Here is a 57,214-nt window from a genome sequence, read left to right as displayed (position 1 = left end):
TCCGGCATTTTTTTATTTAACCCGGACAATCGCAAATCAGACATGCGGAAAAGAACTTGGTGGCTCCCCAGGGACTCGAACCCTGAACCAATTGATTAAGAGTCAACTGCTCTACCATTGAGCTAGGAAGCCAAAAAATGAGAATTGGGAAATACCTCGTGATTGAGGTTCAGTGTCAAACTCTTTTCGAGAATTGTCCCCTGTTTTCCCATAATTTCATCGTGATTGGTCTCAAAAACCCGCTTCAAAGCACATCGCGAAGGCGCGCGCCCGCTAGGAGGGCGGTCCGAAAACCGCCGTTCCTGTGCGCAAGCGCTTAGCTTTCGTTTTTGGGTTCGCCGGGATTTTCCTCCTTCGAATCCGCAACCGCTTCGGATGCTGAAGCGGCGTCCACCTCGGAAACGGACTCCGGTTCCGAAGCGATTTCAGGCTCGGGCGCGACCGAAGGCTCAACCGGTGCCTGAACATCGGTCTCCACGGGCTGTTGTTCCGCAGGCGGCTCGGATTGCCCGGACGCGCTCTCGGAAGCCGTATGCGCTTCCGCAGTTGGAAGGTCGTCGCGATCCTCATTTTCGACCTCCTTTTTGCGGGCCTCGGACATCGGCGGATAAGTGAATAGTGAACCGTCGATGTATTCGGTGACGTAACCCTCGGACACAAGCCAGCGCAGATCGCCGGTGAGCCGGTGCAGGCGAGCCTGCTCTTCGGCGGAAAGCGGTTCGGTCGGGAATGGCGCAACGGAGCCGCTGGCTGGCGGCACAATCGGCGGAGTGGTTTGCGCAGACTCGGGTGCCGCCTCGGTTTCCGGCGCGGCCTCGATAGCGGGCGCGGACGTCTCCGTCGGCACAGTTCCCACAGGTGCTTCCTCAGCAGCTGCGGACACGGTTTCTTCCGCCGCCTCCGTTGACGCGGATGCAGTCTCGGCAGCCACGACCTCCTCGACCGCGGTTTCAGCGGGTTGCGATTCGGCGGCTGGCGCGGTTTCATCCGCAACCGCTTTTTCGAGCGGCGCGGGAATCGTGGCGACTTCGGGCGCGGCGATGGCTGTGGCGGCGTGCGTTTCGAGTTGTTTGATTCCGAGGAATTTCGCGGGAAGCTCGCTGGCCTTGACCATCGGATTGGCCTCGATGAAGGCAATGAGCGCGTCAATGCTGTCGGCAAATGTCTGCCCGGGAACGCGGAACTTGCGCTTCACGGCGCAAACGTAGGAGATGCCCTTGGATCCCTTCTTGAAGATGGTGAAGCCTTCGCGGCGGAGACGTCCACGGAGCGCGTTGGCGGTGTCGAGCGGGAAGCGGCGCTGGCGCTCGAGCGTGCTTTCGACCGCGCGGCGCATTTCGCCCTGCGGCATAATTTCCAAAAGTTTGCCGTGCATGCGCGCGGTTTCGACAGTGCGGACAACTTTGTCGCGCGCATTGGCGAGCAGGTAGGCGCGCGCGTCGTCGAAGGAATCAAAACTGATTGGAGTCGCGCCTTCGGCGGGCGGGGCAAGTTTCCACGTGTAGCGGGTGGCTTTCTTCATTTTTTCAAGCCACTGATTCACGACCTCGGGATCGCGCACGGTTTCGATGCGCGAACGAAATGCGTCCATGTTCATGCGCCCCAGGCGCGAGGCGTGGTGCTGCTGGACAATCTGGTTGTAGAGGTGGTAGTTCGGCGGCCCCAAAAGCTCGCCTGTGACACCGCATTTGTTGATAACTTGATAGTTGCCCTTGGGGGGCTCGACTTCGACCTCGGAGGTGTCGAAAAATTTGTCGAGATGCTTGCTGAGAACATGCGCGATGGCGGCATCCTCGTTATCGAAGGGAAGCCCGTCCGGAATCGAGATGGCGAACGGGGCGAGTTTCGCGCGGGCGGGAATTTCCGCCGCGACCTCGCCGCTTTCATCCGTCGCGTCGGCCTGCGGACGGGAAGCGCGGGGAGCCTTGTGCGCATCGGGTTGCTTGCGCTGGATGGCGGCGACGAAGCGATCGTTTTTACCAATGACCACGCGCGCAATTTCAAAAAGTTCGTAGGTGCGGCACGAAGCGCGGATCGCTTTCACGAGCGCGGCGAAGCCGTTGTCCTCCGGATAAAACGTGACGGTGTAATACGGGCTGAAATACGGTCCGGTAAACTCGCGCGCGCCTTCGCGCTGGTAGCCGCCGGGACGGCGGTCGTCGCGGCGCGGGCCGCGGAAGTCGCGCCTCGGGCCGCGTTGGTCGCCTTCGCGCTGGTCGCGGCGGGGTGCCCGGTCATCACGGCGCGGACGGGATTGCGCATCGGCGCCGGCGGGCGAATCCGCGCCATCCGCGGGGGTCGCGGGCTTGCGAAAACCGCGACGATCCCTCCGGGCGTCGCCGCCGTTTCTGCGCTGGGGACGCTCGCCGCCCTCGCTGGATCGGCGTGAATCGCCTTGGCGTGAAGACGAGGTTTTGTCCTGCGTCCATTGGGTGCCGAAGCTGAACCCTTGGAGTTGGCTGAGATCGAGTTTGTTAAAATCCTTGGAGGGATTCTCTTTGGATGCTTGGTCGTCCATGATTAGACTTTATCGATGAAAAAAGGCCGAGGCCCGTGGAGGTAACTGCAAAAGGGTGCGGTGGTTTGTGTGTTGATTAAAGCGCAAGAGTTTTACGGCGCGACGCGCGGTGGCAAGTGCGATTTACAGGGGAAATATACGATGATTCATGCACCGGAATTGTCCGCGTTTGTCGCAATGCTCCCGCGTCAATTCGGGATATTGCTCAAAATTTGAAGGGACCTCACGCGCCCGCCCCAACGTTTTTTCACTACGCGCTTTTCAACAGGCGTTGTCCGTGCATAATGCCCTCGTTTTTTCCACAGTGTTCCGTTTGAAAAACGCAGCATCCATCATTATCTTTTTGCCATGAAAAAAATTCTCCTCATCGCCCTGACAGCCTTGTTTGCCGCCATGCCCCTTGCGCGCGCCGACGGTCGCTCCGACTACGTGAAACAAATCGAGAATTGCGAGGCCATCATCCGCGAATTCATGGCCGACAAAAACCACGCGATTCCCGACACCGTGCTGCGGGAGGCGCGCGCCATTGTCATCACAAGCCAGTTCGAAGCCGGCCTCATCTTCGGCATGAAGGGCGGCTACGGCGTGATCATGGTCAAGCGCGGCGACGGCACCTGGAGCATTCCCGTCCTCATCCGCGCCGGCGAGGCCAGCGTCGGACTTCAAGTCGGCGGAAAGTCGATCGAAACCGTTTATATCATCACCGATGACGCCACGCCAAAGGTGCTCTTCACAAAACGCCTCAACGTCGGCGCGGATGCCAAGGCGGTCGCCGGACCGAAATACGCCGAGGCCGAAAGCGTGAGCAAGGAAATCCTCGACGTGCCCGTGCTCGTTTATGTGAAGAACAAGGGTCTGATGGCGGGCGCCACCGTCAAGGCCGGCTACATGAGCCGCAACGACGACGCCAACCGCAAATTCTACAACACCGAATACACAATGCCCGAGCTGCTATACGGAAATTTCGTTCCGCCTCCCCCCGAGGTGCAGCCGCTGATGGCATTCATCAAACAAATCGTCCCCGAGGCGGAAGCCCCCGCCCAGGCGGCGGAGTGATAAACAACCGTTTTTTCGGCACTCTTTTCATTCCCCGTCGGCGCGCGTTTCCGTTTCCAAATAATCGCGCCACCCATCCTCAATCAGCACGGGCGCGCTGTAGTTGAAACGAATCAGCCCCTGCAAGCTTCCCCGCTCATCGGTCGGCAGGCGAATGTCGCGCACGCGCGAAAAATCCACCAACTCCACCACGGCGCCCGACGACACATCGAGCGGCTCGCGGGTCAAAAACACCCACATCGCGCCTTCGGTCAACTCGTTTGGATTGTCAAACGATTGCACGCCCATCGCGGACATACCGAGCGCGCGCGCGGCGGCCTTGCACAACGGCAGCAAATCCAGATGCCAGTTGCTAATGTGCATCGCCAGTATCCCGTCCGGCGCCAGGCGTTTTGCGTATAACTGAAACGCCTCCTCCGTCGCCAGGTGCAGCGGAATCGAATCGCCCGAATACGCGTCGATTATCAACACATCATAAACGGCCTCGCCCGCGGACTGCTCGCGCTCAAGCATCAGGCGCGCGTCGCCGAGGACCGTGCGCGGAGCCGCCGCCGACCGCGTCACGCAAGTGAAAAACTGCTCGTCACGCGCGACCTTGTCCACAAGCGGATTGATTTCAAAAAAACGCCACTCGTCCCCCGCCCTCGCCCATGTCGCCATTGTGCCGACGCCGAGCCCGATCACACCCACGCGCATCGGCGATCCGTTTTCGCCGGAAACCGGCTTGGTCATGTCACCCAAATTGATTTTACCGCGCGCCCCGCCCGTCCATTTTTTGTGCAGCATCACCGACAAGCCGCCGGCCAGCGACCCGTAATAGGAAGTGGGCATTTTTTCCAGTTCCGGGTTTCGTCCATGCGCCTGCTGCCCGTGCATCGTGCCGCCGTTGGTGAGCGCATAAACGCGCGCCAGGTCGCCCGCCACCATCATGTCCGACTGGCCCACTTTCAACGCGCCGTAGAAATTGCGCCCGCGCAACACGATCCCGCGCGACTCCACGGTCATCGCCGTCCACACCAGCATGCACACGCACACACTCGCCACCGCCGTCACGCCGTTAAGAAGCCGCGCGTGCCAGACCAATTCCCATGACAATACCGAGAACACCAGCGATGCCGCCGCGCACGCGATCAGCGCGACCTGATACTCCCAATATCCCGAAAACACCACCGGCGCGACAAACGACACCAGCATCCCGCCAACCGCCCCGCCCACGGCCACTCCCAGGTAAAACCGCGTCAGCCGCGCGCCCTCGGGCCGCGTTGCATAAAGCCATCCGTGCAAAAACACGCCCCCGAAAAACACCAGCGCCGCGCCCGCCAGAATGTTTGCCGTGAACGCGTCGCCACCCGATTCCTGCGCGGCGAACCCGCACGCGATCAACGCGCCCAGCGCCAGCAACCGCCACACCGGCAGCCATCGCTCGCCCGCGCGCGAAAACCCGACCGCGTAACTCAGCAAAAACGCGCCCAGCAAAATCACCCACAACAACGGCATCGGCGCCACATCCATCGACAGATGATTCGTCGTCGCCACCAGCGTGAACGAACTCAAGCCCGGAAGCACAAACCACCACGCCGCGCCAGAAAGCCCGCGCGCCAGCACCACCGGCTCCGTCTTTTTCGGCTGTCGCGAAGCCGCCAGCGCCGCGTCAAGATCGCTCAACGCCTCCGCCCCGCCCCCGCGCTTCCCCCGCGCCACGCCCGCAACCAGCGCCAGATACACCACCAATCCCGCGCACCATCCAAGCCATTGCCCGCGCAACGACACGAACGGATCCAGCAAAAACGGATAGGCGAACAATCCGAAAAACGATCCCAAGTTGGAAATCGCATACAGCCGATACACACCGCGCCCGCCATGCTCGCGCGCCGTCTCGCTTGCCCACGCCTGCAACAGCGAACTGCCCGCCGACAAAACCAGATACGGCACGCCCACACCCGCGAGCACGACAACCAAAACCCCCATCGCGGGATGCGCCCCCGCGTGCAACCCTCCGCGCACCCACGCCAGCCCCGCCATGGCCGCGGCAAACGTCCACGCCGCCGCCACGCCAAGCATCGCCACATGCGCGCGCCGCTGTTTTTGCGCGCCCAACTTGTTCAGCCCGTGCGCATACGCATAACCTCCCACGAGCAACACTTGAAACGCGGCCAGGCACACCGACCACACCGCCGCCGATCCGCCAAACGCGGGCAGCAATGTGCGCCCGACCATCGGTTGCAGGCAAAACAACAGGGCCGAACCAAGAAAAATCGCAATGGGCGTGAGCGGGGACATGGATGTGTTTTGTTTCAAAAAAGCCCCGGAATCAGAAATCAAAAAACCGGAAACTCAAAGGAAACTTTTTGCAGATTATCCGCGCGACCAACGCCGCGCGGGCGCACTAAACGACGTCCCTTATTGCGCCAGTGTTACTAAAAATGTGACTGGAATAGCGGGCAGGATGGTTTCGCGTTCCGAGCGCCGGCGACATTCCTCCAACCATCGTGTTTGTCCCTCGTAATTCCAGGCACGCCCGGCGAGCGCGCCCATCCGCAGAGACCATCTTTTCTGGCAACGATTTTAACCACACACATTGCGCCTTGTTCGCAAAACAAGGCGCCCGACACTTCGCGCGCGATCTTATTTCCCGCGGCTTCCTTTTTCGTTCCACAGCCGGACAAACTCGCCGAGATGCCGGGCGATGTCGCGCTGGTCGCTCTTGATGCTGTTTTGATCGTAGATCGAACCCTTCTCGCGCATGCCGCGCAGCACGCGGCGAATCACGATTTTTGACTCGTCGTATTCGGCGTAAAACTTGTGGTAGATTTTTTCGTAGCGCGACCCTTCGTAATCCGCGATTGCGTGCGCGCGCTGCTCGGCGGCGAGTTCGTCGAGCTCGGCGCACAACGCCTCCGCTTTTGCCGCCCATTCCTCGGCGGCCGCGATGCGCGCGCGGCGCTGCTCCGGAGTGACGCCGGTGCCGTGCGTGGGATCGGCGAATTCGGCGCGCAACAGGCACGCGGTCATGGCGCGGTATTTTTTCATGAAGCCGCGCATGTTGAGCACCCACTGGCCGACGGGAATCTTGGCCACGTTTCGCGCGTCGATTTCATCCGTGATCTCGTCAACACGCTCGCGCAGCGGGTCGCTGGCGTCACGGATCGTGGCGATCAACGCCTCCATGCGCGGCGCGGTCATGTAAACTTTCTTGAACCAGTCGTCCTTGTAGTCCTCGGCGGCGTAATACGTTTCGAGCTCGTCGATGAGCGCGATGATTTCGCGGACGGAATCGCGCACCGTCGTGATGCCGGCGTTGAAAAACTCCCTGTCCTCCGAGCTGAACGCCTCGGGCGGCTTGAGGTCGAAGCCGGGGATTTTCGGAAATCCCTTGCCGAGTCCGGAGCCGCGCAGCGAGCGCCAGCGCGTGCGATCCGAGAGGTGATCGCGATGCGCGTCGCTCACCGCCTCGGTCATTTCCTTGGAGACTTTTTCGAGCGGTTTGTTGGCGGCGGCGAGCACGCCGTAGAGGATGTTGTGAAACTCGATGGCGTCGCTCTCGGCCTTGTCCTTCGTCTTGGCGGCGGTCGGCTTCGCGGACTTTTTTGAACCCGTGGTCACCGTGTGCTTCCCGGATTTGCGCTCGGCGGTTTCGGAGCCCCTCGACCTTGCCTTGAACAACTGGTCGCAGCCGCACAAACAGGCGAGCGCCGCAACGAGGATGATGCCGGAAAAATAGCGGAGTGATTTCATAAAAATGATGCGTTGATGGTTAATCCCGCGCGCGTTTCATCGCCCGCGTGCCGCCGGCCCAGATGTTGAACATGCCGACAAATTCGTCGTGGTAATAATTGAGATTCCTCACGCGGCTTTCCACGCGCGAGTAGTCGCCAATGGCGCCTTTCTCGCGAAGCTCGGCGGAGATTTTTTCAATGTTTTCAACCAGCGCCGGAATGTCGTCGTCGTAAAACCGGCCCAGCGCGCGGAGGCTCGTTTCGACGGCGGATTTGTTTTCGTATGCGATCGCGTCCGTGCCGGTTTGTTTGTGCGCGGCCGCGAGCTCCTTCAGGCGGGCGGTGATCGTGTCGAGTTTTTCCGCGGTCCTGGTGACAAGCGCCATGCGCACGCTTTTTTCGGCGTCCGTTTCCGGCGGGCGATCTCCTCGGGAATCGCGCGGCTTGAGCGCGGGATCGCTGACGAACGGGAGCGCCGACTCGGCGACGACGAGCACTTCGCGCATGTTGGTGATGAACACGCCGCAAGGATTTTTCGCGAGCGTGCGCGCCTCGCCGGCGGTCGCGATTTTCAACGCGAGGGAATCAAGCCAGTTGGCCATGTCCCGGGTTTTGGAAACGAACTCCCCGAGCCCCGGTTTTGCGTCCGTGTATTTTTTGAAGCCCTCCGCCTTCGCGCCCTCGCCCTTGAAATACTCGACCAGCGAGTCGTTGAGCGCCGCCAGTTCGGTGAGGGAGGACATGAGATTCCCGTGCACGGAGCGAAACTCCTCGATGGTTTTTTTCTCGTAAAAGTTGGGCACGCGCAACGCGCCGCCGGCGCGCGACTCGATGCGCATGGAACGCCAGTTCGAGTAGCCTGATTTATAGCGGTCGGCGTTCGGAATGTAACGATCCGCGTCGCTTATGTTTTTCTCAACGCGTTCGAGCGACTCCAGGACACCGCGGGTGATCTCGCGCACGGAATCATAAAAGCGGACCGCGATCATTCCCTCGACATCGAGCTCGTAGTCGGATTTGCCGCCGCCGGTTTCCGCCCGCGCCGCGTTCGCCGTGAATCCGGGGGCGAGCAACAACAACAAAACAGCGACAATCGCAGGGGACAAATCGAAGGGCCGGCACATGTTTTTTCGCATGGCCGCAAAAACGCACGCCATGCAAAAAAAATGCAAGCACGCGTTGGCAAAATGGAAACGCCGCCGAATATTCCAACTGCGCCGGAGCCGCCGCCAAACGCCGCCAAGCCGTGAAAATGTGAATAAATATCCTTAAACCAAAACCCTTGCCAAGCGGCGCGCGCGGCTATTTTATCTGCGTTTCACATCACGGGATGCGCTTCCGCAAACCGCATCAGTCAAACAGTAATACAACACTCAGAAAGAAATCGGAGCTAATCATGGCAATCAAAGTTGCAATCAATGGATTCGGCCGCATCGGCCGCCTCGTCTTCCGCGCACTTGTCGAGCAGGGTCTGCTCGGCACCACACTCGACGTCGTCGCAGTCGGTGACATCGTCCCCGCCGACAACCTCGCCTACCTTTTGAAATACGACTCCACGCAGGGTCGTTTCGCCGGCACCGTTTCCTCCAAGAAATCCGCCGCCGACAAGGCCGAGGACGACGTCCTCGTTGTCAACGGCAAGGAAATCCTCGTCGTTTCCGCCCGCACTCCGGACGGCCTTCCCTGGAAGGCGCTCGGCGTTGACCTCGTCATCGAGTCGACCGGCCTCTTCACCGACGCCGAAAAAGCCAAGGGCCACATCACCGCCGGCGCGAAGAAGGTCATCATCTCCGCCCCCGCGAAGGGCGAGGACATCACCGTCGTCCTCGGCGTCAACGACGACAAGATCGACTACGCCAACCACAACATCATTTCCAACGCCTCCTGCACCACGAACTGCCTCGCGCCGATCGTGCACGTCATGCTCAAGGAAGGCTTCGGCCTCACCGAAGGTCTCATGACGACCATCCACTCCTACACCGCCACGCAAAAAACCGTGGACGGCCCCTCCAAGAAGGACTGGAAGGGTGGCCGCAGCGCCGCGATCAACATCATCCCCTCCACGACCGGCGCCGCGAAGGCCGTCGGCCTCGTGCTCCCCGAAGTCAAGGGCAAGCTCACCGGCATGTCGTTCCGCGTGCCGACCCCGACCGTGTCGGTTGTCGACCTCACCTTCAAGACCGCCAAGCCCACCTCGCTCGCCGAGATCAAGGCCGCGCTCAAGAAGGCCAGCGAGACCTACATGAAGGGCATCCTCGGCTACACCGAGGACGAAGTCGCCTCGTCGGACTTCATTCACGACAAGCTCTCGTCGATCTTCGACGCCGGCTCCTCGATCGAGCTGAACCCGCAGTTCTTCAAGCTCGTGAGCTGGTATGACAACGAGTGGGGTTATTCGAACCGCGTCGTCGAGCTCACCCAGAAGATGGCTGAGAAGCTCTGATAACGGCGGACGAAAAAACGCACACGATTCACTTCCAAGGCCGGGGCGCAAAAAGCCCCGGTCTTTTTTTGCGCGTCAAAAAATGACAACAACGCGAAAGGCGCCGGCACTGTCGAAAGTGATGCGGAAGCCAAATGGTAGGGCGAAGCCTCCGATTGAGCCGAAACTGTTCGGATATCATGGCATTTTCCGGCTGCTGGGGTGAGCAGTCTGACACCATTCTGACTATGGCACATAAAAGGCGTCAATTTTCCTAAAACGCTTACGAGTTTCTTGAAAATCACAAAACATGATTGGCGATATGCAAGGAACTATTGCCAGAAAGACACTGCTTGAGGATATCCTAACTCCGACTTGGTGAATCACCCTGCGTGGCTTTGCTGGGGGCGCGTCAAGTTGGCAAAACCACCTTGTCCCGTCAAATTGCCTCACTTCAAGCCGGCCCCGTTCATTACCTCGATTTGGAGGATCGCCGCACATTCGCCGCCTTGCAAGCCAGCCCCGGGTCGGTGTTTGAAAATCAGGAAGGGCTGGTCATCGTAGATGAGATTCAGCGGCTTCCCGTCCTTTTTGAGGCATTGCGTCCCGTGTGCGACGCGCCCGGCCACAAAGTGTCGTTTCTATTGCTCGGCAGCGCGTCATGGGACCTAGTGCGCGGTGTCTCGGAAACCCTCGCCGGACGCATTCAATTTGTCGATGTGCCCGGGGTTTTCCCTCGCGGATGCCGGAGTCGCCCGACAGCAACAGCTTTGGTTTAACGGCGGCTTCCCCATCGCGTTTCTCGCAAGTGACGAAGGTGCCAGGCAGCGCTGGCTGGAAAACTTTTTTGTCACTTTTATACAACGTGATATTTTCGAGCTCGCCAACTGGGTCGGAGGGAAGCCCGCGCCCGCGCTTCTTGAGAGGTTTTGACGGATGCTTGCGCATTGCCACGGTCAAATATGGAATGCCGCCGCCCTCGCCAGTTCGCTGGGCGTGTCGCAGCCTTCCCTTGTGCGTTATCGGGATTTGCTTGCGGGCGCCTTCATGCTGCGCGTCCTGCACCCGTGGCATGTGAATCTCGGCAAGCGGCTCGTGAAATCCCCCAAAGTCTATTTCCGCGACAGCGGACTGTGTGCATCACCTGCTCAATCTTGCCGACATGGCGGCCCTCAGGCTTCATCCCTATTGCGGCGCGAGCTGGGAAGGATTCGCGATGGAGCAAACGCTGGTCGCGCACGGCGGGCGCGAGGGCCACGCATGGCGGAGCCGAGCTTGACCTGCTCCTGCCCCGCAAGGGCAAACTCTGGGGGTTGGAATTCAAGTGCGCCGACGAGCCTTCCACAACCAAGTCAATGCGTGTCGCGCTGAAAGACTTGAATCTTGAGCACCTTTTAACCGCAGATGGACATAGATATACGCAGATACGGAAAACAATGAATTTATGAATCGATGGTTTGAAAATCTGCGTTCATCTGCGTTTATCTGCGGTTAAATTTGTCTTTGATTTTATTGGGGTGCGACATAGGAGGATCGTGCAAAAATTAGAGAACTTTCAGGCGTAATATTACGAAGACGCACGGAACCGGGAGAAAAGTTCACCAATGCGCTTTCATGAATTTCTCCGTGCCTCTCAGTGTCCTCCGTGGTTGAAAAATCAGAAAATCTTACCCCGAGATAACCTCTGAGTTTCAGCCACCGCATTTTTAGCAAACCGTAACCAATTCTTGCCAGCACCGCCATTCCCGTTCTTTTTTGGAGGTTCCTTTTCCTACCATGCCTAAATTCAAAACCATTCGTGATCTCGACCTCGCCGGAAAACGCGTTCTCATCCGCGTCGACTTTAACGTCCCGCAGGACAAGGCCACCGGCGCAATCACCAACAACCAGCGCATCGTCGCCGCGCTCCCCACGATCAAATACGCCCTCGAAAAAGGCGCGTCCGTCGTCCTCATGAGCCACCTCGGCCGCCCCAACGGCGCGCGCGTCGAGAAATACTCGCTCAAACCCGTCGCCTCCGAACTCGAAAAACTCATCGGCAAACCCGTCCTCTTTGCGGACGACTGCGTCGGCCCCGTCGTCGAGCAACAAGCCGCCGCGCTCAAGCCCGGCGACGTCATGCTCCTCGAAAACCTCCGTTTTCACATCGAGGAAGAGGGCAAGGCCAAGCAGGAGGACGGCACCTCCGTCAAGGCCGACAAGGCCGCCGTCGAAGCCTTCCGCGCCAGCCTCACCAAACTCGGCGACATCTATGTGAACGACGCCTTCGGCACCGCGCACCGCGCCCACTCCTCCATGGTCGGCGTCGCGCTCAAGGAAAAGGCCGCCGGTTTCCTCATGGAGGCCGAGCTCAACGCCTTCGCCAAGGTCCTCGACAACCCGCAGCGCCCCCTCCTCGCCATCCTCGGCGGCGCGAAAATCGCGGACAAGATTCCCCTCATCAACAACCTCCTCGACAAAGCCAACGCCATCATCATCGGCGGCGGCATGGCCTTCACCTTCAAGAAGGTCGCGCAAAACATGGAAATCGGCAACAGCCTCTTCGACGCCGAGGGCGCCAAGCTCGTCCCCGAACTCGTCGAGAAAGCCAAGGCCAAGGGCGTGCAACTCGTGCTCCCCGTTGACTACGTCTGCGGCGACAAGTTCGCCCCCGACGCCAGCGTGCAAACCGCCACCGACGAAACCGGCATCCCCGCCGGCTGGATGGGCCTCGATGTTGGTCCCAAGAGCAACGAACTCTTCACGCAAACGATCAAAGCCTCCAAGACCATCGTCTGGAACGGCCCCGCCGGCGTGTTTGAATTCGATAAATTCGCCGACGGCACCAAGGCCCAGGCAGCCGCGATCGCCGAAGCCACCGCGGCGGGGGCGACCACCGTCATCGGCGGCGGCGACACCGCCACGGCCGCGAAGAAATTCGGCGTCGCCGACAAAGTCACCCACTGCTCCACCGGCGGCGGCGCCAGCCTCGAATTTCTCGAAGGCAAGGCGCTCCCCGGAGTCGTGTTCCTCGAAAGCTGACGCTTTCGGGGAAAGGAGTCAGGATTCAGGAGACGGGAGTCAGAAGAAACCACTTCGTCATCCTAAAAACTCCGAGAATCCTGACATCCTTTCCACTTATCGCCACTCCACCATCCCCTGTTTTAATCTCCTGACTCCTGTATTCTAACTCCTGACTCCTAATTATTACACCATCATGATTCGAAAAAAACTCATCGCCGGAAATTGGAAAATGAACAAAACCGCGACCGAAGCCGCGCCCCTCGCGCAGGAAATCGTCGCCGCCGCGGGCCGCAACACGGACGTGGACATCGTCGTGTGCCCGCCCTTCACCGCGCTTGAAACCGTCGGCAAAATCGTCGACGGCTCCAGCGTCAAACTCGGTGCGCAAAACATGCACCACGAAGCCGGCGGAGCCTACACGGGCGAAATTTCCGCCGCCATGCTCCGCGACCTCTTCGCCTCCTACGTCCTCCTCGGCCACAGCGAGCGCCGCAGCTACTTCGGCGAAACCGACGCCTTCATTAACAAGAAGGTCACCGCATCGCTGAAGAACCAGCTCAAGCCCATCCTCTGCGTTGGCGAAACCCTCGCCGAGCGCGAAGCCGGCACCACGCTCAAAGTCGTGCAGACGCAAGTCGAAGTTGGGCTCGAGGGCGTGTCCAATGACGACATCACAAACGTCGTCATTGCCTACGAACCCGTCTGGGCGATCGGCACCGGCAAAGTCGCCACCACCGAGCAGGCTCAGGAAGTCCACGCCTTCATCCGCGAACTCCTCACCAAACTCTACGGCGAGGCCCTCGCGCAAAAAATCCGCATCCTCTACGGCGGCTCGATGAAACCCGCCAACGCGCCCGAGCTCCTCGCGCAAAAGGACATCGACGGCGGCCTGATCGGCGGCGCCGCGCTCGAATCGCGCAGCTTCCTCGAACTCATCAACGCCGCAGCCGCGGCAAAGTGAGCCGGCCACGCTGAGCACCAGCTCGGCCCCCTCCCTTTCCCAAACGCGAACCCGCAACGGTTCGCGTTTTTTTATCTGTAAAGATCCCCGGAGCAATCTCCGGGCGTTGGATGGACCGGCGCTGTCCGGCCCGCGAACAACAAAAGACCTTTGCTTCCAAACCCGGACGACACGAAGGTCGTCCCACCAGCCAAGCCGAAGCGAGCTTCGGAGTATTGAACCCAGGCAAATAAAAACCCGGAGCCCGCAACTTCGATCCCTGGCGTTGTTTTGACCGCGGCACGTTTGTGTGATTTTTTCTTGCACATACTGTCCCATCTGTTCTACTTCAAGTAGAACAGTTGACAACCAACCCGTTTTTTCAAAAAACAATCCCATGCTCCCCTTCCCCGTGGAAATCAAACCCGGCCTGCCCATCGCGGAACAAGTTGTGTTCGCGGTAAAAAAGGCCGTTGCCACCGGCCGGCTCGCTGCGGGCGATCCGTTCCCGTCGGTCAGGCAGCTGAGCATGGAGCTCAAAATAAACCCGAACACCGCGCACAAAATCGTCGCTGCGCTCGTCTCCGAGGGCACACTCATCGCGACGCCCGCCGTCGGAACCACAGTCGCCGCGCAGCCCGGCGGCAGCCGCCGGGAAAAGACGGCATTTCTCAACGCCGAGATCGAGCGCCTCGTCGTCGAGGCCTCGGCTCTCGGCATCACATCCGCCGAGTTGAAGGCCGCCATCGACAAGCACTGGAAAAAAATCGGCGGCGCGTGATCCCATAATTCCCCTCCACATGAATATAATCGAAACCCATAACCTGTCCCATAACTACGGCAAAACGGAGGCGGTGCGCTCGCTCACGGTCTCCGTTTCTCCAAGCGGCGCGTGCGCGCTTCTCGGCCCGAACGGCGCGGGCAAGACAACCACGCTCAAAATACTCATGAACCTGTTGCGCCCGTCCGGAGGCAGCGCCACCGTGCTCGGCACGGACTCGCGCAAACTCAGTCCGGCGGAGTTTCAGCAAATCGGCTATGTTTCCGAAAACCAAAAGCTCCCCGCCGGAATGACCGTGCGCGGTCTTCTTGATTTCTGCCGCAAACTTTACCCGAAGTGGGACGTTGATCTTGAAACCCGCCTGCTCGCGCGCTTCGAACTGCCGCCGGAGCGCAAGCTCGCGCACCTCTCGCGCGGCATGCGCATGAAGGCGATGCTGCTCTCCTCGCTCGCCTACCGGCCCAAGCTGATCGTGCTCGACGAGCCTTTCAGCGGACTCGATCCCGTAGTGCGCGACGAGCTCACGCACGGTATCCTCGAACTCGCCGGCACAGGCGAATGGGCGCTACTCGTTTCGTCGCACGATATTGACGACGTGGAACGGCTTGTTGAAACGGCAGTAATTATAGAATCGGGCGCGCTGTTGATAAACGAGCAGGTGGATTCGCTAAGATCGAGATTCCGACGCGTGGAAGCGTCAACCTTCACCGGCGCACCTTCTGATCTACCGCGCACATGCATCGGATTCGAGCGCGCCGGAACGCAGGCTCGGTGGATCGAAACTGATTTCTCGCCGCAAACGGAGTCCGACTATCGCACTGCGTGGCCATCGGGTTCTTTCATACTGCAACCCATGTCATTGAAGGAAATTTATATGGTGGTGGTAAAAAACGCCGCTCCAAGGAAAGGAACCAAAACATTATGAATGTCATTCGAGCTTTTGTTTATAGGGACCTGCGCCGGTTTGCCTTGTTGATCCTGTTGTGGATGGTGGCGGCATTTATATATTTTGCACACGATTTTCTAGATGGCGCGGGGATGCACATGGTGTTCTTGGGATCCCTGACATGGGTGATGTGGGTGAGTTTTGTGTCACTCATCGTTCACGACGCGCCTCCGTCCGGCACATCGGAATTTTGGATGACCCGACCGGTGTCCGGGGCGCAGTTGTTTTTATCAAAATTTATAGTAGTTGTCCTGTTCTGCGCAATCGCCCCAATTTTGTCGCTATCGATGGCAAAAATATGCGGATTGGTGGGAAACGGGTGGTTTCAGGATACAAAAAACGCGCAGGCAATTGTTTTGCTTTTCCCTCGGCTGCTTGTGATTGCCCTCGCGCTGATGCTGGTCGCCTCCCTAACCCGCAACACGTTGCAGTATATTGTTAGTTTATTCCTCACGGGCTTCGGCGTCACATTGTTATCAGTGCTCGCGCCGAGACAAACCGCGCTGTCCAGTATGTCCCGGCTGCAATATAGCGACTTGCTCAAATGGTTGCTCGCGGCTATGGCGACAGCGGGATTGGTCGCGATAATATACAACCAATACAAACACCGAAATAGGCTCGCCACAATCGGCCTCGCTATATTGCTTGGATTAACACTAATCGGAATCTGGCAATCTTGGCCAAGTAATTCTCGTGGGTGAATTTATTTTTTCGCCGGAAACGCCCCTTCAGCAAACGGTTAATTTCCTCGACTTCCGACTTAGGGATTTACGTGAAGGCGATTCGCATCGGTGCCTCCGACGACGCGGCGAAGCACCCCGGGAACGCTGAGCACCAGCTCGGCCCCCACCCTTTCCCAAACGCGAACCCGCAACGGTTCGCGTTTTTTATTCATTCGCTCTTCACCTTCTCGCGAAGACTGTCGATTGCCTGAGTAAACTCGTCTTGCTGCCTTGCCACGCCGCCGGGCACCATGGTTTGCGCCTTGGAGAAATATTCGAACTGGGTGTCGTCCAAAAATGCCCGCGCCTTCGCGTCCACACTCTCCCAGTCAATTTTATGCGCCAACATCTTGTCGCCGTTTCGATAAGGTTCGCTACCTTCCGCAATCGCCGACGCCAAATTCGCGGCCTGCTCCAAACTCAAGGGTGATGTTGTTAAAGCCAGCTCCGTCGCAAGCAGATTCACAGAATTCCACGCAGGCCGCGCCCGTTCGTAGCGGTCAAAGGCCTGCGCCGTGTCCTCGCCGGCAATCGCCGCGACGCTCTCGCGCAACTCATTGTTGGCAGTCTCCCTTGCCTCTCGAGAAGCTGCGCCATCAGGAACCACCTCGCCGACGCGCACTCGACCCATCAGCAAATCAATGCGCATGTCGCGCGCAAACAAAGCCTCGGCAATCGCGTCGCGCTGCGCGGCGGTCACCCGAATACTGTGAAGAAACGGTCCGTAGTTGATATCAACATCCGCGCGTTTTTCCGCGTAATAATTGATCGCAAACACCCTGTCGTTTTCCAGCCGTTCGTTGAGTGCCTTGACCCGCGATTGGGCGCTCTCGCGCAATTTCCGACGTCGTTCCTCCCGAGCATTGCGCACTTCATCCGATTGCGCCGGATCCGCACCCAAAGCGGTAGCCGTCCGAACAACCCCGATCTGCCGGATTTGCTCGATGAGCGCGAGATTCTTTGCCTCCAAATCTTTGCGCGCCGCGTTATGTGCAAGCCCGGCGTGCAGCGCGCGCTTTGTCCACACGCTCGCGACTGCAATCGCGACAACAGCGAATACTACAAAAACGGCGTTTCTTATTTGAGCGCGTCTTTTCATTTTATCCGGTTCTTCCGCCGTTTCGATTGCTCTTCCTGTCGCAACTGCCCCTCATAATTTGACTGAAGGCGTTCTTTCATTTTGCGCAAAGCGACCATCTGCGCCTCCGATAAAAACGACTGTGACTGCCACTCCAAGGCATCCCACCAAACCGCCTTGTCAACGGGGTCGGCCTGCGCCTCCCGCAGGTCGGAACAAACCCGCTCCAGCGCCCGCGCTTGCTCGCCCGCCAAAGGCATCTCCGTGAAATAAAGCGCCGACGCCATCGTGCGCGAATATCTCGCATATTTAAAATGCCGATCCGCTATCTCATTGTATTTCTCAAAACCTTCGATCCCCAACAAATCGCGAATCCTGCCAGCCATTTCCTCCCCCGATTTTCCTGAATCGCTAGAATTTCTACCTCCAATTATAACCGCCCCATATCCCGGCACATCACGCAACGACATGCTAAGTCCTGGGGTGCAGGCATCAATCAGCGCGGCACGCTGCCCGGCGGTCAATCCCAGCTCATCCGCCACGCGATACGTTTTGGCATAATTCGATGATCTTCCCACTGCATCCAATTTCATCCTGATCTCTGGATGCTCGGCCAAAAGTTTCTCCCCGGCGATGCGCGCGGCCTCGGCGTATTCAGGCGAGTCCCACGGCGGTGGTCGAACATCGGCGGGCGCGCGATTTTTTTGAAGATTTACCTTTCGTTTGGCTGCGGCCAGTTGTTCGACCAGTTTGCTGTTTTTATCCTTTGCCTGCCGCAGTCTCGCCCCGGCTGCGCGCTCTTGGTGTGTCACGCAAAATGCCGTGCCACCTGCAACACACAACACGGCCAAGGTGATCATTGTTATTTTTGCGGAGCCCATAAAAGACAGGATGCCTCCCCATACGGCGGCAACCGCAAGGCTCGCGCCTGTTGCCGCAACCGCGCCCGCTGACACCGTCACCGCGAGGCCCGCAGGCGCGCCTGCCGCCGCCTCCGCCGTCATCAGCGTCCCCACCGCCGCGGCCGAGGATGTCACGCCGCGCTTCGCAAACACAGTGCGCATTTTTTCGACCGCCCTCGACACGCGCATCCGCGCGGCGTCCTCCGACATTTTCAGTTTTGCGCCGATTTCGCCAAAACTGCATTTGTCGAAAAAACGCAACAATACCGCCTCGCGCTCGCCGTCCCGCAATGCGCCGAGCGCATCATCGAGCAGTGGACGCAACTTCGCAAACTCAGCCTCCGGCATGGTCGGCTCGCTTTTTTGGATCTCGCTCATGATAACCGCCTCCTGCTCGCGTTTTTGCCGGCTTCGCGCATCGCGCAGTGCGCGCCGGGCCACATGCGTTGTCGTCGTGTAAAGCCAGCCGGACAAACACTCGTGACACGCAAGCGCCGCCGCCTTTCTGGCGACAAGCGAAAAAACGATTTGCGTCACATCATGCGCCATGTGCGCATCGCCCGCCAGCTGGCGCAGCGCCGCGTTATAAACAAAGCCGACGCGCCGCTCCACCAATTCGGTAAAAGCCGCCTCGGAATGTTTTCCGGCATACGCACAAAGAAGTTCAGCATCAGTCGGCATGTTCTTTTGCCCATATAATCCCAAAGCTTAGCAAAACCGAACAAGTTTTTTGCGCTACACTGTCAAAAAACACGCGCGCGTTGCAGATATCTCACACAATTCATCGGCGGCATTTTTTGGCAAATGGAGCGCCGTTTTTCGGGCGGCGCTTAATTTTCTTTCAAACACACAATATCTGTGACATTGATGCCGTTGCTTCAGTCAACCCATTACCCACCATGAAACTCCTCATCAAGCTCGCCTCGATCTGCTTTGCATTTGCCTTGGTTGCCACGCCGGTCGTGGTCAATGCGCAAAATGCCGCGCCCGCAAAAACCGAAAAGAAATCCAGCAAGGCCAAGGGGCCCGCTAAAATCGACATCAACCGTGCCTCCGCAGAACAACTGGCCTCGCTGCCCGGAATCGATGCCGCCACCGCGAACAAAATTATCGCAGGCCGTCCCTACAACAACAAGACCCAGCTCAAGAGCAAAAATATCATCACCAATGAGGCCTATGAGGCGATCAAGGATCGGATCGTCGCCAAGCAGGAAAAGAAAGGCGGCAAAGCGTCGAAGGGGGATAAAAAGAACAGGGCAAATTAGATAAATTCTTAAATCCATCCGCCTGCTTTTCCACGCCGCCGACCGCAAGTCGGCGGCGTTTTTTTGCCGCGCATGAACAATGCGCACTTTTGCGGTGTTTGCATGTCTGTGCGACAACGCACGATTCGCGCGCGCGGTTTGTTTTGTGTGGATTGGGCGCGCGCGATCACTAACCTGCCGCCTCAGTTCACTTAACTTCACCAGACGCCGGAATGCAGACAAACGCACAACGCAAAAACTCTTCGCGCGCGACGGGCCAGTCCGCCGCGTCCAAGCGCCGCAAGCGCAAATCGACCGGGCGCAAACGCACGACCCGGCGCGGCGCGTATTTCAACCGCGAGCTCTCATGGCTCGCCTTCAACCGCCGCGTGCTCGACCAGGCGCGCAACGCGAAAAATCCGCTTCTCGAACGAGTGAAGTTTCTCGCCATCGTCAGCTCCAACCTCGACGAGTTTTTTGAGATTCGCGTCTCCGGCCTCATCCAACAAGTCGAGTCCGGCATCACCGAGCCGACGGCCGACGGCCTTTCGCCGAAGGAGCAGTTGCGCCGCATCCACGCGCTCGTGGCCGCGCTCGTCGAGGACCAATACCGCTGCTGGCGCCGCGAACTCGTCCCCGCGCTCGCAAAAAACGGCATCGTCATAAAAACCGCGCGCGACCTACGCCCCGCCGAGCTCGCGTGGATACAGGCGTATTTCTACGAGCAGGTTTTGCCCGTTGTCACGCCGCTCGCCATCGACCAGGCGCATCCATTTCCGCAGCTCGGCAACAAGACGCTCAACGTCCTCGTCACGCTCGCCGGGGAATCCAGCGGCGGGGAGCCCGACGACAACGAACCGCGCATCGCAATCCTTCCCGTGCCGCGCATTCTGCCCAGGCTCGTGCCCATCACGCTCGCCGACGATGAGTCGCCGAATTACATTTTCCTGAGCGAAATCATCAAGCTGTGCGCGTCCTCGTTTTTCCCCGGTTACGAAATCAGCGACACATGCGCCTTTCGCGTCACGCGCAACAGCGACCTCTACATCGACGACGAAGAGTCGGACAACCTGCTCAAGCACATCGAGGAACAGCTCCGCAATCTGCGGCGAGGCGCCGCCGTGCGCCTTGAGATCGAGGACCACGCGCCCGGCTTCATCTACCGCACCCTTTGCTCGCACCTGAAAATCGCGCCCGAATACGTTTTCCGCCTGCGCGGCCCGCTCAACCTTTTCCGCCTGATGAGCCTCACCGCCATCGACAGGCCCGAGCTCAAGTATCCCTCCTTCACACCGGTGAATTGCTCGCCGCTCGCGCTCGCAAACCCGGACATCCCCGCCGCCGGAAACACGAGGGCCAATCACACCGACAGCAAAAACATTTTCGAAATCCTGCGCGAGCAGGACGTGATGCTGCATCATCCGTATGACAGCTTCGCGCCGGTCGTCGACTTTGTTTCGTATGCCGCGCGCGATCCGCAGGTGTTCGCCATCAAGCAAACCCTGTATCGCACCAGCGGCGACTCGCCCATTGTGCGCGCGCTCATCGAGGCCTCGCGCAACGGCAAGCAAGTCGCCGCGCTCGTCGAGCTCAAGGCGCGCTTTGACGAGGCCAACAACATCCAGTGGGCGCGCCAGCTTGAGGACGCCGGCGTGCACGTCGTGTATGGCCTGGTCGGGCACAAGACGCATTGCAAATGCTCGCTCGTCGTCCGGCGCGAGGGCGACGCGCTCCGCCGCTACGTCCACCTCGGCACCGGCAATTACAACCCGAACACCGCGCGCCTCTACACCGACCTCAGCCTTTTCACCGCGCGCGAAACCATCACCGCGGATGCCGCAAACCTGTTCAACACGCTCACCGGCTTCAGCCGCTCGCCCGCGTTTGACCGGTTGATCGTCGCGCCCTTCGGAATGCACGAGCGCATGCAGGAACTCATTCTCCAGGAGGCGGCCAACGCCGCCGCCGGCCGCCCCGCGCGCATCATGGCCAAGATGAACTCGCTCGTTGACCAGGAGACGATCGACAACCTCTACACCGCCTCGCGCGCGGGCGTGAAGATCGACCTCATCGTGCGCGGCATCTGCTGCCTCGTGCCCGGCATCCGCGGACGCAGCGAAAACATCCGCGTGCGCAGCATCGTGGGCCGTTTCCTCGAGCACGCCCGCGTGTTTTATTTCGAGAACAACAACGGCGACGACATCGATTCCGCGCCGCTCATCTACGCCGGCAGCGCCGACTGGATGCCGCGCAACTTTTTCCGCCGCGTCGAGGTGCTTTATCCGATCGACGCGCCCGCGATTCGCGAATGGATAACCAGCCGCTTTTTCCCGACCGAGATGGCCGACAACGAAAACGCGCGCGAATTGCGCTCAAATGGAAACTACGCGCCCGTCGCGCACGCGCCAAACGCCGCGCTCGTTTCCGCGCAGAAAAAGTTCATGGCGGATGCGATTGCGCGCGCCGCCGACACCGCTCCAAGCCGGAGCGCGTAGGAAAAACAAACCGGCAAACGAGCCAAAACGTAGCGCGAACCACCAAGTCTGCCTTCCGTCAATCGTGCATTTTTTCCGAGGCAGGCTTGCCAGCCCGCGCCACGAACAGCGAAACCGCCCTACCGTTTGCGCGCACCGAGGCCGTGCTTGTCGAGTCGCTCGACAAGCGCGCGGTTGGCCGGGTCGGCAAGCCATGCGGCGACGCTGGCGGCGGACTTTTTGTTGACGCCCGAAATCGCGGCAAGCGAGGCCTCGTCCGCCGCGATGAACGCCGCGAGTGAATCGTATTTTTTTGCAAGCGCCCGCGCCGTCGCCGCGCCCGCGTCGGGGATGCCGAGCCCGGCGATCACGCGCCACAAATCCGCGCGGCGGCTGGCGGCGATGGAGGCGTGCAAACGCGCGGCGGTTTTTTCGCTCCTGATTGTTTTTGCAATTTGCGACGCCTCCAATTCGTAAAGGCCGGCGGCGTCGCGCACGAGGCCGCCGTCCACAAGTTTTCCAACCGTCGCCTCGCCAAGTCCGCTGATGTTGACGCATTGTTTGGACGCGAAATGCGCGATGCGGCGCTTCACCTGCCCGGCGCATTGTGTGTTGGGGCAGCGGTTCGCAATTTCATCACCGGCGTCGCCCGAGCCGACAAGAGGCGTGCCGCATTCGGGGCAATTTTTTGGAAACGAAAACGGTGCGATGGGATTCTCCGGCGAGCGCGCCTCGGTTTTCACGCGCACAATTTCGGGGATGATTTCGCCCGCCTTCTCGATCACCACAATGTCTCCGACACCGATGCCCTTGCGCACCATTTCGCGCGGATTGTGGAGCGAGGCGCGCGTGATTTTTGTGCCCGCGAGCATCACGGGCTCCAGCTCCGCGACGGGAGTGATCGCGCCGGTGCGTCCGACTTGGAGCGTGATGGCGCGCACGCGCGTCTCGACACTGCGCGGCGAGTATTTGTAGGCGATCGCCCAATTCGGCGCGGTGGAGCCCGAGCCGAGCCGGTTTTGCGCCGCAAAACCGTCAACCTTGATGACCGCTCCGTCGATCAGATACGCGAGTTGCGGACGCATGGCGGAAAGCTCGTTAATTGCCGCGAGCAGTTTTTCCGGGGAGTCGGCAACCCAGGTTTTTTCCATAACGGGCAAACCCCACGCGCGAAAGCGCGCGTGCAATTCGCCCTGGCTGGCAATGGGCTTGCGCATCCCGGCGCCGGGTTCGCACGCTCCGATGCCATAGACAAAAACACGCAGGCCGCGTCGCGCCACCTCGGCGGGATCGTGCAGCTTCATGCTTCCGGCGGCGAGATTGCGCGCGTTGGCATAAAGCGGGCGGCCCCCGGCGGCGCGTTGCGCGTTGATGCGGTTGAAATCGGCGAGCGGCATGTAGATTTCACCGCGTATTTCGATGAATGAGGGCAGGCCGTTGCCGTCGTCAACGAGCTGCTCGGGCAGCGCGCGCGCGGCCCGCACATTGGCGACAATGTTATCCCCTTCCGCGCCGTCGCCGCGCGTGACCACCTGGGTGAGTTTTCCGTTTTCATAAACGATGTTGATGCCCGCGCCGTCGATTTTTGGCTCGACGACATATTGAAGCGTGGCGACCGCACCGGGCGGGGACGCGAGCTGCTTGCGGATTTTCCGGTCGAAGGCGCGAACGGCATTCTCGTCATAGGTGTTTTCAAGGCTGAGCATGGGCGCGATGTGCGAACGGCGCTTGAAAAAACTGTCGTGCCCGTCGCCTGCGACACGGCGCGTGGGCGATTGCCTGGAGGCGAGCGCGGGATTGGCGGCCTCGAGTTCGCGCAGCTCGCGTTTGAGCGCGTCGTATTCGGTGTCGGAAATTTCCGGCGTGGCGGATTTGTAATAAAGGTCGTCGTGGCGCGCGATCTCGGCACGGAGTTGCTCGATGCGCGCGGCGTCATCGCTGGCGATGAGCGCGACCGGTGCGAGCAAGAAAACAAACAACAGCAGCGACAATTTGGACGCAAGCAGGCGAAGCGGGGGGATGTGCATGGGGAGGACGGGGGTTAACCCCGAGAATGGAAAGGGTTGCCGCGAAGTCGAGCCGTTTCGCCAAGCGCGCCGGGAATCGCGGGTGCCGGTGAAAAAAGTGCAAAACGCGGCGATTGGCGGACTGTCGCTATCGCTTGAAACGGCGAAACCGCCCTGCCCGCAAGCCCGCAAAGGATGGGCGAGCCAACCCCGCAAAATAAAAAAACGCAGCCCTCGGGCTGCGTTTGAAATGGGTTGCGCGTGTTGCGCGGATGCTTCGCGTTTACGTCTTATTCGACGGAGACCTTGCGGTGCGGCTTGTCGTAAACGACCTTGCCGTCCTTGAGGGCGAAGAGCGTCCAGTCGCGGCCGGTGCCGACATTGCGGCCGGCGTGGAGCTTGGTGCCGCGCTGCCGGACGATGATGTTTCCGGCAATAACGGACTCGCCGCCGAATTTCTTCACGCCGAGTCGTTTCGAATGGCTCTCGCGTCCGTTGGAGGATGTTCCCTGACCTTTTTTGTGCGCCATGACTGTTCCTTATGCTTTGATTGATTCGATTTTGATCACGGAGAGTTCCTGGCGGTGGCCTTGTTTGCGCTCCATGCCTTTGCGTTTCTTTTTCTTGAAGACGACGATTTTATCGCCGCGCTTGTTTTCAAGGATTTTGGCGGTGACGGTTGCGCCTTCAATGAGAGGCGTGCCAACGCGGAAAGAATCGCCTTCGCCGACGGAGAGCACCTCTTTGATCTCAACCGTGTTACCGGCTTCTGTCTTGGGATAGCGGTTGACGACGAGGATGTCGCCTTCGGTCACGGCGAACTGCTGTCCTTGCGTTTTAATAATGGCTTTCATGTGAAAATAAAAGGTCGGAATAAGAAGCCCGGCGCAAACGGTAGCAAGGATTATTTGCCAAAAACATCAGAAAAGCCGTCCGCCGCCCCTTTTTGAGGGACGCGCGGCGGCGTTTTGGGCATTTTTGGATCCCCGCCGGTTTCGCACCGGTTGCGTTTGCGGGTTATTGGCCTTCCGTCTCGGCGTTTTTCATTTCAACGCTGAGGTTGTAGTGCGAACGGCGCTTGTAGTCGGTGTTGTAAACGGCGCGATCCTCGTATTCGGCCCGGGTCTTGGCGACCACGGTTTGGGCCTGTTCGCGCTCGACGGCCTGCTGCGTCTGAAGCGCGGCGAGACGGGCGGCCTCGCGGTCAGCGGCGGCGCGCTGGGCGGCCTCGGCGGCGGCAAGTTTTTCGAGGGTGGCCTTGCGGGCGGCCTCGGCGGCGGCGGCTTCCCTCTCGCGCTGCTCGGCAATGCGGCGGGCTTCGCCGATGGCCTGCTCCTTTTCCTTGGCGAGGCGGGCGCGCTCGGCGGCGGCGAGGCGGACTTGTTCCTCGGCGTTGCGGCGGGCGGCCTCGGCGGCGGCCTGTTCGGCGCGCAAGCGGGCGATTTCACGCTGGGCGGCCTCGGCTTCCTGCTTGGCCTTGAGGTCGTTGAGGCGGGCGGCCTCGGCGGCGGCTTCCGCGTTTTTCTTGGCCTCGGCGAGGGCGCGCTCATGGGCGGCCTGTTCGTCCGCGATGCGTTGTTCAATAAGTGCTTTCTCCTTTTTTGTCTGATGGCTTTGGTAACCAAAGTAGCCTCCGACAAGCAGGGCGATGATGATGACGGCTGCGATTACGGCTTTGTTCATGGCTGTTTTTTAACGGTTGAGTGTTGGTTGTTGGTGAGAATTTAAAGTTTGCCCGATTTTTGTGTCAGACCGGAAAGTCGGCGGTTGGTTCAGTCCTGTTTTTCGTTTATCTCTGCAAGGGTTGAGGTTGAGGCGTTGGCCGAGGCGTAAGGTATGGCGTTTGCAACCGCGTCTGCGAGTGAAAAATGACGGTTTTTGAGATTATGCAGCAACACGGCAAAGAGCACGTCGCCGGAACCGGTCGCCGAAACTTCGCGGATTGCCGGCGGTTGATGCGAACCGGGGACGGGGGCGCGTCCGTCCGCCGGGGTTCCGGCATGCCACACCGGACCGGGTCCGTCGGTAATCACCCAGGCGCGAACGGGCCAGTTGCGGCACGCGGCGGCAAGCCGGTCAGGCATCGGGCTGGACGGAGAAAGCGCGCGCGCCAGCTCCGGGTTTTTCACGGAGGCGCATAGCTGGTCGAATTCGTTGCGATTGATTTTCACGAGCGCGACCGGCTCATTGACGAGCCACGCGAGCGGCGGCCCGTAGGTATCGACAAAGACATTGCCGTGCGCAACGCGCCGGACAATCGCCTCGCGCAAAAGCGCGCCCGCGGGCGCGAGCAAACCGGGAAAACTGCCGCAAATGGCGAGCGAGTGCGAGGGCGGTTGCGCGTCGAGCCACGCGGCGCATTCGGCAAACGCGGCCTCGCCGGGCTCGACATCGACGCCGAGAAAAGTCGTCTCGGCGCGATCGGGCGCGCGCACCACCGTGCCGCTGCGCGTCGGAGCGCCCGCGCGAAACGCATGATGCGGAAGGCCGCGCGCCTCCAGCCAGCGCAGGCATTCATCACCCGTTTCGCCGCCGGCGAAACAGACGGCGAGCGTGGGCGCGCCGAGGTTCGCGAGCATTTTCGAGACATTGATGCCCTTCCCTCCGACTTGAAACGACTCCGCCGTGGCACGCTGCGTCCCGCCCGGTTGCCACGAGGCAAATTCGAAAGTGCGTTCAGCAAGGAGGTTTCCGGTAAGCGTGATGATCATTGGGAATTATTGCGCGGCGCGGCGCCGATTTTTGCGGGCAATACAAGACATGCTTCACGAGGAAGCCAAGCCCGGGCATCGCGTCGGTGTTGAAACACGGACGCGTTTTGACATGAAGGATGCGTTGACGCAAAAATGTGACTGAATCAGTGGACTGAACGCGCATGGGCAAATCAATCAAAGCGAAACCAAACCGGGCAGGCAACGTGATGTCTCCCGAGGCATTGCGTTGCAAGAACACCGTCTCCCTAGCCCGCCGACTCATTGGCAAAACACTCGCCCGTCGCCTGCCCGGCGGCGAAACTCAACGCGCCATCATCACCGAGACCGAGGCCTACCACGGCGAAACCGACCTCGCCTGCCACGCATCGAAAGGCCGCACCGCGCGCACCGATGTCATGTATCGCGCCGGCGGCGTCTGGTATGTTTATCTCTGCTACGGCGTGCACGAAATGCTCAACCTCGTAACCGGCCCCGAAGATTTCCCGAGCGCAATTCTCATCCGCGCCGCGGGCGGAGTCACCGGCCCCGGACGCCTGACCAAGGCCCTCAAAATCAACCGCGCGCTCAACGGCGCCTGCGCCTGCGATCCCGCCAGCGGCCTCTGGATCGAGGACACACCGGCGCCGGTTCGCGCATCCCAAAAACAAATACTCATCACCCCGCGCATCGGCATCGACTACGCCGGTCCCGTCTGGTCGGCCAAGCCGTGGCGGTTCGTCCTCAAGGGCAATCAGCCCGAAAAGTAAGCCAAAAGGCGCGTTTTTTGCCTGCAAGATTTGTTTGACAAACATGTTTGACACAGGTGTCAAAATACGTCTCCTTCGCCACCTCTTTACAAAAGCACCGGATGACCGAACAGACCATACTTCACGCCGCAAAGACCGTTTTTCTCCGCAAGGGACTCGGCGCCACCACCATGCAGGATATCGCCGCCGAGGCGAAAATCTCGCGCACACTCCTGCACTATTACTACCGCAACAAGGACACCCTTTTCCGCGCCATCCTCGACAGCGCCGTCGGCGAGTTCATCCCCAAGGTCGCCATGCTCATCGAGCTCGACATCCCGCTCATCGAAAAAGCCGGCCTGCTCGTGGACGGCTACCTCGCGCTCCTGCTCGAGGACCCGCTCCTGCCGCATTTCATGGTGATGGAAATCCAGCGCGACCCGCGCGTGCTCGTGCAGCTCTTCCGCGACAAGCGCGGCGAGTTCGGCGAGGTCTCGCGCCTCAAGGCCCAGATCGGCAAGGAGCTTTGCATCGAGGGCGACACCGACGCCGCGCTCGCGCATATTTTCACGAGCCTCTACGGCATGCTCATTTTCCCATTCCTCGCCAAGCCCGCGCTCGACGAGGTTTTCTTCGACAACAACCCCGACGCCTTCCGCGCGTTCATGATGGAGCGCAAGCCCTACATCGTTTCCATGATGCAAACCCTGTTTGCGTCGATGAAACGCGCCGCGGCCACATCCGCCGTGCCGGCGTCTTCCTCCGTAAAAAACAAAACCGCGCGCGCAAAAACGAAGGTGGCGGTTTCCGGACGCAAGGCCGCCCGCGCCGCCGCCTGACCCCCAACTCAACCACATCTGCATCCACAAGCCATGAGCACGGCTAACACAGTTGCACCCGCGGACAAACCAGCACCCTCGCTTTTCGCCGGCCTCGACGTCGGCTCGACCACGCTTAAAATCGTCATCACCGATTCCGAGGGCGAAATCCTCTTCACCGATTACCGGCGCCACAACGCCGACGTGCCCGCCGCGTTGCGCGCGGCTTTCGCGCAGGCGCGCGACACGCGCATCGGCAACGCCCCTGTCTCGCTCACCGTCACCGGCTCGGCGGGCATGGGACTCTCGGAAACCTACCGCATCCCGTTCATCCAAGAGGTCGTCGCCGCGGGCGAGGTTGCCCAGCGCCGTTATCCCGACATCCGCACGCTCGTCGACATCGGCGGCGAGGACGCGAAAATGATTTTCTTCTCGCCCGGCCGCGCGCCCGACATCCGCATGAACGGCTCCTGCGCCGGCGGCACCGGCGCGTTCATCGACCAGGTGGCCACGCTCCTCGGCTGCGAAGTTTCCGAGCTCAACGAACTCGCCAAAAACTCAACCGCCCTGCATCCCATCGCCTCGCGCTGCGGCGTGTTTGCCAAGACCGACATCCAAAATCTTCTCGCGCGCAACGTCTCCAAGGCCGACATCGCCGCGTCCGTGTTTCACGCCGTCGCGCTGCAACTCGTCACCTCGCTCGCGCGCGGACGCGAAATCGCGCCGCTCACGCTCCTGTGCGGCGGCCCGCTCGCGTTCATCCCCGAGCTGCGCAAGGCCTGCCTCAAGGTCATGGGCCTCACCGACGACGATTGCGTCGTGCCCGACGCCGCCGCGCTCATCCCCGCGCTCGGTTGCGCGCTCGCGACCGACACCCCGCGCCTCGCAATCACCATCGACGAACTCCTCGCGCGCTTCGCCAACACCACGCGCGCCGGACGCCCGCTCCTCAACGGCCAGCCGCTCCGCGTGCTCTTCGACAGCGCCGCCGAACACGAAGCCTGGAAAATCGAAAAGCAACGCTACGCGCTTCCGCGCGCACACTTTGCCGACCTGCCCGAGAACGGGGAAATCTACCTCGGCATCGACTCCGGCTCCACGACGACAAAAATCGTCGCCACCGACGCGCGCGAAAACGTCCTCCACACCTTCTACGAAAAAAACTCCGGCGATCCGCTCGCCGTCGTCGCCAAGGGCCTCGCCGGGCTCAACGCCGCCGCCATCGCCGCCGGACGCCCCGCGCTCCGCCTCGCCCGCGCCGCCGTCACCGGTTACGGCGAGGACCTCATCAAGGCCGCGTTCAATTTCGACAGCGGCCTCGTCGAGACCATCGCGCACTACCTCGCCGCGCACAAACTCAACCCCGAAGTCACCTTCATCCTCGACATCGGCGGTCAGGACATGAAAGCCACGTTCATCGAAAACGGCTCCATCGTCCGCCTCGACATCAACGAAGCCTGCTCCTCCGGCTGCGGCTCCTTCATCGAAAGTTTCGCCAACACCCTCGGCCAGACCGCCGCGCAATTCGCCACCTCCGCCTGCACCGCCGAGTATCCCTGCGACCTCGGCACGCGCTGCACGGTGTTCATGAACTCGAAGGTCAAGCAATCGCTCCGCGAAGGCTCCACGTTGCCCGACATCGCCGCGGGCATTGCCTACTCCGTCGTCAAAAACTGCCTCTACAAAGTTCTCAAATTAAAAAACGTGGACGACCTCGGCGCGCACATCGTCGTCCAAGGCGGCACCATGCGCAACCACGCCGTCGTCCGCGCGCTCGAGCACCTCACCGACCGCGACGTCGCCTTCGCCGACATGCCCGAACTCATGGGCGCGTATGGCGCCGCCATACACGCTTCGCGTGCAAATCCCAAATCCCAAGTTCCAAATTCCAAAGGATCGGATTTTCACCCTTCACCCTTCACTCTTCTCTCTTCTTTAGCCCATCCCGCCACCTCCACCACCGAGGAAACCACCTGCCCCGGTTGTGAAAACAAATGCGTTGTCCGCAAATACACCTTCGCAAACGCGAACACATTTTTCTCGGGCAACAAGTGCGAAAAAATCTTCACCAACCGCGGAGCCGACACCCGCAAAGGCGAAAACATCTACGCCTTCAAATACAGCAAACTCTTCGGACGAACCGCGCCGTCACCCGCGGCCGGAGCAATCGAAAATCGAGAATCGAAAATCGAAAATCCCATCACCATCGGCATCCCGCGCGCGCTCAATTATTACGAAAACTACCCCTTCTGGCACGCGCTCCTCACGCACGCCGGAATGAAAGTCACGCTCTCCTCGCGCTCGACCTTCGAGCTCTACGGCAAAGGCGTGCACACCGTCATGTCGGACAACATCTGTTTCCCCGCGAAACTCGTCCACGGACACATCTACGACCTCATCGCGCGCAAAGTTGACCGCATCCTCATGCCCTTCGTCGTCTACGAGGAGCAGGAGGACAAGAACGCCGTCAACACCTACAACTGCCCCATCGTCACCGGCTACTCCGACGTCATCCGCAGCGCCATCAACCCCGAGGGCAAGCACGGCATCCCGCTCGACGCGCCCACGCTCAGCTTCCGCGACCGCAAACTCCTCGAACGCGCCTGCCGCGACTACATGACCAAGACGCTCGGCGTCGCCCCGCGCGTCTTTGAGCGCGCCTTTGCCGCCGCGCTCGCCGCGCAAACCGAACACTTCCGCACCCTCGCCGAAAAAGCCCGCGCCATCGCCGCGCGCGCCGCCTCCGAAAACCGCGTCACCATCCTCCTCGCCGGACGCCCCTACCACGCCGACCCGCTCATCCAGCACAAAGTCGCCGACATGATCGCCGGCTTCGGCGTCGATGTGATTTCGGAAGACCTCGTGCGCCTCGACGACGACACCGACGCCGGCGGCCCCGGCAGTGTCCGCCAATGGGCCTACACCAACCGCATCCTCAAATCCGCTCGCTGGGTTGCCGAGGCGCCCTCGAACGTGCACTTCGTGCAACTCACCTCCTTCGGCTGCGGCCCCGACGCGTTCATCATCGACGAGGCGGGTGACATCCTCCGCCGAAACGGCAAGAGCCACACCATTCTAAAAATCGACGACATCAGCAACCTCGGCTCGCTCCGCCTGCGCATCCGCTCTCTCGTCGAAAGCCTCGCGTATCGCGGCGAATCCCCTCGGGGAGCACACGCGTCTCGCGTGTCGTGTTTGGCGTCTCGCCAAACACCATCCGGCGACGAGGGCGGGCCGCCCTCGCCAGCACGCGAGACGCGTGCGCTCCCCACGCAATCCACCCAACCCCTCACCACGCCCATCTTCACCGAGGCCGACCGGCATCGCACGATCCTCCTGCCGTTTTTCTCGGAAGTCTATTCGCCCTTCATCCCGATGCTTCTCGGGCTCATGGGATACAAATGCGAAGTCATGCCGCCGAGCGACGCCGCCTCGATCGACTTCGGCCTCAAATACGCCAACAACGAAGTCTGCTACCCAGCCACGCTCGTCGTCGGCGACATCGTCCGCGCGCTCAACAGCGGCAAATACAAACCCGACGAAATCGCCATCGGCATTAGCCAGACCGGCGGACAATGCCGCGCGTCAAACTACATCGCCCTCATCAAAAAAGCGATGATCGCCACCGGTCACGGCAACATCCCCGTCGTCTCGCTCGGCACATCGAGCGGCGCGGTCTCGAACACCCAGCCCGGTTTCAAACTCAAGCTCCTCGGCAACCTTAGCGAAATCATCGGCTCGGTTTTCTACGCCGACCGCATCTCGCAGATGTATTACGCCTCCGTGCCCCGCGAACGCGAACCCGGCTCCGCCGCGCGCCTCCGCGACGAATACATCCAGGCCGCCATCGCCCGCGTGGCGGTGCGCGACACCAAGGCGCTCTACCGCCTTCTCGCCGAGGCCGCAGCCGACTTCAACGCCATCTGCGACCACGACCGCCGCGTCCCCCGCATCGGCATTGTCGGCGAGATATACGTTAAGTATAATTCCATCGGAAACAAAAACGTCGTCCAATGGCTCATCGACCAGGGCGCCGAGGCGGTGGTGCCCTCCGTCGCCACGTTCTTCCTCCAGGAATTCCCGAATCACCGCACCAACATCGAGCAGCACCTCAAGCACAAGCCGCGCATCCCGTTTTTGGACACGGCGGCCTTCGCGCTCATCCGCCGCGTCGAGAAAAAGTTCGACCGCGCCGCCTCGTCCTTCGCGTATTTCCACCCCTCGCACAACCCCTACGAGCAGGCCAAGTCGGCCTCGCGCGTGCTTAACCTCGCCTCGCAATACGGCGAAGGCTGGCTGATCCCCGCCGAGCTGGCCGGCTTCGCCGAGCGCGGCGTGATGAACGCCGTGAGCCTGCAACCCTTCGGCTGCATAGCGAACCACCTCGTGTCAAAAGGAATAGAAAAACGAATCCGCGACCTCTATCCCGACATGAGCCTCCTCTTCCTGGATTTGGACAGCGGCGCCAGCGAGGCGAACATGATGAACCGCCTCCACTTCATGCTCCAAAACGCCCGCAACCAAGTCGAGCAGGCCGCCGCAGTTTCTGTGTGATGTGCCGTAAGGCGTAATGAGAAGAATCAACACCGATCTCCTTAGGTTTTATTTTTCTACAATTTAATATCGCCAGTTGTGATTAGCACATCTTTAATATTAAAAAATATATGCCCGGTATATTCAGCAAGAATTTTTTTATATACGAGGAACTCGAAGTTTTAGTTAAAACGAGGGTAAGCCAACATATTATTTTTGATGAGTTTATTGATTCGCTGAAAAGTCTTGGGGTTTTTGTAAAATATGTGTCAAGTGTCGCGCAAGCCGACTCTCAGGCCGTCAGTAAGACATCAGGGCAATGCGAGCCCTGCCTTAAACTTTATGTTTCCACACATGAGGCATTCGTATCGCTGTCCGTAAGTGAACATGATAGCAATTGGAATGGATCCTTCCCTTTAACAGCGGAGATTCAATCATTATGGACACGCTGTTGCGTTCGCAACGGCATCGACGAAAAATATTTTTCTCCAAACATGTATGTTTTCATATACAACCTCGGAGCTCACTTACTAAATAGATTAATAAGGGCATGCGAAAAAGAACTAATCAATCGCTTGTCTATCAAAATATTTGAGGGTTACATCCCGCCAAAATATGTTTTTGTAGGCTCAGTGCCGGGTGTGTATGTTTTATATTCTACGAAGCGGGAAGTTGATCTTATAAAAAAACACGGTGCTTTGTTACACTTGCGAGAAGTTGTGTTTGACGTCTTGAAAACAAATGACCTGCATGACTGCTTCCGACACGAGCTTGTAGAGATAAATTTTTTCGACGTGGAAACATACCAAGGAAGTTTATACGGGCTGTCGCGTGAAGATTGAAGGATTGAGAAGATTATTTTTTTGAAAAGTGAAAAAGGGGACGAGCCGAGTTTTGTTGATTTTCCATTTGGACTCAACGGGAACAGATGCCGTTCACACGTCCGCAAGCCACCGCTCGGCAATGTCGGAGATCGAAACCTTTTCGCGTTTCGCAGCTGCGCGCAATTTGCGCGCTACAACCGGGCGCAGCCGCAGCGTGATCGGTTCGCGTCCGGATGGTTTGCGACCCGCGCCCGGCCTCGCCCCGCCGTGAAGCGGACGCCACGCCGCGCCATCAAGCGCGGGCAGCGCCTCGTTGTTCAGCGTGTTCATGCCGGTCTGATAGCCATCCGCATCGAATGCGGGCTTAGAGTGAATTCGTTTTCCAGTAGTTTTCATAATAATCCTTTCCTTTTCGCCAGTATCCCGCGCCGATGATGCGAACGATTCCCGGCGTGCGATGGGTGTGGCGCACGAGCATAACCCGTGCGCCGACCATGCCGAGAAGCCACCAGCGCAGCTCCGTTTTGCCGCCATGGGCCTCGTCGAAAACGACAAGGGCGCGCGGGTCGTCAAACGCCTTTTGCGCTTCGGAAAAGTCAACACCGTGCGAGGCGATGTTGTCCTGCTCCTTTTGCGTGTCCCATGTGAAGCGCACGTCAGAAAACGTGGGGTATTTGATTTGATTGTCAACATTGAGTTTCAAGGCAACGGACAAATGCGATGGGGCGATGCTTGCTGATTTTACCCTGCGAAAAACATCAACCGCCGCTTTATGCGCAGTCGCGAACACCTTGTCGCCGATTACCCGCCCCTCGCCACGCGTTGGGTGATTTGGGACAATGCCCGCATCCCCGCAAAACAACTCGCCTCATCCGAATCTTCGGACATAAACGCAGCCGTTGAATTGCTGAAATAATGAAAACCAAAACAAGCAACGCGTCCGCGAAGAAAAAACAACCGACACCCGAGTTCATTCTTCGTGCCGAGCGAGCTTTCAAAAAAGTAGGACGCCAAATCCGAGCCAAAGCCAAGCGCGACGGGGTAAAGCCCTTGGTTTGGAAGTCGTGATGAGCCATAGGAAGTAATCCTAAAAGCAACAAAACTCGGCCCGTTCTCATCTTCTCGACCTCGACGGCGGCGTGAGCGGGGCCAACATGATGAACCGCCTCCGCATCATGCTTCAAAACGCCGGCAAACAAGTCGGGGATTTCATCGTGGCGGCGTGAATGTGAAACACAAACGTTGCCGCATCACTCCACTTCGTCGCTGCGCGGGGTTTCGCTGGGAATGGGGGCGGCGACATTGAGGCGGATGGAGGTGAGGTTTTCGATGACGAGCTCGCCCATCGTGTTGCAGTGCAAATAGGACGGCCGGCCGTAATGCGCGGCCAAACCTTCGCGCAACTCGACGACGTGCGAATGCGGCGCGATTTCGGCTTGCGACATGGCGCTGAGCAGGGCGTTGAGGCGCTCCTCTCCGGTGTCGGCACGCTGGAGCATGAGCGCCTGCTCCTCGCGTTGATACTGGCGCGCGCTGGCCACATTGAGGTGCTTCATGCAGTAGAGCGCGAGCGACTGGTTTTCCTTGAAGAACTGCGGACGGTAGAGGTTCATGCGGCCCTCGTAGGATTGCTGGTCGAAATCCATCGCGCGGATGCGGATTTGCGCGCCCTCAAAATCGGGCGTGATGACGACGACAAAATTATAACTGCGCATGTCGCCGAGGAGGCGCACGAAGCAGCGTTCGTTGAACTTGACGAGTTCCTTGGCGAGGCGGATGGGCTTGATTTCGGAGCGCTGGTCGAGCCAGCGTTCGACAAAGATGTCGCCCGGAATGCCCGCGACGTGCTCCTCGACGAGCGTGTTGCCACAGGTCATGAAGTGCATGCGGTTGGGTGAAAGGAGATGCTCGAGCTCGAGGCCGTAAACGCGCGAGGCGTCGCCCTTCTTGACGTAGAAGTGGTCGGGGTTGTCGTTGTAGGCGTTGACGATTCGCACGCGGAAGGGCGCGGAGTTGCCGAACGCGCAAAAGTCGATGCGGTCCACGTAGAGATGCTGCATGACGGACATGTCGCCGTCGGTGCGCAGGAGCGCGTAAATGTGTTTCAGCCCCTCGTGGATGGACTCCATTTCCATGTGGTCATAGACGACGGTTTCCCAGAGCGTCATGTTGCCCTCGGGGTCGGTGTAGGGCGCGCACTCGGTGAAGCGGCGGAGGCGCTCGTAGGTGACGGGCAGCTCGCGCTCGCGGCGGTAACGCTTGAGGTAGTGGCGCAGGTTTTCGCCGATGGGGAAGCTGGGCTTTTTGTGCTGCGTGCGGCGCGCGGCGGCCGGGTTGGTGCTCATGACGGGAAGATGGCGCGGAGGTTTTCTGTTCGCAATGTCTTGTTTCAACGGACCCTTTGCGCAATGTATGCGGGCTTTCACTTCGCGCACGTTTCAATTTTGCACAAACCATGTCCGAAACCGTCAAACATGTTTTCCAAACCTTCATGGAAATGCCGGTGGATTTTTGGGTAAAAACACTCATCGCGGCGGGCGTGCTGTTTCTGTTGTTCACGGTGGTCAAAAAAGCGGCGCGCCTCGGGCAGATCGCCACGCTGCTGCTGGTTTTGTTCATTCTGGGCGTGATCGGCTACAAGTGGGTGCGCCAAAGAAATGAGCCGGCGTTCATGACGCCGATCGTGGATTTCGTGGCGCGTTTTTTTCCGCAGCCCTCGTCCCCCGCTCCCCCGCCCGCGCAGCCGGGAAAGTAATTGCCAAAAATCACAAAACGCCGCGGCAAAAAACGGAATCCGGGGTATTTTAAGATTCAGTTTTCCCATAAAATCATAAATATTCGCACACCTGTTCACTTTTTTTAATTATGCCTAAAGAATACTCGGACATCGGACTCATCGGACTCGCCGTCATGGGTCAAAACCTCGCCCTCAACATAGCCGACCACGGCTTCCAGATTTCGGTTTACAACCGCACCACCGAAAAGGTGGACAAGTTTGTCGCCGAAAATCCCGCCACGCCCGGCGGCATCGTCGGCACAAAAACGCTCGAGGACTTCGTCAAGTCCCTCGCCAGGCCGCGCAAGATGATCATCCTCGTGCAAGCCGGCAAGGGCACCGACGCGGTGATCGACGGCCTCGTGCCGTTCCTCGACCGGGGCGACATCGTCATCGACGGCGGCAACGCCCTCTGGACGGACACCATCCGCCGCGAAAAGGCGCTCAAGGAAAAAGGCCTGCGCTTCATCGGCTCCGGCGTTTCCGGCGGCGAGGAAGGCGCGCGCTTCGGCCCCGCCCTCATGCCCGGCGGCGACAAGGCCGCCTACAAGGAACTCGAAAAAATCTGGAACGCCATCGCCGCCAAGGTGGATAAAAAAACCGGCAAGCCCCTCCTCGGCGCGACCGCCGGCAAACCCGTCAAGGGCGGCGTGCCCTGCGCCACCTACATCGGCGAAAACGGCGCCGGCCATTACGTAAAAATGGTCCACAACGGAATCGAATACGGCGACATGCAGATGATCTGCGAGGCCTACGCCATCATGAAGGGCGTGCTCGGCATGAAAGCCCCCGAAATGGGCGAGGTCTTTTCGCAATGGAACAAGGGCGCGCTCGACAGCTTCCTCATCGAAATCACCGCCGACATCCTCAAGCAAAAGGACCCCGTCACAAAAAAACCCCTCGTTGACATCATCCTCGACACGGCGGGCCAGAAAGGCACCGGCAAATGGACCTCGGTCAACGCGCTCGACATGGGCGTGCCCGCGCCGACCATCGCCGAGTCCGTCTTCGCGCGCTGCCTCTCCGCGGTGAAGGACGAGCGTGTCGCCGCCTCGAAAATCCTCAAGGGCCCGAAGGCGAAAAAATACACCGGATCGAAAAAAGCCCTTCTCGAAGCCATCCACGACGCGCTCTACTGCTCGAAAATCTGCTCCTACGCGCAAGGCTTCCAGCTCATGCGCGAGGCGCAAAAAGAGTATGGCTGGAAACTCAACTTCGGCCAGATCGCGCAAATCTGGCGCGGCGGCTGCATCATCCGCGCCGCGTTCCTGCAAAAGATCACCGAGGCGTTCCGCGGAAACCCGAAACTCGCGAACCTGCTCCTCGATCCGTATTTCAACAAGACGATCCGGAAGGCGCAGGACAACTGGCGCAAAGTCGTCGCGCTCGCGGTCGAGCACGGCATCAGCGTGCCGACCTTCAGCTCGGCGCTCGCCTACTACGACGGCTACCGCGCCGAGCGCACCCCGGCCAACCTGCTCCAGGGCCAGCGCGATTATTTCGGCGCGCACACCTACGAGCGCGTTGACCGGAAGCGCGGCAAGTTCTTCCACATCGACTGGCCGAAGGCTGACCGCCCGCAGATCGCGATGTAAGCGCAACCGCGCATAGTTTTGTTTTTACCAGACCACGGAGCCCAACCGCTCCGTGGTTTTTTCAGGGCGAAGCCCCCGGCTGATTCAAAATCATCCAAACGACTTGCCTCATTGCCGCACCCGCACATTTGGAAGCTGTGTGCGTCCGGCAAGCCCGCGCACCAATCCCAAAACTTTTGGAACCCGGCGAATTCGCGACCGTCTGACAGGAATTTTGACCGCCCGCCCCGGTTTAATAACATTTGCCCGGCGCGTCGTGTTACCGTTGATTCGTTTTCTGTCCGACCTTCTGAAGCCTACTTTCCGCATCCGCACCATCACCAATATGCAGCCTCGGCGCGCAACCGCCCTCGTTTTTTTTGCAGTCCTCGCGGGACTGGGCATTCGCGCGTCCGGACAAACGGCGGCCACGGCTCAGCCGGAGGCTTCGCCGCCGCCCGCCGCATCCCGGCCTTTTGTCTTCGGAGCTGAAAACAACCTCGCGCCTTTCTGGGTTGGCCGCGCCGAACCGGGCAATCCGCTTTCCCGCGCCAACGCCCCCGCCGCCTCGTGGAACGCGATCGGGCCGCTGATTTTTCGCCAGCCGCTTGTCGCGCGTCCGCGTTACGACGACGGTGCGGTTGTCGCGCGCGGGTTTCGTCCCCTTTATGTCGAGAAGCGCGACGCCTCCGGGCAGCTCCTCCAGTTTCACGTTCTCTATCCGCTCTTCAACTGGCGCAAAGTGAAGGACGACGGTTACCGCTGGGACATTTTTAACCTCATCAATCACGAGCACGGCCCCGCCACGCGCAAAACCGCCGCCCACGATGCCGACAACCAATTCGACGTCTGGCCGTTTTATTTTTCCAACAACACCGGCGATCCGGCGACGAGTTACCGCGCCGTGTTTCCGGTCTACGGCAATGTCAGCGGACGTCTTTTGCAGGATCGCCTCGGCTGGTTTTTGTTTCCCATCTACGGCTGGTCCGAGCGCAACGGCACCACGTCGCGCGCCGTTCTCTGGCCGATTTTTCGCCGCACCACGGGCGGCGGCGCGGACGGCTGGAAAGTGTGGCCGCTCTTCGGGCGCGACACAAAAACCGACATCGAGACCGGCGCGCCCCTCTACAAAAACACCTTCGTCCTCTGGCCGTTTTATTTTAACAACACCACCTGGAATCGCGACAATCCCGCCGCCGATCCCGCACGCGCCCTCGCCGTGCTTCCCTTTTATTATCGCGAAACCGCGCCCGGTTTTCGCTCCGACAGCTACATGCTTTTTTGGGGACGCTCGCGCCGCGTCGAGCCCTATGTGTATTCAGAAAACCGATACTTCTGGCCGCTCTTCGTCCAGGGCCGCGGCCCCGAACATCGCGTGAACCGCTGGGCGCCGTTCTACACCTATTCGAATCACAAGGGACGCGAAAAAACCTGGGTCATGTGGCCGCTCTGGAACCACAAGCGCACCGACGACACGGTCAACAGCCACGTGCGAAAACGCTTCTTCTATTTTCTCTACAACAGCGTATCGCAAAAACCCCTCGTCCCGCCCGGCGCCACGCCCGCGCAAAAAGCCGCCATCGACGCCATCAAGCCCGCGCGCAAAATTTCCCTCTGGCCGTTCTACACCTACTGGACCGACGGACGCGGCCGCAAACAACTCCAGGCACTCAGCCCGTTCGAGGTCTTTCTCCCGCAAAACGAACCCACGCGCCTGATCTACACGCCGCTCTTCGCGCTCTATCGTTACGAGCAGGAAGCGCCCGGCCGCACGCGCCACAGCTTTCTCTGGAACGTCATCACGCACCGCCGCGAACCCGGCCTGCGCGAGTTTCACGTCGGCCCGATTTACAGCGGCGAGCGCGTGGGCGGGCACAAGCGCCGCGCGCTTTTCCGCGGTGTCGTCGGCGCGCAAAAAACACCCGGCATCGGCTGGCGCCCCTTCGCATTCCGCTTCAAAAGCCTCCAGCGCCAGCTCGCCGAGGCCTCCAACCCCGCCGCCGCCGCGCCCGCAAAACCCGCGCGCGTTTCCACCACGCCCCCGATGGAAACCTACCCCAAGGTCCGCACCCGCCGCTAACCCCGTCTCCGAAATTCCGCATTCCGCACTCCGAACTCCGCATTTCCAATGAACCGCATCATCACAATTTTCGACTGGCTCGGCGGCGCCGTTATCATGGCGCTGCGCGCCTTTCGAATGCTGCCCCAGGCGCCGCGCATCCTCAAACGCACCTTCGAGCACGTGCTCCAAGGCGGCTACGCGTCGCTGCCCATCGTGTCGATCCTCAGCTTCTTCATCGGCGCGGTGCTCGCGCTCCAGGCCGGCCTCACCTTGCAGGACTTCGGCGCGAAACAACTCATCGGCACGCTCGTCGGCGAGGCGCTCGTGCGCGAACTCGGGCCCGTGTTTGTCGCCATCCTCGTCGCGGGCCGCGTCGCCTCCGCCACCACCGCCGAGCTCGCCTCGATGCGCGTTTACCAGGAAGTGGACGCGCTCGTCACCATGAACATCCCGCCCGAGCGATTCCTCGTGCTGCCGCGCCTGCTCGCGGTGCTCGGCTACATGCCGATACTCACGATGGTCGGCATCGTCATCGGCTGGATCGGCGGCGCGGTCGTTTGCAAATACGTCGGCGTGATCGGCGTCGAGCCCGCGGAATATTTTCAAAGCGTGAGCGCCTTCCTCACCACGCAAAAGATGGTCGACAGCCTCCTCAAGGCCGAGATTTTCGGCTTCGTCATCATCCTCATCGCGTGCAACACCGGCCTGCGCACCAAGGGCGGCCCGCGCGAAATCGGCTTCGCCGTCACCAACTCGGTCGTCTATTCGCTCATCGCGATCCTCGGCCTAGACTACTTCATCACCAAGGCCCTCGGCGCCTCCTGACAACCACGCACCCGCACGATGAAAAAAGAAATCCAAAAGGAACGCTTCCAATCCGAGCCGCGCCAGCCCGCGAGCATCGGCCAGGCGCGCGCGCCCGTGGGCGTCGAAGTCTCCAACGTCTTTAAAAAATACGGCCCGCAAACCGTGCTCACCGACATCTCGCTGAAAGTCGAGCCCGGCGAAATTTTCACCATCATGGGTCCCTCCGGCTCCGGAAAAAGCGTGCTCCTGCGCCAGATCGCCGGACTCGAGCAGCCCACCTCCGGCGCCATCCGAATCAACGGCCGCGACCCCCACGACCCCGACACGCGCGACCGCTTCGCCATCGCGCTCGTCTTCCAGGCCGGCGCGCTCTTCAACTCGCTCTCCGTTTACGACAACCTCGCCCTCTACCCGCTCGAGCACCGCATCGGCACGCACGCGCAAATACGCGACCGCGTCATGCGCGCCCTCAAAATTCTCTCGCTCGAAAACGCCGTCAACAAATCCCCCGCCGAACTCTCCGGCGGCATGAAAAAGCGCGTCGCCATCGCCCGCGCCCTCGTCATGGAACCGCAACTCCTCCTCTACGACGAACCCACCTCCGAGCTCGACCCGGTGATGAGCGCCACCATCAGCGAAATCATCGCCACGCTCAAGGAGCAGTATCAAGTCACGAGCATCGTCGTCTCGCACGACCGCGAACTCGCGCTCACCATCTCGAACCGCGTTGCGATCCTCATGCGCGGCGAACTCCTCTCGCTCACCACGCCCGGCGAACTCCAGCACACCGACAACCCGGAAATCGCCGACTTCATGCACCCGAAAATCGACCTCAAAAACCCGCGCTACAAAACCATGGGCGCGTGACGCGACCCGCCACTTTTCCACAACTCTAAACACCAAACGCAAACCAACTCACCATGAACCAAGCTCAAACAAACGCCCGCGTGGGCATCTTTTTTGTCCTCGGCATCGCGCTGCTCTGGATCACATTCCAGGCGCTGCACACCGGCAGCTTCAACGTGAAGGACGGCTACGAAGTCACCGCCCCCTTCAAATCAGTCCGCGAACTCAAAGTCGGCAACGAAGTGCGCATGGCCGGCGTGACCATCGGCGCCGTCACCGCGGTGCGCATCAACAACGGACGCGCCGAGGCCGTCCTCAGCATCAAGAAGGAAGTCCCCATCCACAAGGACTGCGTCGCCACCATCGCCACCTCCGGCCTCATCGGCTCGAACTACATCTCGCTCGACCTCGGCACCCCCGCCTCCGGCACCGTCGCGCCCGGCGACAGCCTCCGCACGCACGAAGTCCCCGACTTCAACAAAATCATGTCCGACCTCGGCGAACTCGGGGCCGACATCAAGGTCGCCGTCGGCAAAATCGGCGCCGCCTTCAGCGACAACCCCGACGGCTCCCCCGGCCTCATCACCAACGTCAACAACCTCGTCAACGAAAACCGCGCCAACCTCAACGCCTCCATCGCGAACCTCAACGAAATCACCGAGAAAATCCGCGCCGGCGACGGCACCCTCGCCAAGCTCATCAACGACCCGGCGGCCTACGACCAGCTCCTCGCCGCGGTCACCGAAATCAAAAACGCCGCCACCGAGGCGAAGGGCTTCATCGGCGAAACGCAGACAATCATAGCCGACGTGAAAAGCGGCCGCGGCGCCATCGGCACGCTCATCTACGACGAGGCCACCGCGCAAAACCTGAAAGTCGCCGTCAAGAACATCAGCGACATCACGAACAAAATGAACAGCGACGAAAGCAGCTTCGGCCAGCTCATCACGAACGACAACCTCGTGCGCGACGCCAAGGCGACGTTGCGCAAAGTCGATCGCGCCATGGACGGCTTCGCCGACTCCGGCCCCATCACCGCCGTCGGCGTCGTCGCCAACGGCCTGTTCTAAAAAACCCGCGCCAAATCTTTTTTGCGAAACCCCGCGCGCCGGCTTGCCGTGGGATCGGGCGCCTGGGCGCGCCCGCGCGAAGCAACAACCCTTCCAAAATGGTGCCCGAGGCGGGACTCGAACCCGCACACCTTTTCAGGCAAGGGATTTTAAGTCCCCAGCGTCTACCATTCCGCCACTCGGGCAGCAGATGAAAAAAGCAGTAGCAGGATTGCTCCCGTTTTTGCCAGCATGAATGTTTGCGCGATACCCGGCAGCCGTTCGCTTTCGCGACAGGCCGGGAAGATTTTCATGGCAACAACGCATGAGAGGTGATTCCTTGCCTCCAACACCAATCTTTTGGAAACCCAAACGACATCTTCATCATGCGCCGCCCGTGGCGGGCCAACCCCTCCCCATCCATTCGGGAGTGTTGGGCCGGAAAAAATTTGCCGGTGAATAACTGAACCATTCGCCCCCTCTTTTTCGCACTCCGCTTACGAAGCAGCCTGAAAATCCACATTCCGCATTTATATGAAACTTCGCGACCGCATACTCGCACATCTGCGCCAACGCCATTACAGGCCGCAGGACATCAAGGCGCTCGGGCACTCGCTCGCGCTCAATAAAAAGGAGCGCAACTCGCTCAAGTTTGAAATCCGCCAGCTCCTCTCCAAGGGCGGCATCGTTTACGTGCAGGGCGACCGCCTCGCGCTCGCGGGCGAGGACGACACGCGCACGGGCAAAATCATGTTCCGCCAGGGCGGCTCGGCGTTTGTCATCCTCGATCCGATGCCCGGCCGCGCCGGCGCAAACACTCTCGACGAACCCGCCATCCAAATCGCGCCCGAGGACACCGGCGTCGCGCTCCACGGCGACAAGGTGCTCGTAAAAATCTCCCCGCGAATGTCGCGCGCGCGCAACGGCCGCCCGCCCGAGCCGCAGGGCCGCGTCGCGTCGATCGTCGAGCGCGCCAGCAACACCGTCGTCGGCAACCTCGTGCGCATCCGCAACAAATTCTACGTCAACGTGGACGACCCGCGTTTCGTGCAGGACATCGCCGTCGGTGATCCCGCCGCGAGCCGCATCAAGCCCGTGCCCGGCCCCGGTGACAAGGTCGTCGTCGCACTCTCCGAATGGACCGCGCGCCACAAACCGCTCGAGGGCAAAATCACGCAATGCCTCGGAAAAACCTTCGAGCCGGGCGCGGAGCTCGCGGGCATTCTCATAAAACACCACCTCGACCCGAAGTTCCCCGCCGACGTCGAGCGCGAAGTCGCCGCGCTTCCCTCCGAGGTCGTCGCGACGCAACTTCCCGGACGCCTCGACTACCGCGACACGCCGACGTTCACCATCGACCCCGACGACGCGAAGGATTTCGACGACGCGCTCTCCATCGAGACGCTCGACAACGACGAGACGCGCGTCGGCATCCACATCGCCGACGTTTCCAACTACGTGCGCCCCGGCACCGCGCTCGATCGCGAGGCGCGGGGCCGGGGCAACTCCACCTACCTCGTCGGCACCGTCATTCCGATGCTGCCCCAAAAACTCTCCAACGGACTTTGCTCGCTCGTCGAGGGGCAGGACCGTCTCTGCAAGGCGGTCTTCCTCACCTTCGACAAAAAACTCCGCGTCACCAACACCACCTTTGCCAGCACAGTCATCCGCTCGCGCAAGCGCCTCACCTACAAACAGGCCTACGCGTTCATGTTTGAAAACAGCATTGCGAAAATCCGCGCGCTTCCCGTTCCGCCCGCGCACCAAACCGGCTCGACCGGGCGCGCGCTCAAGGAACTGACCGACCTCGAGCTCGTGGACTTGCAGCACTGGTTGCGCAGCCTCTGGAAAATCGCCGCCAAGCTCCGCCGCGAACGCATGGCGCGCGGTTCGCTCGACCTAGACATGCCCGAAACGAAAATTTTCGTTGATGAGAAAGGCTACGCCGACCGGCTCGAGCGCATCGAAAACGACGAAAGCCACCAGCTCATCGAGGAGTTCATGCTCGCCGCCAACGAGGCCGTCGCGCGCCTCACGCGCGCGCACAAGCTCGTTTCGCTCTACCGCGTGCACGACGAACCCGACGAGGACAAGCTCATCGAATACCAAAAGGTTCTCGCCACCGCCGGCGTCGAGGCCGGCGACCTCACGCAGCGCAAGGAAATCGTCAAGGTGCTCGCCGCCCTCGAAAAACACCCGCAGGGCTACGTGCTCCGCAGCCAGCTCTTGCGCAGCTTGAAAAAAGCCTGCTACCGCGCCACGCCCGACGGCCACTACGGGCTCGCGAAAAAGGACTACACGCACTTCACCTCGCCCATCCGCCGCTACTCCGACCTCGTCGTGCACCGCGTCCTCGCGTATTACCTCATCAAGCACGCCGGGCACCCCGTTCCCGCCGATTACAAATTCGGCTACAGCGCCGGCAGCATGGCCTCGCTCGGCGAGCACCTCAGCCTCACCGAAACCAACAGCGCCGAGGCCGAGCGTGAGAGCGTGAAGATCAAAACACTCGAATTTTTCGAGCGCGAACTCTCCAAGAAAAAGAAAACCAAGTTCGACGCGGTCATCACCGATGTGCGCGGCGCGGGTATCTTCATCGAGCTGACCGAGTCGATGAGCTTCGGCTTCATCAACAAGGACAGTTTTACGGGCGACGTTTATTTCCCGAACGCGAGCAACACGGCTTTCGTCGGGCGCAAAACCAAGAAACACCTCAAGGTTGGCGAGCACATCACCGTCGTTGTGAAAAAAGTGGACCGCACCAAACGCCAGATGGATTTCGCGATGGCGTAGAAACCCCGGGCGCTGATCGGGGCATGCTCCGGCACGCCCGGCCAAAAAATTCCCCCCCGGCGCAATCCGCCGGCGTTTTGCGGCATCACTCTTGCGGATAGATGAGCAGGCGGTCGTGAACGAGGAGGAGGATTGATTTTTTGCCGTCGCCGGTGATGTCGGCGATCACGGTTTCGCGCGGCTCTAACTGCCCGCCGCGACGGCCCTGATAGTGCTGGTCGATTTCGAAAACCTTGAAGTGCATGACGCTGTCCCAGCGCATGCCGCCGGCGTCGCGGCGCAGGATTTCGAGAAGGTTTTTCGCGGGATCAACGCAAATGATTTCGGGCCGGCCGTCGCCAACGAGATCGCCGGCGATGATGTCGGCATAACTGATGCCGGGAAGGTCGGTGGTGTGCGTGGAAAGCGTGGAGGCGGCGAAGTCGCGCCGTCCCAGCGGGAGCCACCAGAAGCGGTCGCGCCCGAAAATGAACGCCTCGTTGGTGGAGGGAAGAACCTCGGCCCCCGTGACCTCGATTTTTCCGGCGGGGATCGTATCCACTATTTGATACAACCCGCCGTCGTCGGGACGCAGGATTTGGAATTGCTCGGATTTGCGATCGTAGAGAACCACTGTGATCCTGGATTTTGGATTCCGGGTTTTGGATTTGGACGCCGTCGCGCCAAGGCCGGGTTTTTGCCAGTCGGAGGCGGTGACGGGCGAGGGCTCCTCGGGAATGACAAGGACTGCGGCGACCTCGGTGTTGGGATCGCGGGCATTGAATTGCTCGATGACTTGAAGGCCGCCGGAGGCGTCGAGCCGGAGTGCGCGGGCAAATCCGGAATGAGCGGTGACTAGCACGTGTTTGCCGTCGCCGTCGATATCGCCAAGCATGAGCGCGGAGGATTCGAGTTTGTCCACAAGGCTGCGGCGGAACCCGGCGTCAGCGCTGGCCTCGGTGAATTCGAGGCCGTCTCCCTGCACGTAGAGGCGCATGGCGTCGAGCGGGGTGAATACGGCGATGTCGAGCTTGCCGTCCTGGTTGGCGTCGAGGAGGCGGAGCGCGCGCGGGTCGGTCTTGAGGTTGGTGATCGGGATGGTGTGCTCGAGTTTGGCTGTGTCGCCGTCGCGCGACCAGAGTTCGATGGAACGCTTGCCTTTGTTCTCAAGAAGAACGGCTAGAAGTTTTTGCCCAAGACCGTCGAAATCACCGTAGGCAACGTCGAGGGGGCGCCCGGTAACGGGAAGCGGCTTGGGATACTCGAAGCGTCCGTCAATGTGGCGGGAAACGCCGACGGCCTGTTCCTTGGGACTGCCGATGAAGAGCGCATCGCGGCCTTCGTCATACCAATCGCCCGCGGCGAGGGCGCGCGCGTCGGAAAACACGGGTGATTTTTTTGCCGTGGTGAAACCGCCGTCGGGCTGGCGCGCATAGAGATAAATTTGCGCGGCGTCGGGATCGGAAACGACGATGTCGGGGCCGGGAAAACGCGAGGATGTTTTTTGGGGAAGCGAGGCGCGGGGTTTGGGCTCGGCGGTGAAATTGCCGATGGCGTAGGCGGCGGGGGTTTTTGCGCCGGGACGGGGGCTGAAGATGCGGGGATTGAGGGAAGGAAGCGGCGTGGCGCCCGGCTGGAACCCGACGGTCCCGGAGGAGGCGTCGCCAGGCTTGAGGGTGAATTCCTCCAGCTGGCCGGTGCCGTCTTGCGCAAAGGCAAAGATGGCGTGGCGGCCGGTTTTGGCGTCGGCTTGTTGCAGGATTTGCAGCGTGCAGCGGGAGTGCTTGATTTCGTAGGAAAGCTCGGGGCCGAACTGGCGAGACGGGGTTTGGAGGCGGACGCGAACTGTCTGGCGCGCGCCGTTGCAGAGGTAAACAAGGTCCGCGAGCCCGTCGCCATCGACATCGCAAACCTCGAGGCCGTAGCAGTTGTTGTCGGGAAGCGTGTAGCGTTCGGGCGCGGCGAGGGTGCCGCCGTCCGTTTGATAAAAAACGGCGAGTTCGTTTTTGCCGAGCATGGCGAGATCGGCGCGACCGTCGCCGTCGAGGTCGGCGATTTTGAGCGAACCGACAAGCTGGTTGGGCGCGGGGGCCTCGGGGATTTTTTTCTCAACCCACGAGCCATCGGTTTGCTGGAGGCGGAGCGTAAGCGCCTGGGGCGAGCCGGTGTGAACGAGGTCGGGAAGTTTGTCGCCGTTGAGGTCGCCGGCGCAGAGGTCGAACATGACGACACCGGTGGTGATGGTGGCCTTGCGGAAGCGGGCGTCCTCGACAACGGGCTCCCAGCGATTGGGGCTGAGCGAGGCGGGAACGCGGGGAGGCGGCTCGCCGGGCTTGAGCTGGTAAAGGAGTTCGATGGTGGAGCGGTCGTTGTTCGCGACGGCGATGTCGGGCAGGCCGTCGCCGTTGAGGTCGGCGACTTGAAGCGAGCGCGTGCCCCAGTCGAGTTTCACAACCTCGGGGCCGGTGAGCGCGAGCGGAGATTGCGCTGAAAGGGCTGAAGGACTGAAGGGCTGAAGGACTGAAAGGAGAAGGCCGGAATGCCAAAGAGCCAGGGCGCGGAGCGTCGGCGACACCGGTTTTGCGGGTGGCGGCAGGCTGGTGTTTTGCTTGAAGCCGCGGCGCCGCGTCACGCTGCCACCGCACCCCAAAAGGTCTCTCATAATCTTCATATTTCTTACTTTTTATAAAACATCTTTGACGTGAAGTAGAGTCCGTCGGATTCGGAGGTCATCCAGCCGTAACTGTTACCGAAATGTTTTTCAAAAAACTCGACGCCGGGTGTGGCGGAGGAATCCAAGTATTCGCTCAACTGCGGCAGCGCCGCGAAGGCGTCACAAAGCAGGCGGAAGGTGAAGGCGGTGTTTTGCACGCTGAAGGAGACCGTGTCGGCGGGCGCGGCGGCGAAGTTTTCGCGCACGTCGTTTCGCTCGGCGAGGGGCGCGGTGGTGCCGTTGACGAGGTTTTGCACAAGGAACTCAACAATCGTGGGCGAGCCGATTCCGACGACGAGCTGGTTTCGCGCAATCGTGTAGCTGACTTGCTTGGCGCCCGTGTTGATCGTGGTGATTGTGTTGCCGAGGTATTCGCGCTGGACGAGCATGGGATGGTTTTCGAGGCCGGTGGAGCGCTTGAGGGTTTCGATCGCGTTCTGGAATGTGCGCGCGTCCTTGAGCGAGATCACATAGAGGAGGCCGATTTTTTCGCTGAAGCCGGTGTCGTTGGCCGTCACGCCGGCGGGGAGAATGTTGGCGCTCACAATTTGCTCGCCGAGGGTTTCGATGAGGTCGCGCTTGATGTCGATGCCGAGGCGTTGCTTGGCGCTTTCGAGCTGGCCCTGAATCATCATCGAGACGCCGGGGTTGACGGCCTCGAGGAGTTGCTCAAGCGCGGTGAACGCCCGCGGGATGCTGTAGTTGACAACACTGACCGTCGGCCAGTCGGCGGAGGCGTATTCGGGGATTTTCACGGCACCGTCGCCGAATGTGAGCAGGCTCAGAAGGCCACGGCGCTCGGTGTAAGTGATGGCACCGCTCGCGGTGACGTTGTCGGTGCCGTAATTGGCCCCGAAATAAATATCCTTGAGCGCATTGAAGCCGAGAACGGACGCGAGGGTTGTGTAATCAACATAAGCGGCGTCGCGACCGCCGGAGGCCGCTTTTTTTGCAAAGGCGGCGTTGATCGCGGGGTAGATCGCCTGGAAGTTCACCGCATACATGACTTGCGCGTCGCCGGTTCTCTGACGCATGCGCAGGTAGCGCTCGGATTTGCCGAAGGCGTTTTCCGCGCCGCCGTTTTTAATGGCCTCGATGGTCGAGATGATCGCGGCCTTCGAGGGGCTGAGCAGGAATGTCTTGTCGACAATGGCCCAGGCGGTGTTTTCGGCGCCGTCGGCTTTGCCGGTGTTTTTGATGATGTTGATGGTGACGCCCGCGTAGTCCTCGGAGTCTGTTGTGCGCGACGCGCTTTTTTCGGAAACAAGAGTGGCAATGAGTTTTTCGACCCTGGCTTTGTTGTCGCCGATTTCCGCGGCGATGATCAGGGGCATGTCTTCACTGGAAACCTTGTCGATGTTTGCGGGCATGCTTTTGAGCGCGATGAGATAGTCGCCCTGAACAAGGCCCAAAAGCTCCTCAATCGTGAGGCCGGTTTTGGCTTTCACTTTTTCATCCCATTCCTCGCTTTTCAATTTGGCGTGGAGCGGCGCGAGAAAGCGCTTGATTTGATCGTCGTTCCACATTTCGAGCCACGGACCGTCCTTGTAGGATTTCACTATTTTAGGGGCGTCGTGCGCGATCATGACAAAGGCCGCGTCCTCGCCCACAAGGTTGATGAGCGGCGTGGATGCGACCGCCGTCACGCGAAAGGCGGAGAGAACAAAACCGCAGGCGACGAGAAGGACGATGCGGAAGGCGGAGGTGGATGTTTTTTTCATGCGGTTTGGATTTGGAATGGTGCTCACTGTTCAGAGTTGGCGGTGCCGCTGGTCTTGAGGATGCGCGGGGGCTCCAGGTAGCGATAACCGGAGTTGGGGTTGCGGGCGTCGAAGGCGTAGGCGTCGCGGTTGCGGAGGAAGTTTTTGAGGACGGCGGCGGGAATCGAGAAGCCGAGCCCCTCGACACCGGTGATCATGGGTTTCATGTTGTTCACGCCAACCACTTCGCCTTGGAGGTTGAAGAGCGGGCCGCCGGAATTGCCGGGATTAATTTGCGTGGTGGTCTGGATGTAGAGCTGACCGCCGAGGGGGCGGTTGCGGCTGCTGACGATGCCCTGCGAGACGGTGCGGTCGAGTCCGAGCGGGCTGCCGATGGCGAAGACGGTCTGGCCTTCATTGAGGGTGTTGGAATCGCCGAGGGGAAGCGTGGGGAGCGTCACGGCGGCGGGGAGGTCCTCTATTTTGAGAAGGGCGAGGTCGAGTCGCGGGTCGAGCGCGACGATGCGGATTTTATGATAAACGACTTTTTCGAGTTCGTTGCGTCCGCTGCGAAAGAGTGTGACGGAGATATTGTATTCGCCGGCGATGACGTGCTGGTTGGTGACAATGTAGCCGGCGGGATCGATGATGAAGCCGGAGCCGAGCCCCGTGGGCGTGCGGATTTGCACAACGGCTTCGCCGACGCGGGAGACGTTTTCCTTGACGGTGAGGGCGGGCTGGTTGGGCGCGGTGCGGAAAAGCGCGGAGTCGCCGGTTTCGGTTTCTGCGTTGTCGGAAAAATCCCCCGCGGCCTCGGTGGTGACGCTGTCAATGTCGTCCCGGGGAATCGCGACAACATCAAATCCGAGATCGACGATGACCCGGTCCGCGCGCTCGGCAATAATGTCGCCCTGGATGGCGGAGCCGTTCTTGAGCCTGACGCGCCCTAGCGAAAAAGCTGACGGACGCGGCGGCGCAAAAACCGCCTTGCTTGAAGTGGCGGCCCGGGGCGCCGATTCCGCCGCGCTTTCCTCCAAGGCAACAGGAGCGCAAAAGCCGGCTGGCTGGAGCGCGGAAACGGCGAGTGCCGCGAGGACGGGCGCGGAGAGTTTTCGGAAAATCATAAAGATCGGTCGGGCCCGGTTGATCAAACTGACCGGCCGGATTGGGCGTGTTTTTTTATTTTGCTGATGAAATCCCCTCGGGCGCGTGAGCGCGGGCTTCGCGGCGCGCGGCCCAAAGCTGGCGGGCCTCGCGGATGGTGTAAGCGAGCACTTCCGGCGTGAGCGCCTGCTTGGGATCGTCGCCTATGCCCTTGCTGGGCGAGACGTGCGATTCGATGCAAAGCCCGTCGGCCCCATAGGCGACGGCGGCGAGCGCGCAGGCGGGCACATAGGCGGCCTTGCCGACGGAATGCGAGGGATCGACCACGACGGGCGCCCAGGTTTTCTCCTTGAGCAGGGGCGTGATGGATTCGTCGGGATGATTGCGGTAGCCGTCGATGGCGGGCGAGGTGCCGCGCGGGCAAAGCAGGATGTTGGGGTTGCCAAAGGCGGCAATATACTCGGCGGCGGAAATGAACTCGTTGAGCGGCCCCATGTGGATGGAGCGCTTGAGGAGCACGACGGTCGAGGGGCGGCTGGCAACGGCGCCGCCGATGGCGCGGAGGAGCGAGTAGTTGAGGGCGTTGCGCGCGCCGACTTGGAGCATGTGCACGCCGGCCTCAATGGCCAGGTGGAGCTGGTGTTCGTCCATCACCTCGGCATCGACGGGAAGTCCGGTGCGACGGTGCGCCTCCATGAGAATGTCGAGCGACTTGTTGTCGCCTTGAAACGAATAGGGATTGGTGCGCGGTTTCCAAACGCCGCCGCGGATGGAGTTGGCGCCGGCTTCCTTCACGGCGTGGGCGGTTTCGTAAAAGTAATTCGGATTCTTGGGATCGATGGTGCACTGGCCCGCGATGACGAGCAGATCCTCGCCGATGGTGAGGTTGCCGATTTTGATCTTGTTGCCCGAAAGCGAGGAGCGCCGGTCCATGAGCTTGTAGGGCGACTGCATCTTGTCCACGCGCTCAATGTAGGGAAGCCCCTCGAGGCGGTTGGTCATGAGCTCGTCGCGCTCATCCCCCACGATGGCATAAATATTGCGCACGGCTCCTATGATGGGCTGAATGCGGCAGCCAAAGGGCTCGACGATTGCGGATATCTCGGCGAGTTGTTCGGGCGACAGACGTGCGGGTTTCGGAATAATCATGGTTGTAAAATAAATGTGCAGCGTAGGCGGGCGGGGCGCGTGCGTAAAGCTGGAGTTGCGATTAATGGGCAAAAAGGTTCAATCGGGCGCAATCCAACAAACAAACCCGCTTTTCCCATTTCCCATGAGCCTGACTCCCGCCGAATTTGCCGCCACGCTCGACTCCACCAACCTTCGCCTCGACGCCACCGAGGCCGACATCGAGGCGCTTTGCCGAGAGGCCGTCGAGGGCGGGTTTGCCTGCGTGATGATTTACCCGACAAGCGTGCCGCTCGCGGCGCGCGTGCTCGCGGGCTCCAAAATGCGAATCGGCACGGTGGTCGGTTTTCCGAGCGGACGCTTCACCACGGCCGCAAAGGAGGCCGAAATCAACGCAATGGCGCGGGCGGGCGCGCACGAGGTGGACATCGTGATGGACTACGCGGCATTGCGCGCGGGCCGCGGCGCGGACGTGCTGGCGGAGCTGGTCGAGCTGACGCGCGTCGCGCATGCCAACGGACAATTAATCAAGGTGATCACGGAAAACTGCTTCCTCACGGAAACACAAATGCTCGATGCGCTGAAAATGTGCGAGGACGCCGGCGCGGACTTCATCAAAACATCCACCGGATTCGGCTCCGCGGGCGCGAAACGCGAACAAATCGAACTATGGGCAAAAAACCGCCGCGACCTGAACAACTGGCGAATCAAATTGAAGGCGGCGGGCGGCATCAAAACGCTCACGGACGCCCTCGCCCTGATCGAAGCGGGCGCGTCACGGCTCGGCACCTCAAACGCGGGCGCGCTTCTTGCCGAGTTCAAGGGCGGCCCGGCGGCAAAGGCGCCGGGCGCGTATTGATCGTGAACGCCACGGGCATGGCTTCGGCGGAAAAAGGCGCGGGCGCAGGCAACACACACACGCGCGGCCTCGGAATTTTTGCGCGCGCGATGTGCGTATCCATTTTGTTGATACACGCCGGCTGCTCGCGCGCGCCGGCTCCGGCCGCGGCTGCCGCGGGCGGCCAGTTCGCATCCGCGGAGGTCGTGCGCGCCGGCAAACTCGCCAACCCGAAAATCAACGAGGCAAGCGGGCTGGCGGCGTCGCGAAAAACAAACGGCGTGCTCTGGACGCATAACGACAGCGGCAACGATCCCGTGCTCTATGCGATCGGAACCGACGGCCGTTTTCTCGGCTCGGTCTGGCTCGCGGGCGCGGACAACATCGACTGGGAGGACATGGCCTCGTTCACAATTGGCGGACGCGCGCACCTGCTCGTGGCCGACACGGGCGACAACAACGCGAGGCGAAAAAATTGCAGCCTCTACGTGATCGAGGAACCGGACATCGCGCAACTTTCCCCTGCAAAAGAACTCGTGGTGCAAGTGGCGTGGAACGTGCCGATCTCGTATCCCGACAAACCGCACGACTGCGAGGCGGTGGCGGTCGATCCGGGCGCAAAAGGCGACGGAAACGACGGAAAAATCTACCTGCTGACAAAACGCGAAACACCGAACCGCCTGTTCTCCGTGCCGCTAAAACCGGAGGCCGCAGGCGTGCCGCAAATTGCTTGGGAGTTGGGAAAAATCGCCCTGTTGCCCCAAACATCGTCCGTGCAAAACCTGCTGCCCGTGCCGACGGGACGCTTCCGCGGACAACCGACCGGAATGGATTTTTCGCCCGACGGACGCTCGGCGGTCGTGCTGACCTACGGCAACGTGCTTTTATATGCGCGACGCGAAGGCGAAAGCTGGTTCTCCGCGCTCGTGCGCAACCCGCTCGTGCTGCCCCCGCACAAACTCGGCCAGGCCGAGGCCGTGTGTTTTTCGAGCGACGGAAAAACCATTTTCGTAACTGAGGAGAACAAAAACGCGGCGCTTCTTCGGTATGATTTAAAATAAGCTGGCCGAGAAACCAGTAACCGGCCGACCGACCGCGCTATTCGCCCTCCGTCGCGACGAACCCCGAGCGCCCGTCGATCTCTGCCATGACGATGTCGCGCACGGGAATTGTCCCGCGGGATTTGAGCAACTCGCGCGCGCAATCGTCGAGGCGGACAAACTCCACGCCCGCCTCGCGACAGGCCTCGAGCAGCGCGCGAAAAAGCGGCGCCTTCATCATGCCCTCGATCTCGGCGTGCAGCGTGAACACATTCAACGCATCCTCGCGCAACAAGCTCATGTAGTGCGCCACGATCTTGTCGTCGGGAAACTCGGGACGGCCCAGCAACTCGTCGAACGTCGGCAGCGTGCTCGGGATTTCGAGCGTGTTAAAAACACGCCCGTCGATGCGCGGGAAAAACGGCGCGCGCCCGCGCGTGTCGCTTGAGTAAAGCAAGTCCGCCTCGTCGTAAACCTGGCGCGCGTTTACGCAAGTCTGCCAGCCCGGCGCGCCCGCGGTAAGCGCGCGCGTGCCAAAAATGCGCTCGTATTCCGCAAGCGCGGCGCCGAACTCCGCGCGCACCTTTTCGATCGGCATGGTGCGCACGTAATCCTGCCAGCGAAAATGGTCGTTGCAATGGATGCCCGTCTCGAACCCCGCCTCGCGCACCGCGCGCATGACGCCCGCGTGTTTGCGCCCGATATGCGGCGCGGGCAGCAACGTGCCGTTGAGCAGCGTCCGCACGCCATACATGCTCACGACGGACGTGCGGCTGACCTTCTTAAAAAACCCCGGGCGAAACACCCGCCTGATCGCCTTGCCCGTGTTGTCCGGCCCGAGCGAAAACAAAAAACACGCCGGAATCGAAAATTCGCGCAACAGCGCCACCAGCGCCGGCACGCCGACACGCGTGCCGCGTTCCGTATCGATGTCAATTTTCAGAGCGAGTTTCATGGTGACTGACGTTCGAGCTCCATTTGAATCAACGAATAGTCGAAACAAAAGGATTTATCACGCGGACATCACCGTAACATTGTCCGTGGTTGAGGTCTTCGGTGTATAACTCTTGCGCGCCGCTCATTTGCGCAGCCGCCACGATCATGGCATCCCAAAGCGAAAGCTGCCATTGTTTTTGCACGGAAAGGCCAAGCCGAAAGAGCGCAAGGGAATTGTCCGTCACCGGCCACTTGCAAAAATCGTTGATGAGTGTGGCCGCCTCGGCAGCCTTGTGGCCGCAACGCACAAAATTGACATAAAACTCCTGCAGCACTTGCACGCTGATCGCCGTGCTGCCCGGCTCAAGCCACGCGCGCTCCAAAAGGGCTTGTGCGACTGTCCGCTTGGCGGGCGAGTCCAAGTCGTAGCCATAGAGGAGGATGTTGGTGTCGAGAAAACGCTCAGCGGGCATGGGTTTCGTCGCGGGTCAAGGGTTTGCCGCCGAGGTGATAGCCCCGGCGAAGGCGGGCAAGCGCGCTAGCGGGAGGCTTGGCCTTCTCCTCATCCCTGAGAACGTGTTCCAAGCCTTGGATGACAATATCCTTAATGGTCGTGCGACGTTTCACAGCGGCGATTTTCGTTTGCTCAAAAAGATCGTCGGGGAGGTCAATGGTTGTCTTCATTGCGAGACATAAATATGGGAATATGGGTTTATGTCAATTCTCGGATAACACGACCGTGCAGGGAAGCAAGTCAGCCGACTGCCAAGTGTTTGTCGCGGATGAAGTTGGCGAGGGTGATGCGGTGGACTTTTAGGCGACGGGCGATACGGGTCTTGGATTGGCCGCGCTTGAGCAGGCGGAGGATGTCGTCTTCGCGTCCGGTGAGCTTCACGCGGGAGCTTCTGCGTCCCTTGGGACGGCCCAGGATGACTCCCTCGGCCCGACGGCGGGCAAGCGCTTCCCTGGTGCGCTGGGAGATGAGGTTGCGCTCGATTTCGGCGGAGAGGCCGAAGGCAAAGGCGAGGACTTTGGAACTGATGTCCGTGCCGAGGCGATAGTTATCCTTGATTGTCCAAATGTGGACTTCACGTTTGAGGCACTGATTGAGGATGTCCATGATCATGAGCAGGCTGCGGCCGAGTCGGGAAAGTTCGGCGCAGATGAGGATATCACTTTTTTGGAGCTTGGAGAGCACGGGGCCGAGTTTGCGTTTTTCGGGTTCCTTGGAACCGGAAATTGTTTCCTCAATCCAGTGGTCGATGACGATATTTTCCCGCTCACAAAAGCGGTTGATTTCGTAGCGTTGATTTTCAACGGTTTGTTTGTCGGTGCTGACGCGGATGTAGCCGTAGTTCATAGGGCGCGCGATCATTGGCTTTCACAGAATTAACAGCAAAGATACAAAGCGGCGTGTCGAAAGGATACGACCCATTCTTCGCGGCAGGGACATCAAACGGTATTCATACACATGGGCAAGTCTCTATATCATTGCAACATTCCCCGCTCTGAAGATAGACATCGAGAGATATCCTGCTGTAAAAGCTCATCTTCTTTCTTTTGGAATGGAGCGCGTCGAGCAAACGGGTAAATCTTACATCATCGATGGAAAAAGAATCACTGCACGAAAAAAGACCGGCAATAAGTGGTTTGAAACCCAAGATCAGATAGGTTATTGGGAGGATTTTTCTAAACCGAAAATCATATGGGCGGAGCTTGCTAGAACTGGCAATGCTTTTACTTTCGATTGTGGCAACTATTGTGTCAGTAATACTGGCTACATTTTGATATTGAATAAAAAAGCGGAAAGTGTAATCGGTTATGAACTATTACTTGCGTTTCTGAACAGCAAGGCAATTTTATTTTATCTTGATACGATTTGCTCGCGCCTTGACCAAACCGGTTGGCGATGGCTTCGACAGTTTGTAGAGGTGCTCCCTGTGCCACAAATTGAAAAGTCAAAGCACGGTCAACTCGCAAAACTTATTATGAGCGAATTGCAGACAAAAACAACCTTTGGGCAAATACAGATTGAGAAATCTATTGAAGATTGTTTTGGATTCAATGAATTGGAACGCAATTATTTACAAACTCACGTTCTTCCTTTGTGAGATCGGATAAAGCGAAAATTTGTTTGTCGATTTCAGCTGATAAATTCACCTTTTCCTCAGAAGTTACCTTACCAATATCCATGGCGAGTTGTTGAATTCGTCTTTCTGTTTCAGGCTTTGGAAAAGGTATCCGAATTTGTTCAATATATTGCTTTATCCAACGTCGTGTTCCTGTTCCGGATGTTGCACAAATTTTTCCAAATTGCCAATCACAAAGTGCTGAATTTAGATAAGCTAAAATGGTAGTGTCCGTCAAGTTTCGCACATTTTAAAAAGCATATAGCCGGCGGAGGAAGGTTATGTGTTGTTTTGTTGTTGGTTCTTTCGTGAGGGTTG

The 57,214-nt window shown here is 60.0% G+C and carries 49 protein-coding genes and 2 tRNA genes; 25 read left to right on the top strand and 26 right to left on the bottom strand.

The genetic code is table 11. The features are described from left to right. Nucleotides 1–57: 57 nt before the first annotated feature. Nucleotides 58–132 (bottom strand) — tRNA-Lys (locus tag M2103_RS11605). 184 nt (nt 133–316) lie between these two features. Then, the gene (locus tag M2103_RS11600; RefSeq protein WP_277510722.1) at nt 317–2,518 is read right to left on the bottom strand and encodes a hypothetical protein; all 2,202 of its coding nucleotides are present in this window, start codon (nt 2,516–2,518) and stop codon (nt 317–319) included. A gap of 348 nt (nt 2,519–2,866) precedes the next feature. On the opposite strand from M2103_RS11600, the gene M2103_RS11595 reads away from it, so the two are divergent. Beyond that, complete coding sequence (locus M2103_RS11595; protein WP_277510720.1) at nt 2,867–3,574, top strand: lipid-binding SYLF domain-containing protein; 708 nt, start codon at nt 2,867–2,869, stop codon at nt 3,572–3,574. Between the two features lie 27 nt (nt 3,575–3,601). Here the strand turns inward: M2103_RS11595 and M2103_RS11590 are convergent, their stop codons facing one another. From M2103_RS11590 to M2103_RS11580, 3 genes are all read right to left on the bottom strand, one after another. Next, the gene (locus M2103_RS11590) at nt 3,602–5,854 is read right to left on the bottom strand and encodes a fused MFS/spermidine synthase (protein ID WP_277510718.1); all 2,253 of its coding nucleotides are present in this window, start codon (nt 5,852–5,854) and stop codon (nt 3,602–3,604) included. Nucleotides 5,855–6,199: 345 nt separating this feature from the next. Further along, nucleotides 6,200–7,309, bottom strand: coding sequence for a hypothetical protein (locus tag M2103_RS11585; RefSeq protein WP_277510717.1), 1,110 nt, complete (start codon nt 7,307–7,309; stop codon nt 6,200–6,202). 19 nt (nt 7,310–7,328) lie between these two features. Continuing rightward, complete coding sequence (locus tag M2103_RS11580) at nt 7,329–8,426, bottom strand: hypothetical protein (RefSeq protein ID WP_277510716.1); 1,098 nt, start codon at nt 8,424–8,426, stop codon at nt 7,329–7,331. Between the two features lie 260 nt (nt 8,427–8,686). Between M2103_RS11580 and gap the strand changes: the two genes are divergently transcribed. The 7 genes from gap (at nt 8,687) to M2103_RS11545 (ending at nt 16,083) form a co-directional block, all read left to right on the top strand. Then, a complete protein-coding gene (gene gap, locus M2103_RS11575) occupies nt 8,687–9,733 on the top strand; it encodes a type I glyceraldehyde-3-phosphate dehydrogenase (RefSeq protein WP_108826444.1) in 1,047 nt (348 codons plus the stop codon). A gap of 690 nt (nt 9,734–10,423) precedes the next feature. Then, a complete protein-coding gene (locus tag M2103_RS11570; protein ID WP_277510715.1) occupies nt 10,424–10,645 on the top strand; it encodes a hypothetical protein in 222 nt (73 codons plus the stop codon). Between the two features lie 843 nt (nt 10,646–11,488). Continuing rightward, nucleotides 11,489–12,733, top strand: coding sequence for a phosphoglycerate kinase (locus tag M2103_RS11565; RefSeq protein WP_277510714.1), 1,245 nt, complete (start codon nt 11,489–11,491; stop codon nt 12,731–12,733). A 175-nt stretch (nt 12,734–12,908) separates the two neighbouring features. Next, nucleotides 12,909–13,676, top strand: a complete 768-nt coding sequence (gene tpiA, locus M2103_RS11560; protein ID WP_277510712.1) for a triose-phosphate isomerase — start codon at nt 12,909–12,911, stop codon at nt 13,674–13,676. A 376-nt stretch (nt 13,677–14,052) separates the two neighbouring features. Then, nucleotides 14,053–14,436 (top strand): GntR family transcriptional regulator, encoded by a 384-nt coding sequence (locus M2103_RS11555; protein ID WP_277510711.1) that lies wholly within the window; start codon nt 14,053–14,055, stop codon nt 14,434–14,436. Nucleotides 14,437–14,455: 19 nt separating this feature from the next. After that, a complete protein-coding gene (locus tag M2103_RS11550) occupies nt 14,456–15,361 on the top strand; it encodes an ABC transporter ATP-binding protein (protein ID WP_277510710.1) in 906 nt (301 codons plus the stop codon). Next, the gene (locus tag M2103_RS11545) at nt 15,358–16,083 is read left to right on the top strand and encodes a hypothetical protein (RefSeq protein WP_277510709.1); all 726 of its coding nucleotides are present in this window, start codon (nt 15,358–15,360) and stop codon (nt 16,081–16,083) included. Before M2103_RS11550 ends, M2103_RS11545 begins: the two co-directional genes overlap by 4 nt. A gap of 190 nt (nt 16,084–16,273) precedes the next feature. Here M2103_RS11545 and M2103_RS11540 read toward each other — a convergent pair whose 3' ends face one another. Then, complete coding sequence (locus M2103_RS11540; protein WP_277510708.1) at nt 16,274–17,203, bottom strand: hypothetical protein; 930 nt, start codon at nt 17,201–17,203, stop codon at nt 16,274–16,276. After that, on the bottom strand, nt 17,200–18,765 hold the full coding sequence (locus M2103_RS11535) for a sigma-70 family RNA polymerase sigma factor (RefSeq protein WP_277510707.1): 1,566 nt from the start codon (nt 18,763–18,765) through the stop codon (nt 17,200–17,202). The genes M2103_RS11540 and M2103_RS11535 overlap by 4 nt, the downstream gene beginning before the upstream one ends. Nucleotides 18,766–18,881: 116 nt before the next feature. Between M2103_RS11535 and M2103_RS11530 the strand changes: the two genes are divergently transcribed. Together M2103_RS11530 and ppk1 are read left to right on the top strand one after the other, a co-directional pair. Further along, on the top strand, nt 18,882–19,349 hold the full coding sequence (locus M2103_RS11530) for a helix-hairpin-helix domain-containing protein (protein WP_277510706.1): 468 nt from the start codon (nt 18,882–18,884) through the stop codon (nt 19,347–19,349). A 212-nt stretch (nt 19,350–19,561) separates the two neighbouring features. Further along, nucleotides 19,562–21,823: a polyphosphate kinase 1 gene (gene ppk1 / locus M2103_RS11525; RefSeq protein ID WP_277510705.1), complete on the top strand. Its 2,262-nt coding sequence runs from the start codon at nt 19,562–19,564 to the stop codon at nt 21,821–21,823. A gap of 119 nt (nt 21,824–21,942) precedes the next feature. Here ppk1 and ligA read toward each other — a convergent pair whose 3' ends face one another. The 5 genes from ligA to M2103_RS11500 all read right to left on the bottom strand — a co-directional run bounded on the left by ligA (nt 21,943) and on the right by M2103_RS11500 (nt 26,519). Next, entirely contained in the window at nt 21,943–23,829 is a 1,887-nt protein-coding gene (gene ligA, locus M2103_RS11520) for an NAD-dependent DNA ligase LigA (RefSeq protein WP_277510704.1), read from the bottom strand. Between the two features lie 269 nt (nt 23,830–24,098). Beyond that, nucleotides 24,099–24,338 carry a 50S ribosomal protein L27 gene (rpmA, locus tag M2103_RS11515; protein WP_108824681.1) on the bottom strand — a complete coding sequence of 80 codons (240 nt, stop codon included), beginning with the start codon at nt 24,336–24,338 and terminating at the stop codon, nt 24,099–24,101. Between the two features lie 9 nt (nt 24,339–24,347). Beyond that, nucleotides 24,348–24,662, bottom strand: coding sequence for a 50S ribosomal protein L21 (gene rplU / locus M2103_RS11510; protein ID WP_277510703.1), 315 nt, complete (start codon nt 24,660–24,662; stop codon nt 24,348–24,350). A 163-nt stretch (nt 24,663–24,825) separates the two neighbouring features. Beyond that, nucleotides 24,826–25,491, bottom strand: coding sequence for a chromosome partitioning protein ParA (locus tag M2103_RS11505; RefSeq protein WP_277510702.1), 666 nt, complete (start codon nt 25,489–25,491; stop codon nt 24,826–24,828). An 89-nt stretch (nt 25,492–25,580) separates the two neighbouring features. Further along, entirely contained in the window at nt 25,581–26,519 is a 939-nt protein-coding gene (locus M2103_RS11500) for a PfkB family carbohydrate kinase (RefSeq protein ID WP_277510700.1), read from the bottom strand. 209 nt (nt 26,520–26,728) lie between these two features. Between M2103_RS11500 and M2103_RS11495 the strand changes: the two genes are divergently transcribed. The 4 genes from M2103_RS11495 to M2103_RS11480 all read left to right on the top strand — a co-directional run bounded on the left by M2103_RS11495 (nt 26,729) and on the right by M2103_RS11480 (nt 33,440). After that, the gene (locus tag M2103_RS11495) at nt 26,729–27,268 is read left to right on the top strand and encodes a DNA-3-methyladenine glycosylase (protein WP_277510698.1); all 540 of its coding nucleotides are present in this window, start codon (nt 26,729–26,731) and stop codon (nt 27,266–27,268) included. A 101-nt stretch (nt 27,269–27,369) separates the two neighbouring features. Beyond that, entirely contained in the window at nt 27,370–28,086 is a 717-nt protein-coding gene (locus M2103_RS11490; protein ID WP_277510697.1) for a TetR/AcrR family transcriptional regulator, read from the top strand. A gap of 33 nt (nt 28,087–28,119) precedes the next feature. Then, nucleotides 28,120–32,619: an acyl-CoA dehydratase activase-related protein gene (locus tag M2103_RS11485; RefSeq protein WP_277510695.1), complete on the top strand. Its 4,500-nt coding sequence runs from the start codon at nt 28,120–28,122 to the stop codon at nt 32,617–32,619. A 110-nt stretch (nt 32,620–32,729) separates the two neighbouring features. Continuing rightward, nucleotides 32,730–33,440, top strand: a complete 711-nt coding sequence (locus M2103_RS11480) for a hypothetical protein (RefSeq protein ID WP_277510693.1) — start codon at nt 32,730–32,732, stop codon at nt 33,438–33,440. A 93-nt stretch (nt 33,441–33,533) separates the two neighbouring features. Here the strand turns inward: M2103_RS11480 and M2103_RS11475 are convergent, their stop codons facing one another. Beyond that, the gene (locus M2103_RS11475; protein WP_277510692.1) at nt 33,534–33,752 is read right to left on the bottom strand and encodes a hypothetical protein; all 219 of its coding nucleotides are present in this window, start codon (nt 33,750–33,752) and stop codon (nt 33,534–33,536) included. 34 nt (nt 33,753–33,786) lie between these two features. Continuing rightward, complete coding sequence (locus M2103_RS11470) at nt 33,787–34,125, bottom strand: BrnT family toxin (protein ID WP_277510691.1); 339 nt, start codon at nt 34,123–34,125, stop codon at nt 33,787–33,789. Between the two features lie 69 nt (nt 34,126–34,194). Between M2103_RS11470 and M2103_RS11465 the strand changes: the two genes are divergently transcribed. Beyond that, entirely contained in the window at nt 34,195–34,338 is a 144-nt protein-coding gene (locus M2103_RS11465; RefSeq protein ID WP_277510690.1) for a hypothetical protein, read from the top strand. 334 nt (nt 34,339–34,672) lie between these two features. Here M2103_RS11465 and M2103_RS11460 read toward each other — a convergent pair whose 3' ends face one another. Then, the gene (locus M2103_RS11460; RefSeq protein WP_277510689.1) at nt 34,673–35,767 is read right to left on the bottom strand and encodes a hypothetical protein; all 1,095 of its coding nucleotides are present in this window, start codon (nt 35,765–35,767) and stop codon (nt 34,673–34,675) included. Nucleotides 35,768–35,877: 110 nt separating this feature from the next. Here M2103_RS11460 and M2103_RS11455 point away from each other — a divergent pair, with 110 nt between their 5' ends. The 6 genes from M2103_RS11455 to M2103_RS11430 all read left to right on the top strand — a co-directional run bounded on the left by M2103_RS11455 (nt 35,878) and on the right by M2103_RS11430 (nt 42,557). After that, nucleotides 35,878–36,177, top strand: coding sequence for a hypothetical protein (locus tag M2103_RS11455; protein WP_277510687.1), 300 nt, complete (start codon nt 35,878–35,880; stop codon nt 36,175–36,177). 110 nt (nt 36,178–36,287) lie between these two features. Next, nucleotides 36,288–37,793: an NADP-dependent phosphogluconate dehydrogenase gene (gene gndA / locus M2103_RS11450; RefSeq protein WP_277510686.1), complete on the top strand. Its 1,506-nt coding sequence runs from the start codon at nt 36,288–36,290 to the stop codon at nt 37,791–37,793. Between the two features lie 325 nt (nt 37,794–38,118). Next, nucleotides 38,119–39,852 carry a hypothetical protein gene (locus tag M2103_RS11445; RefSeq protein WP_277510684.1) on the top strand — a complete coding sequence of 578 codons (1,734 nt, stop codon included), beginning with the start codon at nt 38,119–38,121 and terminating at the stop codon, nt 39,850–39,852. A 48-nt stretch (nt 39,853–39,900) separates the two neighbouring features. Next, on the top strand, nt 39,901–40,659 hold the full coding sequence (locus M2103_RS11440; RefSeq protein ID WP_277510682.1) for an ABC transporter permease: 759 nt from the start codon (nt 39,901–39,903) through the stop codon (nt 40,657–40,659). Nucleotides 40,660–40,677: 18 nt separating this feature from the next. Continuing rightward, nucleotides 40,678–41,508 (top strand): ATP-binding cassette domain-containing protein, encoded by an 831-nt coding sequence (locus M2103_RS11435; protein WP_277510681.1) that lies wholly within the window; start codon nt 40,678–40,680, stop codon nt 41,506–41,508. Between the two features lie 53 nt (nt 41,509–41,561). Continuing rightward, entirely contained in the window at nt 41,562–42,557 is a 996-nt protein-coding gene (locus tag M2103_RS11430) for an MlaD family protein (protein WP_277510680.1), read from the top strand. Between the two features lie 99 nt (nt 42,558–42,656). Here the strand turns inward: M2103_RS11430 and M2103_RS11425 are convergent. Next, a tRNA-Leu gene (locus tag M2103_RS11425) sits at nt 42,657–42,742 on the bottom strand. Beyond that, nucleotides 42,722–42,850, bottom strand: coding sequence for a hypothetical protein (locus tag M2103_RS11420; protein ID WP_277510678.1), 129 nt, complete (start codon nt 42,848–42,850; stop codon nt 42,722–42,724). Before M2103_RS11420 ends, M2103_RS11425 begins: the two co-directional genes overlap by 21 nt. Nucleotides 42,851–43,070: 220 nt before the next feature. Between M2103_RS11420 and M2103_RS11415 the strand changes: the two genes are divergently transcribed. Next, nucleotides 43,071–45,329, top strand: a complete 2,259-nt coding sequence (locus tag M2103_RS11415; protein ID WP_277510677.1) for an RNB domain-containing ribonuclease — start codon at nt 43,071–43,073, stop codon at nt 45,327–45,329. An 85-nt stretch (nt 45,330–45,414) separates the two neighbouring features. Here M2103_RS11415 and M2103_RS11410 read toward each other — a convergent pair whose 3' ends face one another. Genes M2103_RS11410 through M2103_RS11395 form a run of 4 tightly spaced genes read right to left on the bottom strand, consistent with a single transcriptional unit; the run spans nt 45,415 to nt 51,974 of the window. Beyond that, a complete protein-coding gene (locus M2103_RS11410; protein ID WP_277510676.1) occupies nt 45,415–47,970 on the bottom strand; it encodes a VCBS repeat-containing protein in 2,556 nt (851 codons plus the stop codon). A gap of 14 nt (nt 47,971–47,984) precedes the next feature. Next, nucleotides 47,985–49,742, bottom strand: a complete 1,758-nt coding sequence (locus M2103_RS11405; protein WP_277510675.1) for a hypothetical protein — start codon at nt 49,740–49,742, stop codon at nt 47,985–47,987. 23 nt (nt 49,743–49,765) lie between these two features. Beyond that, entirely contained in the window at nt 49,766–50,845 is a 1,080-nt protein-coding gene (locus M2103_RS11400) for a trypsin-like peptidase domain-containing protein (RefSeq protein WP_277510674.1), read from the bottom strand. Between the two features lie 55 nt (nt 50,846–50,900). Next, nucleotides 50,901–51,974 carry a 3-deoxy-D-arabino-heptulosonate 7-phosphate synthase gene (locus M2103_RS11395; protein WP_277510673.1) on the bottom strand — a complete coding sequence of 358 codons (1,074 nt, stop codon included), beginning with the start codon at nt 51,972–51,974 and terminating at the stop codon, nt 50,901–50,903. Between the two features lie 124 nt (nt 51,975–52,098). Here M2103_RS11395 and deoC point away from each other — a divergent pair, with 124 nt between their 5' ends. Together deoC and M2103_RS11385 are read left to right on the top strand one after the other, a co-directional pair. Beyond that, nucleotides 52,099–52,812 carry a deoxyribose-phosphate aldolase gene (gene deoC / locus M2103_RS11390; protein WP_277510671.1) on the top strand — a complete coding sequence of 238 codons (714 nt, stop codon included), beginning with the start codon at nt 52,099–52,101 and terminating at the stop codon, nt 52,810–52,812. A gap of 2 nt (nt 52,813–52,814) precedes the next feature. After that, a complete protein-coding gene (locus M2103_RS11385) occupies nt 52,815–53,852 on the top strand; it encodes a hypothetical protein (RefSeq protein WP_277510669.1) in 1,038 nt (345 codons plus the stop codon). A 37-nt stretch (nt 53,853–53,889) separates the two neighbouring features. On the opposite strand, the gene M2103_RS11380 is transcribed toward M2103_RS11385, so the two are convergent. The 4 genes from M2103_RS11380 to M2103_RS11365 all read right to left on the bottom strand — a co-directional run bounded on the left by M2103_RS11380 (nt 53,890) and on the right by M2103_RS11365 (nt 56,127). Then, on the bottom strand, nt 53,890–54,786 hold the full coding sequence (locus M2103_RS11380) for a 4-deoxy-4-formamido-L-arabinose-phosphoundecaprenol deformylase (protein ID WP_277510667.1): 897 nt from the start codon (nt 54,784–54,786) through the stop codon (nt 53,890–53,892). Nucleotides 54,787–54,814: 28 nt separating this feature from the next. Next, nucleotides 54,815–55,240 (bottom strand): PIN domain-containing protein, encoded by a 426-nt coding sequence (locus M2103_RS11375; protein WP_277510666.1) that lies wholly within the window; start codon nt 55,238–55,240, stop codon nt 54,815–54,817. Then, nucleotides 55,230–55,451, bottom strand: coding sequence for a hypothetical protein (locus M2103_RS11370; RefSeq protein WP_277510664.1), 222 nt, complete (start codon nt 55,449–55,451; stop codon nt 55,230–55,232). Before M2103_RS11370 ends, M2103_RS11375 begins: the two co-directional genes overlap by 11 nt. 70 nt (nt 55,452–55,521) lie before the next feature. After that, entirely contained in the window at nt 55,522–56,127 is a 606-nt protein-coding gene (locus M2103_RS11365; protein ID WP_345783557.1) for a master DNA invertase Mpi family serine-type recombinase, read from the bottom strand. Here M2103_RS11365 and M2103_RS11360 point away from each other — a divergent pair. Beyond that, entirely contained in the window at nt 56,126–56,878 is a 753-nt protein-coding gene (locus M2103_RS11360) for a TaqI-like C-terminal specificity domain-containing protein (RefSeq protein ID WP_345783556.1), read from the top strand. The two genes, M2103_RS11365 and M2103_RS11360, sit on opposite strands and share 2 nt — an antisense overlap. On the opposite strand, the gene M2103_RS11355 is transcribed toward M2103_RS11360, so the two are convergent. Beyond that, nucleotides 56,829–57,134, bottom strand: coding sequence for a hypothetical protein (locus M2103_RS11355; RefSeq protein WP_277510661.1), 306 nt, complete (start codon nt 57,132–57,134; stop codon nt 56,829–56,831). The two genes, M2103_RS11360 and M2103_RS11355, sit on opposite strands and share 50 nt — an antisense overlap. Nucleotides 57,135–57,214 lie beyond the last annotated feature (80 nt).

The organism is Ereboglobus sp. PH5-5 (genome assembly GCF_029504805.1).
In the GTDB taxonomy this organism is placed as follows: domain Bacteria; phylum Verrucomicrobiota; class Verrucomicrobiia; order Opitutales; family Opitutaceae; genus Ereboglobus.
Note: the sequence above shows the minus strand (reverse complement) of the source record. Positions and strands in the feature narration are given on the sequence as shown.

What these genes read in the sequence shown, in the direction of transcription:
- M2103_RS11600 (WP_277510722.1), bottom strand. Translation starts at nt 2,518, where the DNA reads ATGGACGACCAAGCATCCAAAGAGAATCCCTCCAAGGATTTTAACAAA.
- M2103_RS11490 (WP_277510697.1), top strand. Translation starts at nt 27,370, where the DNA reads ATGACCGAACAGACCATACTTCACGCCGCAAAGACCGTTTTTCTCCGC.
- M2103_RS11585 (WP_277510717.1), bottom strand. Translation starts at nt 7,309, where the DNA reads ATGAAATCACTCCGCTATTTTTCCGGCATCATCCTCGTTGCGGCGCTC.
- M2103_RS11365 (WP_345783557.1), bottom strand. Translation starts at nt 56,127, where the DNA reads ATGAACTACGGCTACATCCGCGTCAGCACCGACAAACAAACCGTTGAA.
- M2103_RS11420 (WP_277510678.1), bottom strand. Translation starts at nt 42,850, where the DNA reads ATGAAAATCTTCCCGGCCTGTCGCGAAAGCGAACGGCTGCCGGGTATC.
- M2103_RS11380 (WP_277510667.1), bottom strand. Translation starts at nt 54,786, where the DNA reads ATGAAACTCGCTCTGAAAATTGACATCGATACGGAACGCGGCACGCGT.
- M2103_RS11435 (WP_277510681.1), top strand. Translation starts at nt 40,678, where the DNA reads ATGAAAAAAGAAATCCAAAAGGAACGCTTCCAATCCGAGCCGCGCCAG.
- M2103_RS11595 (WP_277510720.1), top strand. Translation starts at nt 2,867, where the DNA reads ATGAAAAAAATTCTCCTCATCGCCCTGACAGCCTTGTTTGCCGCCATG.
- tpiA (WP_277510712.1), top strand. Translation starts at nt 12,909, where the DNA reads ATGATTCGAAAAAAACTCATCGCCGGAAATTGGAAAATGAACAAAACC.
- ligA (WP_277510704.1), bottom strand. Translation starts at nt 23,829, where the DNA reads ATGCACATCCCCCCGCTTCGCCTGCTTGCGTCCAAATTGTCGCTGCTG.
- M2103_RS11465 (WP_277510690.1), top strand. Translation starts at nt 34,195, where the DNA reads ATGCGCAGTCGCGAACACCTTGTCGCCGATTACCCGCCCCTCGCCACG.
- M2103_RS11370 (WP_277510664.1), bottom strand. Translation starts at nt 55,451, where the DNA reads ATGAAGACAACCATTGACCTCCCCGACGATCTTTTTGAGCAAACGAAA.
- rpmA (WP_108824681.1), bottom strand. Translation starts at nt 24,338, where the DNA reads ATGGCGCACAAAAAAGGTCAGGGAACATCCTCCAACGGACGCGAGAGC.
- ppk1 (WP_277510705.1), top strand. Translation starts at nt 19,562, where the DNA reads ATGCAGACAAACGCACAACGCAAAAACTCTTCGCGCGCGACGGGCCAG.
- M2103_RS11430 (WP_277510680.1), top strand. Translation starts at nt 41,562, where the DNA reads ATGAACCAAGCTCAAACAAACGCCCGCGTGGGCATCTTTTTTGTCCTC.
- M2103_RS11500 (WP_277510700.1), bottom strand. Translation starts at nt 26,519, where the DNA reads ATGATCATCACGCTTACCGGAAACCTCCTTGCTGAACGCACTTTCGAA.
- M2103_RS11505 (WP_277510702.1), bottom strand. Translation starts at nt 25,491, where the DNA reads ATGAACAAAGCCGTAATCGCAGCCGTCATCATCATCGCCCTGCTTGTC.
- M2103_RS11565 (WP_277510714.1), top strand. Translation starts at nt 11,489, where the DNA reads ATGCCTAAATTCAAAACCATTCGTGATCTCGACCTCGCCGGAAAACGC.
- gndA (WP_277510686.1), top strand. Translation starts at nt 36,288, where the DNA reads ATGCCTAAAGAATACTCGGACATCGGACTCATCGGACTCGCCGTCATG.
- M2103_RS11400 (WP_277510674.1), bottom strand. Translation starts at nt 50,845, where the DNA reads ATGATTTTCCGAAAACTCTCCGCGCCCGTCCTCGCGGCACTCGCCGTT.
- M2103_RS11455 (WP_277510687.1), top strand. Translation starts at nt 35,878, where the DNA reads ATGTCCGAAACCGTCAAACATGTTTTCCAAACCTTCATGGAAATGCCG.
- M2103_RS11545 (WP_277510709.1), top strand. Translation starts at nt 15,358, where the DNA reads ATGAATGTCATTCGAGCTTTTGTTTATAGGGACCTGCGCCGGTTTGCC.
- M2103_RS11485 (WP_277510695.1), top strand. Translation starts at nt 28,120, where the DNA reads ATGAGCACGGCTAACACAGTTGCACCCGCGGACAAACCAGCACCCTCG.
- gap (WP_108826444.1), top strand. Translation starts at nt 8,687, where the DNA reads ATGGCAATCAAAGTTGCAATCAATGGATTCGGCCGCATCGGCCGCCTC.
- M2103_RS11445 (WP_277510684.1), top strand. Translation starts at nt 38,119, where the DNA reads ATGCAGCCTCGGCGCGCAACCGCCCTCGTTTTTTTTGCAGTCCTCGCG.
- M2103_RS11375 (WP_277510666.1), bottom strand. Translation starts at nt 55,240, where the DNA reads ATGCCCGCTGAGCGTTTTCTCGACACCAACATCCTCCTCTATGGCTAC.
- M2103_RS11410 (WP_277510676.1), bottom strand. Translation starts at nt 47,970, where the DNA reads ATGAGAGACCTTTTGGGGTGCGGTGGCAGCGTGACGCGGCGCCGCGGC.
- M2103_RS11555 (WP_277510711.1), top strand. Translation starts at nt 14,053, where the DNA reads ATGCTCCCCTTCCCCGTGGAAATCAAACCCGGCCTGCCCATCGCGGAA.
- M2103_RS11540 (WP_277510708.1), bottom strand. Translation starts at nt 17,203, where the DNA reads ATGAAAAGACGCGCTCAAATAAGAAACGCCGTTTTTGTAGTATTCGCT.
- M2103_RS11460 (WP_277510689.1), bottom strand. Translation starts at nt 35,767, where the DNA reads ATGAGCACCAACCCGGCCGCCGCGCGCCGCACGCAGCACAAAAAGCCC.
- M2103_RS11590 (WP_277510718.1), bottom strand. Translation starts at nt 5,854, where the DNA reads ATGTCCCCGCTCACGCCCATTGCGATTTTTCTTGGTTCGGCCCTGTTG.
- M2103_RS11405 (WP_277510675.1), bottom strand. Translation starts at nt 49,742, where the DNA reads ATGAAAAAAACATCCACCTCCGCCTTCCGCATCGTCCTTCTCGTCGCC.
- M2103_RS11395 (WP_277510673.1), bottom strand. Translation starts at nt 51,974, where the DNA reads ATGATTATTCCGAAACCCGCACGTCTGTCGCCCGAACAACTCGCCGAG.
- M2103_RS11440 (WP_277510682.1), top strand. Translation starts at nt 39,901, where the DNA reads ATGAACCGCATCATCACAATTTTCGACTGGCTCGGCGGCGCCGTTATC.
- M2103_RS11415 (WP_277510677.1), top strand. Translation starts at nt 43,071, where the DNA reads ATGAAACTTCGCGACCGCATACTCGCACATCTGCGCCAACGCCATTAC.
- M2103_RS11480 (WP_277510693.1), top strand. Translation starts at nt 32,730, where the DNA reads ATGCCCGGTATATTCAGCAAGAATTTTTTTATATACGAGGAACTCGAA.
- M2103_RS11535 (WP_277510707.1), bottom strand. Translation starts at nt 18,765, where the DNA reads ATGCCGACTGATGCTGAACTTCTTTGTGCGTATGCCGGAAAACATTCC.
- M2103_RS11495 (WP_277510698.1), top strand. Translation starts at nt 26,729, where the DNA reads ATGTCTCCCGAGGCATTGCGTTGCAAGAACACCGTCTCCCTAGCCCGC.
- M2103_RS11475 (WP_277510692.1), bottom strand. Translation starts at nt 33,752, where the DNA reads ATGAACACGCTGAACAACGAGGCGCTGCCCGCGCTTGATGGCGCGGCG.
- deoC (WP_277510671.1), top strand. Translation starts at nt 52,099, where the DNA reads ATGAGCCTGACTCCCGCCGAATTTGCCGCCACGCTCGACTCCACCAAC.
- M2103_RS11550 (WP_277510710.1), top strand. Translation starts at nt 14,456, where the DNA reads ATGAATATAATCGAAACCCATAACCTGTCCCATAACTACGGCAAAACG.
- rplU (WP_277510703.1), bottom strand. Translation starts at nt 24,662, where the DNA reads ATGAAAGCCATTATTAAAACGCAAGGACAGCAGTTCGCCGTGACCGAA.
- M2103_RS11580 (WP_277510716.1), bottom strand. Translation starts at nt 8,426, where the DNA reads ATGCGAAAAAACATGTGCCGGCCCTTCGATTTGTCCCCTGCGATTGTC.